52 protein-coding genes and 2 pseudogenes are annotated in these 53,620 nt (G+C 70.1%); 33 read left to right on the top strand and 21 right to left on the bottom strand.

All coding sequences use genetic code 11. The annotated features are described in order from the left end of the window. The first annotated feature begins 147 nt into the window (after positions 1–147). From V8688_RS13780 to V8688_RS13770, 3 genes are all read left to right on the top strand, one after another. Positions 148–369: a hypothetical protein gene (locus tag V8688_RS13780; protein WP_342800936.1), complete on the top strand. Its 222-nt coding sequence runs from the start codon at positions 148–150 to the stop codon at positions 367–369. Between the two features lie 170 nt (positions 370–539). Further along, positions 540–1,904, top strand: coding sequence for a transcription antitermination factor NusB (locus V8688_RS13775; RefSeq protein ID WP_218718267.1), 1,365 nt, complete (start codon positions 540–542; stop codon positions 1,902–1,904). A 158-nt stretch (positions 1,905–2,062) separates the two neighbouring features. Continuing rightward, entirely contained in the window at positions 2,063–2,437 is a 375-nt protein-coding gene (locus V8688_RS13770) for an MmcQ/YjbR family DNA-binding protein (protein WP_218718266.1), read from the top strand. Position 2,438: 1 nt separating this feature from the next. On the opposite strand, the gene V8688_RS13765 is transcribed toward V8688_RS13770, so the two are convergent. Together V8688_RS13765 and V8688_RS13760 are read right to left on the bottom strand one after the other, a co-directional pair. Next, a complete protein-coding gene (locus V8688_RS13765; protein ID WP_218718265.1) occupies positions 2,439–3,314 on the bottom strand; it encodes an RNA polymerase sigma factor SigF in 876 nt (291 codons plus the stop codon). Continuing rightward, on the bottom strand, positions 3,314–3,736 hold the full coding sequence (locus V8688_RS13760) for an ATP-binding protein (protein ID WP_218718264.1): 423 nt from the start codon (positions 3,734–3,736) through the stop codon (positions 3,314–3,316). Before V8688_RS13760 ends, V8688_RS13765 begins: the two co-directional genes overlap by 1 nt. 98 nt (positions 3,737–3,834) lie before the next feature. Between V8688_RS13760 and rpe the strand changes: the two genes are divergently transcribed. Beyond that, the gene (gene rpe / locus V8688_RS13755) at positions 3,835–4,488 is read left to right on the top strand and encodes a ribulose-phosphate 3-epimerase (RefSeq protein ID WP_218718275.1); all 654 of its coding nucleotides are present in this window, start codon (positions 3,835–3,837) and stop codon (positions 4,486–4,488) included. 13 nt (positions 4,489–4,501) lie between these two features. Here the strand turns inward: rpe and V8688_RS13750 are convergent, their stop codons facing one another. After that, a complete protein-coding gene (locus V8688_RS13750) occupies positions 4,502–4,972 on the bottom strand; it encodes a hypothetical protein (RefSeq protein WP_308248466.1) in 471 nt (156 codons plus the stop codon). A gap of 542 nt (positions 4,973–5,514) precedes the next feature. On the opposite strand from V8688_RS13750, the gene V8688_RS13745 reads away from it, so the two are divergent. The 5 genes from V8688_RS13745 (at position 5,515) to V8688_RS13725 (ending at position 9,070) form a co-directional block, all read left to right on the top strand. After that, a complete protein-coding gene (locus V8688_RS13745) occupies positions 5,515–6,138 on the top strand; it encodes a riboflavin synthase (RefSeq protein ID WP_218718262.1) in 624 nt (207 codons plus the stop codon). 126 nt (positions 6,139–6,264) lie between these two features. Continuing rightward, on the top strand, positions 6,265–7,509 hold the full coding sequence (locus V8688_RS13740) for a bifunctional 3,4-dihydroxy-2-butanone-4-phosphate synthase/GTP cyclohydrolase II (protein ID WP_218718261.1): 1,245 nt from the start codon (positions 6,265–6,267) through the stop codon (positions 7,507–7,509). Positions 7,510–7,540: 31 nt separating this feature from the next. Continuing rightward, complete coding sequence (gene ribH / locus V8688_RS13735; protein ID WP_218718260.1) at positions 7,541–8,017, top strand: 6,7-dimethyl-8-ribityllumazine synthase; 477 nt, start codon at positions 7,541–7,543, stop codon at positions 8,015–8,017. Between the two features lie 2 nt (positions 8,018–8,019). Further along, the gene (locus tag V8688_RS13730; RefSeq protein ID WP_308248467.1) at positions 8,020–8,526 is read left to right on the top strand and encodes a PH domain-containing protein; all 507 of its coding nucleotides are present in this window, start codon (positions 8,020–8,022) and stop codon (positions 8,524–8,526) included. A 10-nt stretch (positions 8,527–8,536) separates the two neighbouring features. Then, on the top strand, positions 8,537–9,070 hold the full coding sequence (locus tag V8688_RS13725; protein WP_218718258.1) for a GNAT family N-acetyltransferase: 534 nt from the start codon (positions 8,537–8,539) through the stop codon (positions 9,068–9,070). Here the strand turns inward: V8688_RS13725 and V8688_RS13720 are convergent. Next, positions 9,067–11,013 carry a gamma-glutamyltransferase family protein gene (locus V8688_RS13720; protein ID WP_218718257.1) on the bottom strand — a complete coding sequence of 649 codons (1,947 nt, stop codon included), beginning with the start codon at positions 11,011–11,013 and terminating at the stop codon, positions 9,067–9,069. The two genes, V8688_RS13725 and V8688_RS13720, sit on opposite strands and share 4 nt — an antisense overlap. A gap of 124 nt (positions 11,014–11,137) precedes the next feature. On the opposite strand from V8688_RS13720, the gene V8688_RS13715 reads away from it, so the two are divergent. Beyond that, complete coding sequence (locus tag V8688_RS13715) at positions 11,138–11,842, top strand: HAD-IA family hydrolase (protein WP_218718256.1); 705 nt, start codon at positions 11,138–11,140, stop codon at positions 11,840–11,842. A 57-nt stretch (positions 11,843–11,899) separates the two neighbouring features. Here the strand turns inward: V8688_RS13715 and V8688_RS13710 are convergent, their stop codons facing one another. Then, entirely contained in the window at positions 11,900–12,313 is a 414-nt protein-coding gene (locus V8688_RS13710) for a hypothetical protein (RefSeq protein ID WP_218718255.1), read from the bottom strand. Between the two features lie 123 nt (positions 12,314–12,436). Between V8688_RS13710 and uvrC the strand changes: the two genes are divergently transcribed. From uvrC to tpiA, 7 genes are all read left to right on the top strand, one after another. Then, positions 12,437–14,425 (top strand): excinuclease ABC subunit UvrC, encoded by a 1,989-nt coding sequence (gene uvrC, locus V8688_RS13705; protein ID WP_218718254.1) that lies wholly within the window; start codon positions 12,437–12,439, stop codon positions 14,423–14,425. Positions 14,426–14,544: 119 nt separating this feature from the next. Further along, positions 14,545–15,501, top strand: a complete 957-nt coding sequence (gene rapZ, locus V8688_RS13700) for an RNase adapter RapZ (protein WP_255587660.1) — start codon at positions 14,545–14,547, stop codon at positions 15,499–15,501. Further along, positions 15,498–16,544 carry a uridine diphosphate-N-acetylglucosamine-binding protein YvcK gene (gene yvcK, locus V8688_RS13695; protein ID WP_218718253.1) on the top strand — a complete coding sequence of 349 codons (1,047 nt, stop codon included), beginning with the start codon at positions 15,498–15,500 and terminating at the stop codon, positions 16,542–16,544. Before rapZ ends, yvcK begins: the two co-directional genes overlap by 4 nt. Beyond that, positions 16,535–17,518 carry a DNA-binding protein WhiA gene (gene whiA, locus V8688_RS13690; protein WP_019047780.1) on the top strand — a complete coding sequence of 328 codons (984 nt, stop codon included), beginning with the start codon at positions 16,535–16,537 and terminating at the stop codon, positions 17,516–17,518. The genes yvcK and whiA overlap by 10 nt, the downstream gene beginning before the upstream one ends. Before the next feature lie 203 nt (positions 17,519–17,721). Then, on the top strand, positions 17,722–18,738 hold the full coding sequence (gap, locus tag V8688_RS13685; protein WP_218718252.1) for a type I glyceraldehyde-3-phosphate dehydrogenase: 1,017 nt from the start codon (positions 17,722–17,724) through the stop codon (positions 18,736–18,738). A gap of 5 nt (positions 18,739–18,743) precedes the next feature. Further along, on the top strand, positions 18,744–19,958 hold the full coding sequence (locus V8688_RS13680; protein WP_316575305.1) for a phosphoglycerate kinase: 1,215 nt from the start codon (positions 18,744–18,746) through the stop codon (positions 19,956–19,958). Positions 19,959–19,961: 3 nt separating this feature from the next. After that, on the top strand, positions 19,962–20,747 hold the full coding sequence (gene tpiA, locus V8688_RS13675; RefSeq protein ID WP_255587656.1) for a triose-phosphate isomerase: 786 nt from the start codon (positions 19,962–19,964) through the stop codon (positions 20,745–20,747). Between the two features lie 62 nt (positions 20,748–20,809). Here the strand turns inward: tpiA and V8688_RS13670 are convergent, their stop codons facing one another. After that, the gene (locus V8688_RS13670) at positions 20,810–21,598 is read right to left on the bottom strand and encodes an META domain-containing protein (RefSeq protein ID WP_255587655.1); all 789 of its coding nucleotides are present in this window, start codon (positions 21,596–21,598) and stop codon (positions 20,810–20,812) included. Between the two features lie 108 nt (positions 21,599–21,706). Here V8688_RS13670 and V8688_RS13665 point away from each other — a divergent pair, with 108 nt between their 5' ends. Continuing rightward, entirely contained in the window at positions 21,707–23,302 is a 1,596-nt protein-coding gene (locus V8688_RS13665) for an MFS transporter (protein WP_308248465.1), read from the top strand. Between the two features lie 34 nt (positions 23,303–23,336). Then, positions 23,337–23,570: a preprotein translocase subunit SecG gene (secG, locus tag V8688_RS13660; RefSeq protein ID WP_218718250.1), complete on the top strand. Its 234-nt coding sequence runs from the start codon at positions 23,337–23,339 to the stop codon at positions 23,568–23,570. Positions 23,571–23,644: 74 nt separating this feature from the next. Here the strand turns inward: secG and V8688_RS13655 are convergent, their stop codons facing one another. The 7 genes from V8688_RS13655 to tkt all read right to left on the bottom strand — a co-directional run bounded on the left by V8688_RS13655 (position 23,645) and on the right by tkt (position 33,452). Next, complete coding sequence (locus V8688_RS13655; protein WP_342800935.1) at positions 23,645–25,798, bottom strand: thiamine pyrophosphate-dependent enzyme; 2,154 nt, start codon at positions 25,796–25,798, stop codon at positions 23,645–23,647. 240 nt (positions 25,799–26,038) lie between these two features. Beyond that, positions 26,039–26,797 carry a hypothetical protein gene (locus V8688_RS13650; protein WP_342800934.1) on the bottom strand — a complete coding sequence of 253 codons (759 nt, stop codon included), beginning with the start codon at positions 26,795–26,797 and terminating at the stop codon, positions 26,039–26,041. Positions 26,798–26,909: 112 nt separating this feature from the next. After that, complete coding sequence (gene pgl, locus V8688_RS13645; protein WP_218718248.1) at positions 26,910–27,695, bottom strand: 6-phosphogluconolactonase; 786 nt, start codon at positions 27,693–27,695, stop codon at positions 26,910–26,912. Next, positions 27,688–28,596 carry a glucose-6-phosphate dehydrogenase assembly protein OpcA gene (gene opcA / locus V8688_RS13640; protein ID WP_218718247.1) on the bottom strand — a complete coding sequence of 303 codons (909 nt, stop codon included), beginning with the start codon at positions 28,594–28,596 and terminating at the stop codon, positions 27,688–27,690. Before opcA ends, pgl begins: the two co-directional genes overlap by 8 nt. Further along, positions 28,593–30,164 (bottom strand): glucose-6-phosphate dehydrogenase, encoded by a 1,572-nt coding sequence (gene zwf, locus V8688_RS13635; protein WP_218718246.1) that lies wholly within the window; start codon positions 30,162–30,164, stop codon positions 28,593–28,595. The genes opcA and zwf overlap by 4 nt, the downstream gene beginning before the upstream one ends. Before the next feature lie 4 nt (positions 30,165–30,168). Further along, positions 30,169–31,305: a transaldolase gene (gene tal, locus V8688_RS13630; protein ID WP_342800933.1), complete on the bottom strand. Its 1,137-nt coding sequence runs from the start codon at positions 31,303–31,305 to the stop codon at positions 30,169–30,171. Between the two features lie 5 nt (positions 31,306–31,310). Then, positions 31,311–33,452, bottom strand: a complete 2,142-nt coding sequence (gene tkt / locus V8688_RS13625; RefSeq protein ID WP_218718244.1) for a transketolase — start codon at positions 33,450–33,452, stop codon at positions 31,311–31,313. Positions 33,453–33,894: 442 nt separating this feature from the next. Between tkt and V8688_RS13620 the strand changes: the two are divergent. Further along, a pseudogene (locus tag V8688_RS13620) lies at positions 33,895–34,872 on the top strand (heme o synthase); the annotation flags it as partial. 24 nt (positions 34,873–34,896) lie between these two features. Here the strand turns inward: V8688_RS13620 and V8688_RS13615 are convergent. Next, positions 34,897–35,527, bottom strand: a pseudogene (locus tag V8688_RS13615) (FAD-dependent monooxygenase); the annotation flags it as partial. Positions 35,528–35,582: 55 nt separating this feature from the next. Further along, positions 35,583–36,548 carry a quinone oxidoreductase gene (locus V8688_RS13610; RefSeq protein WP_316575301.1) on the bottom strand — a complete coding sequence of 322 codons (966 nt, stop codon included), beginning with the start codon at positions 36,546–36,548 and terminating at the stop codon, positions 35,583–35,585. Between the two features lie 76 nt (positions 36,549–36,624). Between V8688_RS13610 and V8688_RS13605 the strand changes: the two genes are divergently transcribed. Beyond that, positions 36,625–36,993: a hypothetical protein gene (locus V8688_RS13605; protein ID WP_218718241.1), complete on the top strand. Its 369-nt coding sequence runs from the start codon at positions 36,625–36,627 to the stop codon at positions 36,991–36,993. 63 nt (positions 36,994–37,056) lie between these two features. On the opposite strand, the gene V8688_RS13600 is transcribed toward V8688_RS13605, so the two are convergent. The 5 genes from V8688_RS13600 to V8688_RS13580 form a co-directional block, all read right to left on the bottom strand. Continuing rightward, complete coding sequence (locus V8688_RS13600) at positions 37,057–38,031, bottom strand: heme A synthase (protein ID WP_218718240.1); 975 nt, start codon at positions 38,029–38,031, stop codon at positions 37,057–37,059. A gap of 66 nt (positions 38,032–38,097) precedes the next feature. Further along, a complete protein-coding gene (locus V8688_RS13595) occupies positions 38,098–38,880 on the bottom strand; it encodes an ABC transporter permease (RefSeq protein ID WP_218718239.1) in 783 nt (260 codons plus the stop codon). Next, entirely contained in the window at positions 38,877–39,809 is a 933-nt protein-coding gene (locus tag V8688_RS13590) for an ABC transporter ATP-binding protein (protein ID WP_218718238.1), read from the bottom strand. The genes V8688_RS13595 and V8688_RS13590 overlap by 4 nt, the downstream gene beginning before the upstream one ends. Then, positions 39,806–41,524 carry a polyprenol phosphomannose-dependent alpha 1,6 mannosyltransferase MptB gene (mptB, locus tag V8688_RS13585; RefSeq protein WP_218718237.1) on the bottom strand — a complete coding sequence of 573 codons (1,719 nt, stop codon included), beginning with the start codon at positions 41,522–41,524 and terminating at the stop codon, positions 39,806–39,808. Before mptB ends, V8688_RS13590 begins: the two co-directional genes overlap by 4 nt. 82 nt (positions 41,525–41,606) lie before the next feature. Further along, positions 41,607–42,539 carry a rhomboid family intramembrane serine protease gene (locus V8688_RS13580; RefSeq protein ID WP_342800932.1) on the bottom strand — a complete coding sequence of 311 codons (933 nt, stop codon included), beginning with the start codon at positions 42,537–42,539 and terminating at the stop codon, positions 41,607–41,609. 290 nt (positions 42,540–42,829) lie between these two features. Between V8688_RS13580 and V8688_RS13575 the strand changes: the two genes are divergently transcribed. The 9 genes from V8688_RS13575 (at position 42,830) to V8688_RS13535 (ending at position 50,267) form a co-directional block, all read left to right on the top strand. Beyond that, positions 42,830–43,624 carry a transcriptional regulator gene (locus V8688_RS13575; protein WP_308248463.1) on the top strand — a complete coding sequence of 265 codons (795 nt, stop codon included), beginning with the start codon at positions 42,830–42,832 and terminating at the stop codon, positions 43,622–43,624. Beyond that, positions 43,621–45,057, top strand: a complete 1,437-nt coding sequence (gene sufB, locus V8688_RS13570) for a Fe-S cluster assembly protein SufB (RefSeq protein WP_218718234.1) — start codon at positions 43,621–43,623, stop codon at positions 45,055–45,057. The genes V8688_RS13575 and sufB overlap by 4 nt, the downstream gene beginning before the upstream one ends. Beyond that, positions 45,057–46,235 (top strand): Fe-S cluster assembly protein SufD, encoded by a 1,179-nt coding sequence (gene sufD, locus V8688_RS13565; RefSeq protein WP_218718233.1) that lies wholly within the window; start codon positions 45,057–45,059, stop codon positions 46,233–46,235. The genes sufB and sufD overlap by 1 nt, the downstream gene beginning before the upstream one ends. 36 nt (positions 46,236–46,271) lie before the next feature. Continuing rightward, complete coding sequence (sufC, locus tag V8688_RS13560; protein WP_316575297.1) at positions 46,272–47,039, top strand: Fe-S cluster assembly ATPase SufC; 768 nt, start codon at positions 46,272–46,274, stop codon at positions 47,037–47,039. 5 nt (positions 47,040–47,044) lie between these two features. Continuing rightward, a complete protein-coding gene (locus V8688_RS13555; protein ID WP_342800931.1) occupies positions 47,045–48,322 on the top strand; it encodes a cysteine desulfurase in 1,278 nt (425 codons plus the stop codon). 26 nt (positions 48,323–48,348) lie between these two features. After that, positions 48,349–48,825, top strand: a complete 477-nt coding sequence (sufU, locus tag V8688_RS13550) for a Fe-S cluster assembly sulfur transfer protein SufU (RefSeq protein WP_218718230.1) — start codon at positions 48,349–48,351, stop codon at positions 48,823–48,825. Then, entirely contained in the window at positions 48,825–49,208 is a 384-nt protein-coding gene (locus V8688_RS13545) for a metal-sulfur cluster assembly factor (protein ID WP_218718229.1), read from the top strand. The genes sufU and V8688_RS13545 overlap by 1 nt, the downstream gene beginning before the upstream one ends. A 128-nt stretch (positions 49,209–49,336) precedes the next feature. Next, positions 49,337–49,711 (top strand): hypothetical protein, encoded by a 375-nt coding sequence (locus V8688_RS13540; RefSeq protein WP_316575293.1) that lies wholly within the window; start codon positions 49,337–49,339, stop codon positions 49,709–49,711. Positions 49,712–49,838: 127 nt separating this feature from the next. Beyond that, complete coding sequence (locus V8688_RS13535) at positions 49,839–50,267, top strand: DUF4189 domain-containing protein (protein WP_316575292.1); 429 nt, start codon at positions 49,839–49,841, stop codon at positions 50,265–50,267. 60 nt (positions 50,268–50,327) lie between these two features. Here the strand turns inward: V8688_RS13535 and V8688_RS13530 are convergent, their stop codons facing one another. Continuing rightward, on the bottom strand, positions 50,328–50,963 hold the full coding sequence (locus V8688_RS13530; RefSeq protein WP_218718226.1) for a TetR/AcrR family transcriptional regulator: 636 nt from the start codon (positions 50,961–50,963) through the stop codon (positions 50,328–50,330). A gap of 157 nt (positions 50,964–51,120) precedes the next feature. On the opposite strand from V8688_RS13530, the gene V8688_RS13525 reads away from it, so the two are divergent. The 3 genes from V8688_RS13525 to V8688_RS13515 all read left to right on the top strand — a co-directional run bounded on the left by V8688_RS13525 (position 51,121) and on the right by V8688_RS13515 (position 53,562). Continuing rightward, positions 51,121–52,344 carry a helix-turn-helix domain-containing protein gene (locus tag V8688_RS13525; protein ID WP_218718225.1) on the top strand — a complete coding sequence of 408 codons (1,224 nt, stop codon included), beginning with the start codon at positions 51,121–51,123 and terminating at the stop codon, positions 52,342–52,344. A gap of 67 nt (positions 52,345–52,411) precedes the next feature. After that, a complete protein-coding gene (locus V8688_RS13520) occupies positions 52,412–52,969 on the top strand; it encodes an NADAR family protein (protein ID WP_218718224.1) in 558 nt (185 codons plus the stop codon). A gap of 92 nt (positions 52,970–53,061) precedes the next feature. Then, on the top strand, positions 53,062–53,562 hold the full coding sequence (locus tag V8688_RS13515) for a DUF4189 domain-containing protein (protein WP_218718223.1): 501 nt from the start codon (positions 53,062–53,064) through the stop codon (positions 53,560–53,562). Positions 53,563–53,620 lie beyond the last annotated feature (58 nt).

Below are 53,620 nucleotides of genomic sequence, written 5' to 3'. Positions count from 1 at the left end.
ACGGCGGTACGGACGACCGGCGCGAGAGTGCCAGTGGGCGTGGCGCGAGCGACTGGCGTCGGGACGAGCGGGGCCGGGGCTCGAGCGGCAGCGACGAGGGCGCTCGTGGCGCGGGCGACCGGCGGCGTGGCGCGGACGATTCGCGCGGTGGCGGCGAGAGGGGTCGTGCGAGCGATCTCCGGGGTCGCGGTGGCGATCGGAGTCGTGGGGACGACCGGCGCGCGTCTGCGGATGATCGCGGTGGCGACGGCACACGGGCGAGCGGTCGCGCCGACGATCGGCGTGGTCGGGACGACCGATCGGGTGGTCCGCAGGGTCGTGGTGGTGCGACCGGCGGTCGGCCTGCCGGGGATCGCGGTGCGCGCGTGACGGATTCGCGCGGTGGCGCCGGGGATTCTCGTGGGGGCGCGGGGCGCGACGGTGGTGCTCGCACGGGTGGCGATGCCGCGCGTGGTGGCAAACGGCCGGCGAGTGAGCGTGGCGGTAGCCAGGCCGGGCGAGGTACCGAGCGCAGGCGTGAGGATCGGCCGGATCCGAGTGTGCCGAGTCCGCGCAAGCGGCGCGGCGAGCCCGTCGATCCGGCGCGCGAAGTGGCCCTCGATGTGCTGCGCGCGGTACGTGATCGCGATGCCTACGCCAACCTGGTGCTGCCGAAGCTGTTGCGCGAGCGCAAGATCAGCGGACGCGATGCCGCGTTCGCGACCGAACTCACCTACGGTGCGAGCCGGTCGCAGGGGCAGCTCGACGCGGTGATCGCGGCGTGCGCCGGCCGCCCGGTCGCCGAGATCGACGGGCCGATCCTCGACATCCTGCGCCTGGGCGTCTACCAGCTGCTGCGCACCCGCACGAGCGCGCACGCCGCGGTCGACACCTCCGTCGACCTGGCCCGCGCCGAATTCGGCCAGGGCCGTGCCGGTTTCGTCAACGCGGTGCTGCGCCGGGCGGGGGAGAAGACGGTCGAGCAGTGGGTGGCCGAACTGGCGCCCGCCGATCCCGTCGGCGGTCTCGCCTTCGAATACGCCCATCCCACCTGGATCGCCCAGTCCTTCGCCGACGCGCTCGGCGCGCGGGCGGGCGAGCTGGGCGCGCTGCTGGCCGCCGACGACGAGCGCCCGGTCGTGCACCTGGTCGCGCGGCCCGGTGAGATCACCGCCGAGGAACTCGCGCTGGTCACCGGCGGCGAGGAGGGCCGCTGGTCGCCGTACGCGGTGTACCTCGACGGCGGCGACCCCGGTCAGCTGGAACCGGTCCGCGAGGGCATCGCGGCCGTCCAGGACGAGGGCAGTCAGCTGGTCGCCCTCGCGCTGACCAGGGCGCCCCTGGACGGCCCGGATCAGGGCCGCTGGCTCGATCTCTGCGCGGGCCCGGGTGGCAAGGCGGCCCTGCTGGGCGCGCTGGCCGCGATCGACCTGTTCACCGTCGACGCCGTCGAACCGGCCGAGCACCGGGCCGAACTGGTCCGCAAGTCCACCCGTGGGCTGCCGGTCACCGTGCATGTCACCGACGGCCGCGACAGCGGGCTGACCCCAGGCTACGACCGTATCCTCGTCGATGCGCCGTGCACGGGTCTCGGCGCGCTGCGCCGCCGTCCGGAAGCGCGCTGGCGGCGCACCCCGGCCGATGTGCCGGAACTGGTCACCCTGCAGCGCGAACTGCTCGCCGCCGCCTGGGACCTGCTGCGCCCCGGCGGGGTGGTCGTGTACTCGACCTGCTCGCCGCATCTGGCCGAAACCGTCGGCGTCGTCGGCGATTTCGTCCGCCGCTCGGGCGCCGAGCAACTCGACACCCGCGAGTACCTGCCCGGTGTCACCGATCTGGGCGACGGCCCGTCGGCACAGTTGTGGCCGCATCGCCACGGCACCGACGCGATGTTCCTCGCGGCCCTGCGCAAACCGCTCGGCTGACCCGGCGCCGCCGACGCGGCGGTGTCGACATCACGCCAGGTACCCGCTGCGCTGCGTCGCCGCGGGCCGCGCTGCCCTCGTCGGAGTTGGACCCGGCGACGGGCAGACACGCGACATTCGTCCAATCGTCGCGCCCCGCGGCGGCGCAGAATCGGTGCATGGCGATGACATGGGAACAGGTGGTCGCGGTGGCGACGGCGCTACCGGGTGTCGAGGAAGGCACCTGGTGGCGCACTCCGGGACTGAAAGTCGGTGGCAAGGGCTTCGCGCGGTTACGCGTCGAGGCCGAGGGCGGCCTGGCCCTGCTGTGTGAACCGGCCGAGAAGGAAGCGCTGCTGGCCGCCGGCGACCCGGCGTTCTATACGACACCGCACTACGACGGGCATCCGTTCATCCTGATCGATCTCACGGCGGTCGATCCCGACCAGCTCGCCGAACTCGTCGACAGTGCCTGGTGGCTGCGGGCGCCGGCCCGGATGCGGCGCGAACGGCAGGGCGCGGCGGGGACGTCGTTGTCCCGGCGCGACGGGTAGCTCAGTCCCGTTCGGACAATTCGCGCAGGCGGGCAAGGGTTTTCGCGAGGATGCGCGAGACGTGCATCTGGGAGATTCCCAGCTGGGCGGCGATCTGGGTCTGGGTCATCGATTCGAAGAAGCGCATCGTCAGGATGCGGCGCTCGCGTTCGGGCAGCCCGGCCAGCAGCGGACGAACCGCGATGTACTCCTCGACCCGGTCGAACTGCGATTCCTCCTCGCCCAGGGTGTCGAGCAGCGACGCGTCGCTGTCGCGACCGACCGACGCGGCATCGATCGAGGTCGGCTGATACGCGTTGCCCGCGATGACCGCCTGGGTGACCTCGTCGGGGTCGACCTCGAGCTCGGCCGCGATCTCCTTCGCGGTGGGGGAGCGGCCCAGCCGTTGCGACAGCTGGTCGACCGCGGCCCCGATCCGGAGGTGGGTCTCCTTGACCCGGCGCGGGACCCGCATCGCCCAGGTGTTGTCGCGGAAGTAGCGCCGGACCTCACCCATGATCGTGGGCACCGCGAAGGACAGGAAGTTCGAGCCGCGGCTGAGGTCGAACCGGTCCACCGCGTGCACCAGGCCGACGCGCGCCACCTGCGACAGATCGTCGAACGGTTCGCCGCGACCGCTGAACTTCCTGGCGATGTGGTCGGCCAGGGGGATGCAGCGGTTGATCAGCGCGTCACGCGCCACCGCGTGCTCGACGCTGCCGGGCGTGGTCGCCGCCAGCCGCTCGAACAGGACGCTGACGTCGTCGTATCCAGAGACCGGTTCCTCGGTCTCGGTGTCGTCGACGGTGTCCTCGGCGGGGTTCTCCGGTTCGGTGACGGTGTCGGCGCGGGTCTCCTGGTCGGGCTTGTGGTCTTCGGTGGTGTCTTCGCCGTGCACTACGCCTTCCCCCGGACCCGACGGAATCGGACCGTCGTCGGATAGCCGGACACGGCCGCGTCGAAGCCCGCCTGATCGGCGGTCACCTCGTCGCTGAGCGTGCGCAGCACATGCCAGCCGAAGCTGCGCTGGTCGGGCATGCCCTCGGTCGCGGCCACCCCGTCGACGCGCACCAGCAGTTCGGTGTCACCGACGACGAATTCGCAGGTGAGCGCCGAATCGGGCGCGGCGATCGCGATGAGCGTCGAGCAGACCTCGTCCACGGCCAGGCGCACGTCGGCGACCTCGTCGAGGGTGAAATCGCTGAGTAGGACCAGGGTTTCGGCCAGCCCGCGCAGGATCGGCAGCTGGTTCAGTGATGCTGCTACGCGAATCTCCACCGGGGCGCTGAACAGCCCTTGTTCCGCCGAAAAATTGGTCACCCTATGGAGGCTACCCACATCCCGGCAGGGCAATCACCATTTGGTCGCTACACTTGCGCGCTGTGTCCACACCGACGTTCACCCGCCCGGCCGCGCCGATGATCGCCCCGTCCATCCTGTCTGCGGACTTCGCGAATTTGGCCGCCGAGGCCGCCGCTGTCGAAGGATCCGACTGGCTCCACGTCGACGTGATGGACGGCCATTTCGTGCCGAACCTCACACTCGGCCTGCCCGTCGTGCAGAGTCTGCTCAAGGCGACCGACATCCCCTTCGACTGCCACCTGATGATCGACGACCCGGGCCGCTGGGCGCCGGGCTACGCCGAGGCGGGCGCCTACAACGTCACCTTCCACGCGGAGGCGACCGACGACCCGATCGCGGTGGCCCGCGACATCCGCGCCGCGGGCGCCAAGGCCGGGCTCTCGGTCAAGCCGAACACCCCGATCGAGCCGTACCTGGAAATCCTCAAGGAATTCGACACCCTGCTCGTGATGAGCGTGGAACCCGGCTTCGGCGGGCAGTCGTTCATCCCGGGCGTGCTGGAGAAGGCGCGGATCGTGCGCAATCTCGTCGACGCGGGCGAATTGCGGCTCGTCGTGGAAATCGACGGCGGCATCAATACCGACACCATCGAACAGGCCGCCGCGGCCGGCATCGATTGTTTCGTCGCCGGCTCGGCCGTCTACAACACCGCCGATCCCGGCGCCGCCGTGCAGACCCTGCGCAGCATGGCGACGTCGGCTTGGCTGTAGCGCGCGAATCCGGTCAGAGGGAGCGGAGTTTGCGGGTGCCCAGCGCCCGCGCCGCGTCGATCACGGCGTGCAGCGGGGGCCGGTTGTCAGCGGCCTCCGGAGCCTGCACCCAGGTGCGGTAGCCGGTGCGCTCGTCGTCGGGCGAGGGCAGCACGATCTGGCTGCCGTTGCACGCGACCGTGGCGTAGAGCCGGAACAGCTCGGCGGAGGCGGTGGCGGTCAGGGTCTCGGGGCGGCACGGGCCGGTCAGGAACGTCCAGCGCCTGGCCCGTGGGTGGTCGACCACCGGGCCCGCGATCGCGGCGCCGCGCAACCGGGCCTGCACCCGCTCGCCGAGATCACCCGGCATGGTGACCGCGCCGTAATGCGCGCCGATCTGGAGCAGAATGCGACGGGAGTCCGGATCGATCGTCGCGGGCAGGTGGAGTTCCCGCCGATAACGGACGCAACGAATTTCCAGCGTGGAATCGACCAATGTGCTCACGCGGCACCCCCACATCTTTCGAACCTGTTGTGACCCACAGTGTTGTCTGACTTCCTGGAGTGGTGGACTATCCCTGGGTCGAACTCCCCGCGGCCTGGCCGCAGGTCGGATGCGCCACCGACCTGCCCATGATCATCAGTTGAACGGCAAGAATCGGTGACGTAACAATATTGCGTCAATGGCATCCGCGGCGCAAGCATTCGAATCACCGTGTTTCGAGTTCGGAATTCCGGGGTAAAAGCCAGGTTAGAGCCGTCGAGTGAATGGCCGGGACCGGTTCGCCGAAAATTCGATTGAACGATTACCGCCGGAATGATTAACGGTGGGGTTGCGTCATGTCGATGTCTGTTTGCCGACCGTTCGATGCGCCGCCGCTCGTTTTCCCGGACGTGATCATGCTCGAGGTCTGATTCGACCCCGACCCGTCGGGGCTCACGGACCCCGCCACTAGGCTGTGCGCGAGCGGGTACCGCCGGGAATAGCGGCCACGCACCTGCTGTTGGGCCCAACGGGTACGGATGACGCGACAAGGGAGTGCAGGCATGTTCACAGGGATCGTCGAAGAGCTGGGCGAGATCGTCGCCACCGAACAGCTGGCCGACGCCGCCCGGTTGACGATCCGCGGCAAGCTGGTGACTTCCGATGCCGGACACGGTGATTCGATCGCCGTCAACGGTGTCTGTCTGACCGTGGTCGACGTGGTCGACGGCGACAGTTTCACCGTGGACGTCATGGCCGAGACACTGAACCGGTCGAGCATCGGCGCGCTGGTCGCCGGCTCCCGGGTCAACCTCGAGCGGGCCGCGGCGCTCGACAGCCGCCTCGGCGGTCACCTCGTGCAGGGCCACGTCGACGGCACCGGCACCGTCCTCTCGCGGACCCCGTCGGAGAACTGGGAGGTCGTGCGGATCTCGCTGCCCGACGCGATCGCGCGGTATGTGGTGGAGAAGGGCTCGATCACCGTCGACGGCGTCTCCCTCACCGTCTCGGGCCTCGGCATCGCCGACGAGCCCGCCGCGGACGGCAATCGCGACTGGTTCGAGGTGTCGCTGATCCCGACCACGCTGGCGCTGACCGTGCTGGGCACCGCCCCGGTCGGCACCATGGTGAATCTCGAGGTCGATGTGATCGCGAAGTACGTGGAGCGACTCGCCCAGCGCGGATGACCACCAGGCGGCATGCGGTCATCGGAACCACCGATCGCACGTCGTAATGTGGTATCCGATGCGAATCGAGGCCGGCAGGCCGAGAAACACGCGGCCCCGGCCGCCAAGATTACGGAGCAAGCAGACGTGACCAGATTGGACAGCATCGAGCGCGCGGTCGCCGATATCGCGGCCGGTAAGGCTGTCGTCGTCGTGGACGACGAGGATCGTGAGAACGAGGGCGATCTCATCTTCGCGGCCGAGAAGGCCACCCCGGAGCTGGTCGCGTTCATGATCCGCTACACCTCCGGTTACATCTGCGTGCCGCTGACCGGCGACGACTGTGACCGCCTCGGCCTGCCGCCCGCCTACGCGATGAACCAGGACAAGCACGGCACGGCCTACACCGTCTCGGTCGACGCGCGCGAGGGCATCACCACCGGCATCTCCGGCGCGGACCGCGCGGTCACCATGCGGCTGCTGGCCAGCGCCCAGGCCAAGGCCGACGAGTTCACCCGGCCGGGTCACGTGGTGCCGCTGCGCGCCAAGGACGGCGGCGTGCTGCGTCGCCCCGGCCACACCGAGGCCGCGGTCGATCTGGCCCGGATGGCCGGACTGCGCCCGGCGGGCGTGATCTGCGAGATCGTCAGCCAGAAGGACGACGGCCACATGGCCCGCACCGACGAGCTGCGGGTCTTCGCCGACGAACACGACCTGGCGATGATCTCGATCGCCGACATGATCGCCTGGCGGCGTAAGCACGAGAAGCACGTCGTGCGGGTGGCCGAGGCGCGGATCCCGACCGCGCACGGCGATTTCAAGGCGGTCGGTTACCAGAGCATCTTCGACGAGGCCGAGCACGTCGCGCTGGTGCGCGGCGACATCGCCGACGGCGAGGACGTGCTGGTGCGCGTGCACTCCGAGTGCCTGACCGGCGACGTCTTCGGTTCGCTGCGCTGCGACTGCGGTCCGCAGCTGGACGCGGCGCTGGAGATGGTCGACGCCGAGGGCCGCGGTGTCGTGCTCTACATGCGCGGGCACGAGGGCCGCGGCATCGGCCTGATGCACAAGCTGCAGGCCTATCAGCTGCAGGACACCGGCCGCGACACCGTCGACGCCAACCTCGATCTGGGCCTGCCCGCCGACGCGCGCGACTACGGCACCGGGGCGCAGATCCTGGTCGACCTCGGCATCCGGTCGATGCGTCTGCTCACCAACAACCCGGCCAAGCGTGTCGGGCTCGACGGGTACGGCCTGCGGATCACCGAGCGGGTGCCGATGCCGCTGCGCGCCAACGCCGAGAACTTGCACTACCTGCGCACCAAACGGGATCGGATGGGCCACGACCTGATCGGCCTGGACGACCTGGATCTGGGCGAAACCGCGCAGTGATCACCACGCACACTCCCGAAAGGCGACAACGATGAGCGGCACGGGTGTCCCGTCCTTCGCGCTGGCCCAGGCCAAAGACCTCAAGCTCGGCATCGTCGCCTCGCGCTGGCACACCGAGATCTGCGACACCCTCGTCGCCAACGCGCAGCGGGTCGCGAAGGAAGCCGGCGTCGAGCAGGTGACCGTGGTGCGCTGCGCCGGTGCGATGGAACTGCCGGTGGTCGCCCAGGAACTGGCCCGCACGCACGACGCCGTCGTCGCGCTGGGCGTGGTGATCCGTGGTGGCACACCGCATTTCGAGTACGTGTGTGACGCGGTGACCGCGGGCCTGACCCGGGTGTCGCTGGACGCGGCCACTCCCGTCACCAACGGTGTGCTGACCACCAACGACGAGGAGCAGGCGCGCGACCGCGCCGGGCTGCCCGGTTCGGCGGAGGACAAGGGTGAGCAGGCCTGTGCCGCCGCCCTCGACGCCGCGCTCACCCTGCGCGCGCTGCGATCGGCGTGACCGTGCCGGTGGTGCGGACCTGGCGGCGCGGCTCGGGTGCCCCCGAACCGGAGTCGGCCTGGGAGTTCGAGGTCCGTCCGCGCCGGGCGATCCGGACCTCGGTGGTCGTCGCGATCGTCATCCTGGTCTTCTTCACCTTCGGCGGTCTGCTGCTGCGCACCGGCTCGACCGGTGTGAACTTTCGCTTCGCCGACCAGATCGCGATGATCCTGATCGGCGTGCTGGGCGCGGCCGCGGTCCTGCTGCTCACCCGTCCCCGGGTGCGCGCGGGCGCCGCGGGCGTCTCGGTCCGCAACATCCTCGGTGACCACGAGTACCCCTGGTCCTACATCCGTGGCGCGTCCTTCCCCGACCGCAAGTCCTGGGCCCGCCTCGAACTGGCCGACGACGACTACGTCCCCATGCTCGCGATCCGCTCCAACGACAAGTCCCACGCCGCCGACGCCATCGAACGCCTCCGCGAACTCGGCGCCAAGTACGCCGCACCCGGCACCGACCCGGCTCGGTAGTCTCGCGGGCATGACGCCCGCGCAGGTCCTGGCCGCCGCCTTCGCCGACGATCCACTGATGAGCTACGTCTGGCCGGACCCGGCACGCCGCCGAAAAGCGTTGCCGCTGCTGTGGGAATCGCGTCTGGCCTCCCGTCGCCGGCACGGCGCGGTCGACCTCGCCTACGCCGACGACGGCTCCGTCGCCGCCGTCGCGATGTGGGAGCCGCCCGGGGTGGAGTCGACCCTCGCCAAGCGGATCACGCTGCTGCGTGCCCTCGGCCGGAGCCTGCCCAAGGCGCTGCCCGCGCTGCGCAGTATCGACGGCACCCGGCCGCACGAGCCGCACCTGTATCTCGCGACCATCGGCACCCGCCCGGATCGGCAGGGTCGTGGGCACGCGGCCGAGCTGATCCGGCGGCGCATGGACAGCGCCGCCGGGCCTGCGTTCCTGGTGGCGACCCGGGCGTCGAACGTGCCGTTCTACGAGCGGTTCGGCTTCCGGGTGACCGACCCGGTGCGGGTGGCCGAGGTCGAGCTGTATCCGATGGGGGCGCGGCCTTAGCGGGTGTCGCCGAGGACGGCGCCTTCGCGGCGGGGGTCGGCGCCGCCGATCCAGCCGTCCTTGCCGTCCCGTTGCAGGGCGCTCAGGCCGCTCGATTGCGGTGCTACCGAGACCTGGTGGCCCATCGCGCGCAGGCGCTGGACGAGGGGGTCGTGGTCGCCGTTGTCGGTGGCGTCGATGGCGGGGTGTTCGCCGCCGATGCCGGTGACCGGGGTGTTGCCCGCGCCGAAGGAGACGCCCGAGACCGCCTGCTGGGGGTCCAGGCCCCAGTCCAGGGTGTTGATCAGGGTCTTCACCACGAACTGGATGATCACCGAGCCGCCGGGGGACCCGGTGACCAAGGTGAGGTCGCCGCGGTTGCCCGCGTCGTCGCGGTCGAAGACCAGGGTGGGCGCCATCGAACTGCGCGGGCGCTTGCCGGGCTGCAGGCGGTTGGCCACCGGGGTGCCGTCCGGGTCGAGCGGGTCGGCGGCGAAATCGGTGAGCTGGTTGTTGAGCACGAAACCGTCGACGAAGTGGAACGAACCGAACGCCGACTCGACCGTGGTGGTCATGGCGGCGGCGTTACCGTACTTGTCGACGACGGAGATGTGGCTGGTGCCGTGCTCGGGCGGCTGCGGGCCGTTGCCCAGCGGGACCGGCCCGAGGTCGCCCGGCTTCGCGGTGCCCATACTGCGCTGCGGGTCGATCAAGGTGGACCGCTGTTTGAGGTACTGCGGATGCACCAGCGAGAGCACCGAATTGCCCGGCAGTGGAACGAAATCCGGGTCGGCGACGTACTTGTTGCGGTCGGCGTAGGCGAGCCGCTCGGCCTCGGAGATCAGGTGCACGGCCTGCGCGTCGGGCCGACCGCCGTCGGCGTCGAGGTCCTGGGGGCGCAACGACGGGATGTCGAAGTTGGCCAGGATGCCCAGCGTGGCGGCGACGGTGCTGCCGCCGGAGGACGGCGCGGGCATGCCGCACAGCTCGAACTTGCGGTAGCCGGTGCACAGCGCGGTGCGCTTCTTGGCCTGGTACCCGGCCAGATCGCCGGCGGTCAGCAGGCTGGGCGTACGCCCGCCCGCGGTGCTGCCCGCCGCCTCGACGATGTCCTGGGCGATGGCGCCGCTGTAGAACGCCTGCGCGCCGTCGCCCGCGATCGCGGACAGCGTCTTGGCCAGGGCCGGGTTGGTCAGGACGGTGCCGGACTTCTTCGGCGAGCCGTCCGCCTCGAGGAAGTACCCGCGGGCGTCCTCGTCGGCGGCCAGGTCCTTGGCCGACTCGGCGATCTGGCCCGCCAGCCGGGGACTGATCTCGAAACCGCTGTCGGCCAGGCTGATCGCCGGGTCGAACAGTTCCTTCCACGCGGTCAGCCCGTGGTCGCGATGGGCGAGTTCGAGCATCCGCAGCACCCCGGGCACTCCGATCGAGCGTCCGCTGGCCCGGGTGTTCGGGGCCGGTTCGGTGCGGTCGGTGTCGCTGACCCAGCGCAGGTAGTTCTCGGTGGCCGCGGCGGGCGCGGTCTCGCGGCCGTCGTAGGCCTCGACGGTGCGTGACTTCGCGTCGTAGTGCACCAGGAACGCGCCACCGCCGATGCCGGAGGCCTGCGGCTCGACCAGCCCGAGCACCGCCTGTGCGGTGACCAGCGCGTCGGCAGCGGTGCCGCCGTCCCGCAGTACCCGGCACGCGGCCTCGGTGGCCAGCGGGTTCGCGGTGGAGACCGCGTAGGTGCGGGTGCGCACCGCGGTCATGCCCGAGCGGTAGCCCGACGCGATCTCCGGGTTCGTGCTGAGGTTCTGCGTGGTCGGGGCGTTCGTCGCCGGAGCGGCCGAGACGGGCGTACCGTTCGGCGTACTCGTGCACTCGGCTGCCGCGGAGTCCTCGGACGAGCAGCCCGTCAGCAGACCCACCGTGAGAAGTCCGGCCGCCGCGGCCCCGATCCACGTCCGTCGCCTTGGCGTCATCCTGGCAGCGTAACCCCGCGCGGCCCGGCCCGGCCGATTATTTCCCGGTGACGGGCACGCGAATGTTCGGTTGACGAAGCAGTTTCCGCCCGGCGACCGGTCGCGGGCTCGCTACCCTGGCGACATGGACATCGACGCGGTGCTGTTCGACTTCTCCGGCACGGTCTTCCGCCTGGAGGACGATCGGACCTGGGCCGACGAGCTGATCGGCGACGACGGCACCCCGTTCGACGTCGCCGCGAAAGCCGAAGTGCTGCGCCGGATGACGGCCCCCGTCGAGCAGTTCATGACCTTCGACGCGGCGGGTCAGCATGCCTGGGACCACCGCGATCTCGACCCGGCCCTGCACCGGCACGCCTACCTCGAGGTGCTGCGCGGCTCCGGTGTCCCCGACACCCAGGCCACGCGCCTGTACGACCGCCTCATCGACCCGCTGGCGTGGACCCCGTACCCCGACACCGGCCTCGTGCTGGAAGCCCTGTCCGCCCAGGGCATTCCGATCGGCATCGTCAGCAATATCGCCTTCGACATCCGCCCCGCCTTCGCGAAACACGGCTGGGACGCACTGGTCGGCGCGATGACGCTGTCCTACGAGGTCGGCGCGATCAAGCCGAACGCCGCGATCTTCCGCGACGCCACCGACCGGCTCGGCGTCGACCCGGAACGGGTGCTGATGATCGGCGACAGCGCCGAGGCCGACGGCGGCGCCGCCGCGCTGGGCGCGCGGTTCGCCCTCGTCGAGCCACTGCCGACCGCTGACCGTCCGCGCGCCCTGATCGCGGCGCTCAGCGCCCACGGCATCGGTCTCGACGGCGCCGCGACCACCTGATCGGGGCGGGGCCGGCGAACCACCGCGGTACGACGGTCACCGGGAGCGCGCGTCCGCTCAGCGCTCGCGGGTGAACCAGGCCGAGGCCGTGGGACGCAGCAGCAGGGCGACGATCGCGCCGTTGGCGACGATGCCGACCGCACCCGGTGGGAGCCCGGTGAGGATCCCGGTGCACGAGACCAGCCCGGCCAGCCCGGCGACGCCGATCGCGGCCTTTCTGACGAGGTCGCCGCCGCGTCCGAACAGCACCGCCAACGGGACCAGCGCGAACGTCGGCAGGTAGCCCGCGATCAGGACGCCGAGTGAACCGTGGGTGCCGAGCGCGACAGTGACCGCGATCAGCACGATGCCGACCAGCGTCGCGACGCAGGCGATCAACCGGGCACCGCGCACGCTGCCCGGCATCACCCCGGCCGGGGTCGCCTCGTCGTCGAACAGGTCGTCGGCGGGGAGGGTGGGCGCGTTGGTCATCGAAGGTCCTTTCCGGCACGGAGTCCGGGCCTCCACGCTACACAGCGCGTGCGCCCGGCAGGCCCACCGCCGGTGCGCGGTCGGCGGTGCCGGTCTGTCGGACGCGCTCGCTAGGCTGGATGGGTGGCAGATCCCGCGACGTACCGGCCGGCGCCGGGCACCATTCCCGTCGAACCCGGTGTCTACAAGTTCCGGGACGTGCACGGGCGCGTCGTCTACGTCGGCAAGGCCAAGAGCCTGCGGAGCCGGTTGAACTCCTACTTCGCCGACGTGTACTCGCTGCACCCGCGGACCAGGCAGATGGTGACCACGGCCGCGAGCGTCGAGTGGACCGTGGTGTCCACCGAGGTGGAGGCCCTGCAGCTCGAGTACAACTGGATCAAGGAATTCGATCCGCGGTTCAACGTCCGCTACCGCGACGACAAGACCTATCCGGTGCTCGCGGTGACGCTCGACGAGGAGTATCCGCGGCTGTTCGTCTACCGCGGCGCGCGCAAGAAGGGCGTGCGCTACTTCGGTCCCTACGCCCACGCCTGGGCGATCCGCGAGACCCTCGACCTGCTGCTGCGCGTGTTCCCCGCGCGCACCTGTTCCAACGGAGTCTTCAAGCGGCACAACCAGATCGGGCGACCCTGCCTGCTCGGCTACATCGACAAGTGCTCGGCGCCGTGCGTCGGTCGGGTCACCGCCGGCGAGCACCGCCAGATCGTCGACGACTTCTGTGACTTCCTCTCCGGCAAGACCGACAAGATGGTGCGCGCGCTGGAACGGCGTATGCACGAGGCCGCCGACGACCTGGACTTCGAGACCGCGGCCCGGCTGCGCGACGACGTGCAGGCGCTGCGGCGCGCGCTGGAGAAGCAGGCCGTGGTCCTCGGCAGCGGCACCGACGCCGACGTGATCGCCTTCGCCACCGACGAACTCGAAGCCGCCGTCCAGATCTTCCACGTCCGCGACGGGCGGGTGCGCGGCCAGCGCGGCTGGGTGGTCGACAAGTCCGGTGACGCGCTCGATGTCGCCGAGTCCGGCACCGAACTCGCGGCGCTGGTCGAGCAGTTCCTCACCCAGTTCTACGGCGAGCAGGCCGCGCTGGCCGACCAGAACGCCGACGGCGACGTGGTGGTGGTGCCGCGCGAGGTGCTGGTCCCCGAACTGCCCGCCGACGCCGAGGAGATCCAGGACTGGCTGAGCAGGCTGCGCGGCTCGGCCGTCTCGCTGCGCGTGCCGCAGCGCGGTGACAAGAAGGCGCTGGCCGAGACCGTGCAGCGCAACGCGGGCGAGGCGCTGGCCCAGCACAAACTCAAGCGCGCGGGCGATCTGACCTCCAGATCCCAAGCGCTGCAAGATATCCAGGATTTCCTCGATCTCGACAGCGCGCCCCTGCGGATCGAGTGCGTCGACATCAGTCACGTGCAGGGCACCGATGTCGTCGCCTCGCTGGTGGTCTTCGAGGACGGGCTGGCCCGCAAGTCCGACTACCGGCACTACGCGATCAAGGAGGCGGCGGGCGACGGCCGCTCCGATGACGTCGGCAGCATCGCCGAGGTGACCCGGCGCCGCTTCGCCCGGCTCGCCAAGGACCGGCAGCAGGCCGTCGACGTCGAGGTCGACGACGCCGACGAGCCGACCTCGCGCCCCGGGGTCGATCCGACCACCGGTAAGCCGCGCCGCTTCGCCTATCCGCCGAACCTCTACGTCGTCGACGGTGGCGCGCCGCAGGTCGCCGCGGCCGCCGAGGTGCTCGACGAACTCGGCATCACCGATGTCGCGGTGATCGGCCTGGCCAAGCGCCTCGAAGAGGTGTGGGTGCCGGGCGAACCCGACCCGGTGATCATGCCGCGCAACAGCGAGGCGCTCTACCTGCTGCAACGCGTGCGCGACGAGGCGCACCGCTTCGCGATCACCTTCCACCGCAGCAAGCGCTCGCGCCGGATGACGGCCTCGGCGCTGGACTCGGTGAAGGGACTCGGTGAGGCGAGGCGGACCGCGCTGGTCACCCACTTCGGTTCGGTCGCCCGGATCAAGGACGCGACTGTCGACGAGATCACATCGGTGCCCGGCATCGGGGTCTCCACGGCGAAAGCAGTGCTGGAAGCGCTGAACAGCCCGTAGCCGAGGAGGGGCGGATCGCAGGACGCAACATTGCGAGTGCCGTACGTTGTGTGTCTGCGCCCGATACCCGAACCGGTGCGGGATGATCGAAAGGCACCCAGAAACGGATCCGGTAGGACATGACACGCGTCGAATCGAACAATAATGCGGGGGCGGTACCCGGACAGGCCGGGGCGGTCTCCGATACACAGCAACCAGTAGAAGTGGTCATCGTGACCGGCTTGTCCGGCGCGGGCCGCGGCACCGCCGCGCGCGTATTGGAGGATCTCGGCTGGTACGTCACCGACAACCTGCCGCCCGAACTGATCGGGCGGATGATCGAGCTGGGCGCCGCCGCCGAACCACCGATCCGGCGTCTGGCGCTGGTCATGGACGTGCGCAGCCGTTTCTTCACCGGTGACCTCTCCGGTGTCACCGAGCAACTGCGCTCGGCGGGCATCCGGACACGAGTGCTGTTCCTCGAGGCCTCCGACGACGTGCTGATCCGGCGATTCGGTTTCGCCCGGCGCAGGCATCCACTACAGAGCGACAGCCCCGACGGCACCCTTTCGGCCGGTCTGACCGCCGAGCGGGTCCGGCTCGCGGCGGTCAAGGCGGCGGCCGATGTCGTCATCGACACCACCGAGCTGTCGATCCACCAGCTGCACCGCAAGCTGGAGGAGGTCTACGGCGCGGGCGCGCCCGCCGCGCTGCAACTGACCGTGCAGTCGTTCGGGTTCAAGTACGGTGTTCCACTCGACGCCGACATGGTGTTGGATGTTCGATTCCTGCCCAACCCGCATTGGATTCCCGAACTGCGGGAACACACGGGTCAGGAATCGGTGGTCAGCGACTACGTGTTGTCGAGGCCGGGTGCGCAGGACTACCTGCAGACCTGCCACCATCTCGTCGACCTGACCACGACCGGATACCGCCAAGAGGGGAAGCGATACATGACGGTGGCAGTGGGGTGCACCGGCGGCAAGCATCGCAGCGTCGCGATCGCCGAGGCACTCGGTGAGCGCATCGGCGCCGATACCGGGCACGCGGCCGTGGACGTCGTCCGCGTCGTGCACCGGGATCTGGGGCGCGAATGAGCGGATGGGAAGCCGACCCAGCCGTCGTCGCGCTGGGCGGCGGACACGGGCTCTACGCGACCCTGACGGCGGTCCGCAGGCTGACCAGGCGGATCACCGCGGTCGTCACGGTGGCCGACGACGGCGGGTCTTCGGGCAGGCTGCGCGGCGAACTGGGCATGCTGCCGCCGGGCGACCTGCGGATGGCGCTGGCCGCGCTGTCCGAGGACGCCGACGGCGTGTGGACGACGACGGTGCAGCACCGCTTCGGCGGCACCGGCGCGCTGGCAGGCCATTCGGTGGGCAATCTGATCCTGGCCGGCCTCACCGATGTCCTCGGTGATCCGGTGGCCGCACTCGACGAGGTGGGCAGACTGCTGCGGATCACCGGCCGGGTGCTGCCGATGTCGCCGGTTCCGCTCGACATCGAGGCCGAAGTCTCGGGCCTGGAATCGGATCCGCGGATCGGGCGCAGTGTGCGGGGCCAGGTTGCGGTGGCGACCACGCCGGGTAAGGTCCGGCGGGTGCGGCTGATTCCGTCCGATCCGCCTGCCAGCCCCGAGGCCACCTCGGCCATCGAGCACGCGGATGTCGTTGTGCTGGGCCCGGGTTCATGGTTCACCAGCGTCATCCCGCATGTGCTGGTGCCGCAACTGCACGACGCGCTGGTACACACCAGGGCACGCAAGGTGCTCGTGTTGAACCTGGCCGCCGAGCCGGGCGAGACGGCCGGCTTTTCCGCCGAACGTCACCTGCATGTATTGTCCCAGCACGCACCGGATTTCGCGGTCGACGAGGTGCTCGTCGACTCGGCGTCGGTGCCCGAGGGGCGGCAACGGGAACATGTGGCAAGAGCCGCCGAACAGTTGCGCGCACGGGTAACGTTCTGCGATGTCGCCGAGCCGGGAACGGATCGGCATCATCCCGGAAAACTTGCCGCCGCACTGGATCAGCTGATCCGGGCGCCGCGGCCGCAACTGGCAGGGCTTCGAGTCGAGGGACGGCACACGGGATCGGATGTGCGTTCCGGGTCGGTGGGAAAGGAGCGCGTCTCGTGGCGATGACAGCCGAGGTGAAGGACGAGCTGAGCAGGCTCGTGGTGTCGCAGGTCAGCTCGCGCAAGGCGGAATTGTCGGCCCTGCTGCGATTTGCGGGCGGTCTGCACATCGTCGGGGGCCGGGTGATCGTCGAGGCCGAGGTGGACATGGGTTCCATCGCGCGGCGACTGCGCCGGGAGATCTTCGAGCTCTACGGGTACGGCTCCGACGTGCACGTGCTCGGCGCGGGAGGGTTGCGCAAGACCTCCCGCTACGTGGTGCGGGTGTCGAAGGAGGGTGAGGCGCTGGCCCGCCAGACCGGTTTGCTCGACGTGCGCGGACGCCCGGTTCGCGGCCTGCCCGCCCAGGTGGTGGGCGGCAGTATCGGCGACGCCGAAGCGGCCTGGCGCGGAGCGTTTCTCGCGCACGGCTCGCTGACCGAGCCGGGCCGGTCCTCGGCGCTCGAGGTGAGCTGCCCCGGCCCGGAGGCCGCGCTGGCCCTGGTCGGTGCGGCTCGTCGGCTCGGCATCACCGCCAAGGCTCGTGAGGTGCGCGGCACCGACCGAGTCGTGGTGCGCGACGGCGAGGCGATCGGCGCCCTGCTCACCCGGATGGGCGCGCAGGACACCAGGCTCACCTGGGAAGAGCGCCGGATGCGCCGCGAGGTCAGGGCGACCGCGAACCGGCTCGCCAACTTCGACGACGCCAACCTGCGCCGCTCGGCGCGGGCGGCCGTCGCCGCGGCCGCGCGGGTGGAGCGGGCGCTGGAGATCCTCGCCGACGACGTGCCCGACCATCTGGCCGCCGCGGGCAGGCTGCGGGTCCAGCACCGGCAGGCCTCGCTCGAGGAGCTGGGGCAGCTGGCCGAGCCGCCGATGACGAAAGACGCGGTGGCGGGCCGGATCCGGCGCCTGCTGTCGATGGCCGATCGGCGGGCCAAGGACCTGGGTATTCCCGACACCGAGTCGGCGGTGACGGCGGAGCTGCTCGACGACGCGTAACCCGGGCATTCGCTGTGCGCTGTGGCGAATCCGACGTTTAGGGCAGAGCGGTCATACATGACCGCTCTGCCCTCTATTCTGTGGTTCCCGCAGGCAGGGGGCCGGGAACCTCACAAATCGCAGGTGGCTGTCGTGAAGCCGGTGTCGGCTACTACTGTGGTTCCCGTCGGAATGAATCCGCTTGAAAGCTGAGGAGCGATAACGTGACTGTCCGGGTAGGTATCAACGGCTTCGGTCGTATCGGACGTAACTTCTTCCGTGCGGTGGAGGCGCTGAAGGCTGTCGGCAAGACCGATATCGAGATCGTCGCGGTCAACGACCTCACCGACATCAACACCCTCGCCACGCTGCTGAAGTACGACTCCATCCTGGGGCGGCTGCCGCAGGACGTCTCCGTCGACGGTGACGTGATCGTCGTGGGCGAGCAGCGCATCAAGGCGCTGGCCATCAAGGAGGGCCCGTCGGCGCTGCCGTGGGGTGACCTGGGTGTCGACATCGTCGTGGAGTCGACCGGCATCTTCACCGACGCCGCCAAGGCCAAGGGCCACCTGTCCGCGGGCGCCAAGAAGGTCATCATCTCCGCGCCGGCCTCCGGCGAGGACATCACCATCGTGATGGGCGTCAACGACGACAAGTACGACGGCAGCCAGAACATCATCTCCAACGCCTCGTGCACCACCAACTGCCTCGGCCCCATCGCCAAGGTCCTCAACGACGAGTTCGGCATCGTGCAGGGCCTGATGACCACCATCCACGCGTACACCCAGGACCAGAACCTGCAGGACGCGCCGCACAAGGACCTGCGTCGCGCCCGCGCCGCGGCCCTGAACATCGTGCCCACCGGCACCGGCGCGGCCAAGGCCATCGGCCTGGTGCTTCCCGAGCTGCAGGGCAAGCTCGACGGCTACGCGCTGCGCGTTCCGGTCCCGACGGGCTCGGTCACCGACCTGACCGCGACCCTGGCGAAGCCGGCCACCATCGACGAGATCAACGCCGCGATGAAGGCTGCCGCCGAGGGCCCGCTGCAGGGCATCCTGAAGTACAACGTGGACCCGATCGTGTCCAGCGACATCGTCACCGACCCGCACTCCTCGATCTACGACGCCCCGCTGACCAAGGTCATCGGCAACGAGGTCAAGGTCGTGTCCTGGTACGACAACGAGTGGGGCTACTCCAACCGCCTCGCCGACCTCATCGGTCTCGTCGGCAAGTCGCTCTGACCGCGATGACTGTTCAGACACTGCAGGATCTCCTGGCCGAGGGTGTCGAGGGCCGGGGCGTGCTCGTGCGCTCCGACCTGAACGTCCCCCTCGACGACAACGGACAGATCACCGACCCGGGCCGCATCATCGCCTCGGTGCCGACCATCCAGGCGCTGGTCGAGGCCGGCGCCAAGGTGGTCGTCATGGCCCACCTGGGCCGCCCCAAGGGCGAGCCGGACGCCAAGTACTCGCTGGCCCCCGTGGCCGTGAAGCTGGCGGAGCTGCTGGGCCGCAACGTCCAGCTGGCCGGTGACGTGGTGGGCTACGACGCGCTCTCGCGTTCGGAAGGCCTCACCGACGGCGACGTGCTGCTGCTGGAGAACGTGCGTTTCGACGCGCGCGAGACCAGCAAGGACGACGCCGAGCGGGCGAAGCTGGCGGCCGCCTATGTCGAGCTGGTCGGCGACGACGGCGCGTTCGTCTCCGACGGTTTCGGTGTGGTGCACCGCAAGCAGGCCTCGGTCTACGACGTCGCCCAGCAACTGCCGCACTACGCGGGCACGCTGGTGGCGGCCGAGGTCGAGGTGCTGCAGAAGCTCACCCAGGACCCGGCTCGTCCCTACGCCGTGGTGCTCGGCGGCTCCAAGGTCTCCGACAAGCTCGCGGTCATCGAGGCGCTGGCCCCCAAGGTCGACACCCTGGTGATCGGCGGCGGCATGTGCTTCACCTTCCTTGCCGCACAGGGCCTTTCGGTGGGCACCTCGCTGCTGCAGGAAGAGATGATCGACACCTGCAAGGATCTGCTCGAGCGCTTCGGCGACGTGCTGCACCTGCCGGTCGACATCGTCGCGGCCGACAAGTTCGCCGCCGACGCCGATGCGAAGACCGTCGCCTCGACCGAGATCCCCGACGGCTGGATGGGCCTGGACATCGGCCCCGAGTCGGTGGCCCGGTTCGCCGCGCTGCTGACCGAGGCGAAGACGGTGTTCTGGAACGGCCCGATGGGCGTGTTCGAGTTCGAGAAGTTCGCCGCGGGCACCCGCGGGGTGGCCGAGGCCATCGTGACCGCGACCGGCAAGGGCGCGTTCACCGTGGTGGGCGGCGGCGACTCGGCGGCCGCCGTGCGCACGCTCGGCCTGCCCGACGACGGCTTCTCGCACATCTCCACCGGTGGCGGCGCGTCCCTGGAATATCTGGAAGGCAAAGAGCTGCCCGGTATTTCGGTGCTGGAGGGCTGAGCGATGGCACGTAAGCCGCTCATCGCGGGCAACTGGAAGATGAACCTCAACCACCTCGAGGCCATCGCGCTGGTGCAGAAGGTGGCCTTCGCGCTGCCGGAGAAGTACTTCGCCAAGGTCGACGTGTCGGTGATCCCGCCGTTCACCGACCTGCGCAGTGTGCAGTCGGTGGTCGAGGGCGACAAGCTCCTGCTCACCTACGGCGCGCAGGACGTGTCGGTGCACGACTCGGGCGCCTACACCGGTGAGATCAGCGGGTCGATGCTGGCCAAGCTGGGTTGCACCTTCGTGGTGGTCGGGCACTCGGAGCGTCGTCAGTACCACAACGAGGACGACGCGACCGTGCTGGCCAAGGCCAAGCAGGCGCTGAAGAACGAGATCACCCCGATCGTCTGCATCGGTGAGGGTCTGGGCATCCGCGAGGCGGGCACGCACGTCGAGTACAACCTCGAGCAGCTGCGCGGTTCGCTGAAAGGCCTGACGGCCGAGCAGATCTCGCAGGTCGTCATCGCCTACGAGCCGGTCTGGGCGATCGGTACGGGCAAGGTCGCTTCGGCGGCGGACGCGCAGGAAGTCTGTGGCGCGATCCGGGCCGAACTGGCCGAGCTGGCCTCGCCGGAGGTCGCCGCGGGTGTCCGCGTGCTCTACGGCGGTTCGGTCAACGCCAAGAACGTCGGCGAGCTGGTCGGTCAGGCCGACATCGACGGCGCGCTGGTCGGCGGCGCTTCGCTCAAGGCGGACGAGTTCGCCACCCTGTCGGCGATCGCCGCGGGTGGGCCGCTGCCCTGATCGGGTAGAGCTACGCGCAGGGCCGGAAACCGACGAGGTTTCCGGCCCTGTGTCGTTCGCCGCTACTGCGCGTGCAGGACCAGGCCGTTGCCGTTGTCGTTGCGCAGGGTGAGGGTGTCGCCGTCGATGGTGGCGGTCGTGCGGCCGTCGAGGGCGCGGAGCACGCTGCTCTCGACCTCCATGACCTCCGGCGCGCACATCATCTTGGTGGTGGCGATCGCGAAGTTCACCGCGTCGCCGGGGCCGACGCCGGCCGTGCCGGTCATCCGGTTGCAGCCGGCCATGCCGTTGACGGTGCCGCCCTCGCCGATCGTCAGGTTCGGGCTCACTTCGTCGAGGGTGGTGGAGCGGACCTGTCCCTGCGGCGTGATCAGCGTGGTGACCACCCAGGTGGTGCCGGTCAGCGGCTTGTCCGGGGTGACGATCTTCTTGTCGGTGAGATGGACGGTGACCGACGTGCCGGTCAGTGTCAGTTTGTCGCCGTCGAGGCGCCAGGTGGGGGCGGACTCCAGGAAAGTGTTCTGCCAGGCGTCGGCGCGGCCGCGCTCGCCGGCGCACGCCATCATGGTGCCCGCCAGCGGGGACGTGCGCAGGACGTGGTCGCTCAGGTCGACGGTGCCGCTGCTGGTGTTGCAGCCGGAGTTCGCCGAGATACGGCCGTCGGCGAAGGTCAGCGTCATCGGGCCGCCGCCGGGGATCGTGTCGCCGTCGACCTCGGTGGAGATATACGTGTGTCCCATCGGGGTGGCCGTGTCGTCGGGTGCCTTCGGCTCCTCGGCGGACGAACAGGCCGTGGCCGCGGCGGTGGCGAGCACACAGAGCGCGGCGAGACGGATCAGTGTTGCCGACATGTCGCCCATCGTACGTCTCGGGGTGCGGCGAATCCGTCGTCCGACCGCACCGGGTCGCGCACCGTTGCGCACCCGTTCCCGGCCGTTCGCCAGGGATATGCTCGGCGGGTGAGCAGCGTGGCGGCCGAACCGGTGTCGACGTGGGCGCCGTTGCGGTCGCCGGTGTACCGGGCGCTGTGGATCGCGCAGCTGGTGTCGAATCTGGGCACCTGGATGCAGACGGTCGGCGCGCAGTGGATCCTGGTCGACGCGCCGAACGCGGCGGCCCTGGTGTCGTTCGTGCAGACCGCGCTCGCGCTGCCGGTGATGCTGCTGTCCATCCCGTCCGGGGTGCTCGCCGATCTGGTCGACCGGCGCAGACTGCTGATCGGTGCGCAGACCGGCATGGCGCTGGCCTCGCTGACCCTCACCGTGTCCACCGCGACCGGACACACGACGCCCGCGGTCCTGCTGACCCTGCTGTTCCTGCTCGGCTGTGGACAGGCGCTCACCGCGCCCGCCTGGCAGGCGATCCAGCCCGAGCTGGTGCCGCGCGACCAGATCACCTCCGCGGCGGCGCTGGGCAGCATGAGCGTCAATATCGGCCGCGCGGTGGGGCCCGCGGTGGCCGGTGTGATCGTCTCGATCGCCGGGCCGACAGTGGTCTTCGGGTTCAACACCGTCTCGTTCGTCGGCATCGTCGTGGTGCTGCTGATGTCGACGTGGCCGACGCGGCCGCGCATCCTGCCCAGCGAACGTCCGCTCGCGGCGCTGCAGGCGGGCACCCGGTTCATCCGCGCGGCGCCCGCGATCCGGCGGGTGCTCTTTCGCGCCATCCTGTTCATCGCGCCGGCGAGCGCGGTGTGGTCGCTGCTGCCGGTGATCGCGCACGATCGGCTGGGCCTGGCCTCCGACGGCTACGGTTTGCTGCTCGGCGCGCTCGGACTCGGCGCCGTCTGCGGCGCGCTGGCGCTGTCCCGGCTGCGGGTGCTGTTCACGCCCACCCAGCGGCTCGCGCTGGCGGCGGTGCTGTTCGGACTCGGCGCGGTGGCGACCGCGCTGGTGCCCAGCGTGCCGGTCGTGCTGATCCTGCTGATCGGGGCGGGGCTGGCCTGGCTGCTGGCGATGTCGACGCTGAACTCGACGATGCAGCTGCTGTTGCCCGCCTGGGTGCGGGCCCGCGGGCTGTCGGTGTACATGCTGGTGTTCATGGGTGGGCAGGCCATCGGCTCACTGCTGTGGGGCCTGGTCGCCGGCGCGTACGGTGCGGTGGCGGCGCTGCTGATCGCGGCGGTCCTGCTGGCCTGCTGCGCGGTGAGCACGGTGTGGTGGCCGATCCGGCACAACGTGGAGGAGATCGACCTCTCCCCGGCGGCCTTCTGGCCGGAACCGCAGCTCGTCGTCGAACCCGACCCGGAGGACGGCCCGGTCCTGGTGATGCGCGGCTACGACGTGCCGCCCGAGGACGTCGCGGTGTTCACCGAGTCGATGGCGCTGGTCGGGCGGTCCCGCCAGCGCACCGGGGCGATGGAATGGCGGCTCTACCGAGATGTCGGCACCGTCGACCGATTCGTCGAGGCGTTCGTCGTGCGGTCGTGGGCCGAGCACATGCACCAGCATCGGGTCCGCCTGACCGCGCGCGACGAGGAGATCGAGCTGATGGTCGCGGGCTGGTCGGCCGGGGCGCAGACGGTCTCCCACCTGGTCGCGGTCGAGCCTGGTTAGACCCACCGCCCGTCGACCCCATAGGATGGTCGCCATGTCGCTGTTCCTCGATATCCTCCTTGTGATCACCAGCGTGCTGTTGGTGCTGCTGGTGCTGCTGCACCGCGCCAAGGGCGGCGGCTTGTCCAGCCTGTTCGGTGGCGGCGTCCAGTCGAGCCTGTCCGGCTCCACCGTGGTCGAGAAGAACCTCGACCGCATCACGATCTTCGTCGGCCTGGTCTGGCTGATCGCGATCCTCGGCATCGGCCTGGAGATCAAGTTCGCCTGAGTTCGCCCGAACTCCGCGCTCGACCCTGCCGCCACGCACCGCGTGACGGCAGGTTTTCGTCTGCGCCGAGGTCGTCAGCGCACCGACCAGACGACCCGCTGTGCCGCGGCCTCGATGGCGTCCTCGCTCAGCAGGACCGTGTCCGCCGCCGGGCCGAGTGGAACGAAGCTGTCCGCGCTGGTGACGCGGGCGAGCGTGCCCTGGAATCCCGCGTCGACGAGGGCCGCGAACACCGATTCCGACACCCCGCCGCTGCGGCGGGTCTCGTCGGCGACGAGCACGCGTCCGCTCGCCTCGGCGTGGTGGAGTAGGTCGGCGACCGGGAGCGGATTGAGCCAGCGCAGATCCAGGACCCGCACCCGGATCCCCTGCGCGGCCAGCCGATCCGCGGAACGGAGGCTCATCGGCACCCCGTTGCCGAAGGTGACCACGGTGAGATCGGTGCCTTCCCCGTAGCCGCGGGCGCGGCCGATCGGGACATGGTCGGATGTCGGTGCGGCGAGCCAGGATTCGTCGCCGGGATGCAGATCCCGGGTGTGGTACAGCGCGATCGGCTCGACGAACAGGCATACGCGGCCGTCGACCCTGGCGGCGGCGACACAGGTCCGCAGCATCGCCGCCGCGTCGTCGGCGCGGGCGGGTACGGCCAGCACGACGCCGGGGATGTCCCGCAGCGCCGCCAGGGAATCGTCGTTGTGGAAGTGGCCGCCGAAGCCCTTCTGATAGGCGAGCCCCGCGATCCGTACCACCATCGGATTGCGGTACTGCCCCTTCGAGAAGAACGACAGCGTCGCCGCCTCACCCCGGATCTGATCGGCGGCATTGTGGACATAGGCCAGGTACTGGATCTCCGGAATGGGCACGAAGCCCGCCAGCGCGGTGCCCAGCGCGGTCCCGAGGATGCTCTGTTCGTCGAGCAACGTGTCGAAGACCCGGCGCGCGCCGAACCGTTTGCGCAGCCCCTTGGTGACGCCGTAGACCCCGCCCTTGCGACCGACGTCCTCGCCGAAGACCAGCACGTCGCGATCACGGGCCAGCAGTTCGCCCAGGGTGTGGTTGATCGATTGGGCCAGCGTCATCGGTGGCACCGGTGAATCGGCGTGGCCCCGCAGCACATCGGCCCGGACCGCGTCGGGGGTGGCGGGCGCCAGCGGCGCGGTGACCGCGCCCGCCGAGCTCAGGCGGGGTTCGCGCACCACCTTCTCGGCCGTCTCCCGCACGACCCCGCCGACGCGGTCGTAGCGGGCCAGCAGGTCGGCGGTGTCGGCGATCCCGGCGGACACCAGGTAGCGGGCGGTGCCGAGCAGCGGATCGCGGGCCAGGTCGGCGGCGATCTCGGCCGGGCCGCGATAGGCCGCCTCGACATCGGAGCCCGCGTGCCCGCCCAGCCGCACCGTGCGCAGGTGCAGGAAGACCGGCACCCGCCAGGTCCGCGCGAGATGCACCGCGTCGTCGGCGGCACCGAGGACGTCGGGCAGCTCGCAGCCGTCGGCGGCGAGGTAGGTCAGGCCCGGCCGGGGACCGTAGTCGCGTTCGATCCAGTCCGGCGGTGTCGGCACGCTGATGCCCAGACCGTTGTCCTCGCAGACGAACACGATCGGCATCGGCACGCCCTGGTGCGACGCGTGCACGGCGGCGTTGATCGCCCCCGCCGCGGTGGAATGGTTGGCCGAGGCGTCACCGAAACTGCACACCACCACCGCGTCGGCCGGCCACGGGCACGCCACCTCCTGGCGCGCGGCCCGATCCAGCGCGAAGGCCAGACCGACGGCGCGCGGTAGGTGCGAGGCGATCGTCGAGGTCTGCGGGATGATCGCGGCCTGCTTGCTGCCGAAGACCTTGTGCCGGCCACCGGAGATGGGATCGGCGGCCGCGGCGACGACACCGAGCAGCACGTCCCGGATCGGGTCGAGGCCGATCACCCGGCGGCACCGCTGTACGAAGAAGGCGCCGGAGCGGTAGTGCAGCAGGGCGGGGTCGTCGACGCGCAGAGCCGCCGCCACCGCCGCGTTGCCCTCGTGTCCCGAGGATCCGATGCTGTAATACCCCTGCCGGGCGGCGCCGAGCCGGCGCGCGGTCAGGTCGAGATGCCTGCTGGTGACCTGGGATTCGAAGATCTCGATCCCGACGGCCGCGTCGATCGCCGGCGGCCCGTCGGTGCGCAGCGGGACCGTCAGCTCCGTGAGGGCGGTACGGAATGCCGCGTCGAGGTCGACCGGCCCGCTCATGGTCGAACCCGACCCGAAGCGGCGACTCCACGAATCTCGCGCATCGTCAGCACTCCTCGCTCGAGTCGAGTCGACGTCCGTTCCGCCGGCCTGCCCAGGACTCCGATGCTAGGCGCTCCGGTGGTCGAACCAGGGCGTTCACGCGAGGTCGACCGGTGGATGTCGTGGTCGCGGCACCAGCACCTGCCGTCGGTGTCGTCGAACGGGCTCGGCTCGGCGATCGGGCCGCCTGAGCGGGCGCTACTGCTCGGCAGGCGGCGGTGTCTGCTCGCGGGGGACGACCCACAGGGCCTCCGCGAGGGCGCAGAGGTCGCCGTCGCGGGTGGAAAGGGCAACGCCCACCGTGTGTTTGCGGCCCTCGCTGCGGATCGCCCAGGCGTGGGTGATGTACTCCGCCCCTGCCGGGACCGGCCGGAATCGGGTGGCGGTGAGAGCCGCGGTGACCGCGCCGCGGGCCATCTTCTGGAACGTCCAGGCGGCGATGCCGCCGGGGCAGTCGAGAGCGGACCAGACGATCTCCGGTGGCAGTTCGCCGGAGTCGTCGGCGAGGCTCAGGTCGGGTGTCCACGCGGCGGCGACCATCGGCCGGTCCGGGACCGGCCAGGGGAACAGACGCAGACCGTGGCCGGGGGAGCACTCCACACCACAGCCGAAGCAGTCGGTGACCGGGCGGTGCGGGCTCGCGAGCGCGGCGTCGGCCGCGCGCTTGGCCGCCGACCAGGACGGGCCGGGCGGCGCGGTGATGTCGAGAGTGGCGGGAGCGGCCTGAGCCAGGACGGCACCGGCGGCGTCGGTCAGGATCGCGTGTCCCGGTTCGGCGGTGGGCAGGGCGATCGGCGTCTCGATCGGGACCGCGCGGCGGAAATCGACGCGCACGGTCTCGGCGCCGGAGCGGCGGGCCAGCAGTCCGGCGACGTAACCGCCGAACGCCACCTGGGGATAGCCGTGCACATGGGCCGGAATCGTCACCGTCTCGGTCTGGATCATGCTGATGGTCACCCTTTCGGCCGTGGAACACCCCCGACGATATCGATGTGTCGTCGGCGCCGGCAGGCAGGGTGCGCACGCGAAAGGGCCGGGCCCAGCGGGACCCGGCCCTTCGGCGACGCGATTACTCCTCGTCGAGGAGCAGGTCGGCGGCGGCGGCCTCGTCGACGACCCAGGTGGTCGATTCGATGCCGACCGCGCCGGCCGACGGGACGTCGTCGGGGGAGGCCCCGTTGACGGCGGCGGCGACCGCGGCCGCCTTACCGACCCCGCTGACCACCAGCATGACGTGGCGGGAGCGATGGATCGCCGGCAACGTCAGCGAGACCCGGGTGGGCGGCGGCTTCGGGCAGTCGTGAACCGCCACAACGTAATCCGTGGTCTCCCTGATCGCCGGGGAATGCGGGAACAGCGAGTTGATGTGCCCCTCGGGACCCATGCCGAGCACGGTCAGGTCGAACTCGCCGCGCTCGTCGAGCTCGGTGTGCACGATCTGCGCGTATGCGGCCGCCGCGGCCTCCGGAGAGCCGTAGGTCCCGTCGGACGGGGCGATCGGGAACACGTGCGCGGGGTTCAGCGGGACGAAGTCGAGCAGCGCCTGCCTGGCCTGCAGCTCGTTGCGGTCCGGGTCGCCGTCGGGCACGAAACGCTCGTCGCCCCAGTAGACGTAGAGGGCCGACCAGTCGATGTCGCCCGGGTTCTGCCGGACCCGCTCCAGCAGCCGGATGCCGTCGCTGCCGCCGGTGAGCGCCACCGAGGCGGTGCCGCGCTCGGCCTGGGCGGCGACGATCACGTCGACGAAGCGCTCGGCCGCGGCATCGGCCAGACCGTCGGGGTCGTCGTGGACTTCGATGGTGTTGGCGGGGAATTCGGCGCCGAGCTCGTCGTGCACGTCGATGTGGTCACTCATAGGTCACCTTCTCGATTCCGGCGAGCGCCTCGGCGTAGATCTCGTCGGCGTCGAGCCGGCGCAGTTCCTCGGCGAGGCAGTCGCGAGTTTCCCGGCGCGCCAGCGCGATGCGCTGGTCGGGTTCACCGGTGCGGGTCAGCGTGGCGGTCCTTCCTAGTTGCGGTCGGCTGATGGCGATCGAATCCGTGCCGCGGTGCAGTTCCACCCGCAGCTCGCCCGTCTTGCGGACGACGGGACAGTTCAGTCGCGCGGCCAGCCAGCCCGCCAGGGTGTCCAGCGCGGGCTCACTGGCCAGGCCCGACACGGTCACCGAGGTGACCGGTTCGAACGGCGGCTCGTCGAGCGCGGCGGCCAGCAGCGCCCGCCAGTAGGTGATCCGGCTCCACGCCAGATCGGTGTCGCCCACCGCGTAGGAGTAGCGGCGCTTCTTGATCGCGGCCTGCGGATCGGGCGCGAAGGTGGCGTCGGTGATCCGGCGCTTGGCCAGCTTGCCCACCGAGTCCATCGACGGGAACTCCGGCGCGCCGCGCGGCCACCACGCCACCACCGGGGTGTCGGGCAGCAGGAACGGGGTGACGACGCTGCTCTCGTGGTTCACCAGCGGACCCTGCAACCGCAGCACGATCACCTCGGCCGCGCCGGCGTCGCCGCCGACCCGGATCTGGGCGTCGAGGCGGGTGTCGGCGTCGCGGTCACCGCGGGCCAGCACGATCACCCGGCAGGGGTGCTCGCGGCTGGCGTCGTTGGCGGCGTCGATCGCGTCCTCGGCCTCGGAGGAGTCCAGGGTGCAGACCACCAGGGTGAGCACCCGGCCCTGGGTGATGACGCCGTTGGTCTCGCGCAGCTGCACCATCTTCTTGGCCACATCGACCGTGGTGGTGTCGGGCATGTCGACGATCACGGGCGCCGCCACTCCCGCCCGCTGCGCGCGAGCATCTCCTCGGCCGAGACCGGACCCCAGGTGCCGGCCTCGTAGGGTTCGGGCTTGCCCTCGGCGGCCCAGTGCGCGAGCACCGGATCGAGGATGCGCCAGGACAATTCGACCTCCGCGTTGACCGGGAACAGTGAGGGCACGCCGAGCAGCACGTCCAGGATCAGCCGCTCGTAGGCCTCGGGGGAGGATTCGGTGAACGCCTCGCCGTAGCTGAAGTCCATGTTCACGTCGCGCACTTCCATGCCCGAGCCCGGCACCTTGGAACCGAAGCGCAGGGTGATGCCCTCGTCCGGCTGCACCCGGATGACCAGCGCGTTCTGGCCGAGCTCCTCGGTCATCGTCTGGTCGAAGGGCAGGTGCGGGGCGCGCTTGAAGATCACCGCGATCTCGGTGACCCTGCGGCCCAGGCGTTTTCCGGTGCGCAGATAGAACGGGACACCGGCCCAGCGGCGGTTCTCCACGTGCAGGGTGATCGCGGCGTAGGTCTCGGTCCGCGACTGCGGATCGAAACCCTCCTCCTCGTGCAGGCCGACCACGTGCTCGCTGCCCTGCCACCCCTCGGTGTACTGGCCGCGCGCGGTCGTCTCGTCCAGCGGCTCGACGAGTTTGGTGGCCGAGAGCGCCTTGATCTTCTCGGTGGTCAGCTGCTGGGGCTCGAAGGAGGTGGGTTCCTCCATCGCGGTGAGCGCCAGCAGCTGCAGCAGATGGTTCTGGATGACGTCACGGGCGGCGCCGATGCCGTCGTAGTACCCGGCGCGTCCGCCCAGGCCGATGTCCTCGGCCATGGTGATCTGCACGCTGTCGACGTAGTTGGCGTTCCAGAGCGGCTCGAACAACTCGTTGGCGAAGCGCAGCGCCAGGATGTTCTGCACCGTCTCCTTGCCGAGATAGTGGTCGATGCGGAAGACCTGCTCCTCCGGGAACACCCGGTTGACCAGCGCGTTGAGTTCCTTGGCGCTGGCCAGGTCGTGGCCGAAGGGCTTCTCGATCACCACCCGGCGCCACGGCAGGTAGCCGTCGGCGTCGGTGCCGGCGGGCTGGGCGAGCTTGTGCTCGGAGAGCTGGTCGAGCACCACCGGGAACATGTTCGGTGGGATCGACAGGTAGAAGGCGTAGTTGCCGCCGGTGCCGCGGGTGGCGTCCAGGGTGCGCAGGGTGTCGGCGAGCGTCGCGAAGGCGGCGTCGTCGTCGAAACTGCCCTGGACGAACCGCAGCCCCTCCGCCAGGTGGTCCCAGACCTCCTGGCGGAAGGGGGTGCGCGCGTGCTGTTTCACCGCGTCGAGGACGACGGCGGCGAAGTCTTCGTCGGCGTAGTCGCGCCGGGCGAAGCCGACCAGGGCGAACCCGGGCGGCAACAGGCCCTGGTTCGCGAGGTCGTAGATGGCCGGCATCAGCTTCTTGCGGGACAGATCTCCGGTGACACCGAAGATCACCATGCAGCAGGGGCCCGCGATGAAGGGAACCCGTTTGTCTCGTTCGTCGCGCAGCGGGTTATGCCACAGCCCCGCCTGATCCGTCGATGCTGTGCCGGCCATCGGGTCAGTTGCCCCCCGCCGCCGCGGAGTTCAGCTCGCCGGTGGTGGCTTCCAGCAGTTCGTTCCAGGCCGCCTCGAACTTGTCGACGCCCTCGCGCTCGAGCAGGGCGAACACGTCGTCGAGGTCGATGCCGACCGCGCTCAGGTCGGCGAAGACCTGCGCGGCCGCCACGGCCAGACCGCTGAGGGTGTCGCCGCGCACCTCGCCGTGATCGGCGAAGGCCTGCAACGTCTTCTCCGGCAGCGTGTTCACGGTGTTCGGGCCGACCAGCTCGGTGACGTAGAGGGTGTCCGAGTAGTCCGGGTTCTTCACGCCGGTCGAAGCCCACAGCGGCCGCTGCCGGTTGGCGCCCTGCGCGGCCAGGTGGTTGTAGGTGGAGGTGTGCGCCCCACCGTCGAACACGTCCTGGTACTCGGCGTAGGCGAGCCGGGCGTTCGCGACGCCGGCCTTGCCGCGCAGCGCCAGGGCCTCGGGGGTGCCGATGGCCTCGAGACGCTTGTCGATCTCGGTGTCCACGCGCGAGACGAAGAACGAAGCGACGGAATGGATCTTGGCCAGGTCGTGGCCGCCGATCTTGGCGTTGCGCAGGCCGTCGAGGTAGGCGCCCATCACCGCGCGGTAGCGCGGCACCGAGAAGATCAGCGTCACGTTGACGCTGATGCCCTCGCCGATCACCGCGGTGATGGCGGGCAGGCCCGCCTCGGTGGCCGGGATCTTGATGAACAGGTTCTTGCGGTCGACGATCTTCCACAGCTCGATGGCCTGGGCGACAGTCTTGTCCGCGTCGAAGGCGAAGCGCGGGTCGACCTCGATCGACACCCGACCGTCGACACCGTTGCTGGCCTCGAACACCGGGGCGAGCACGTCGCAGGCGGCGCGCACGTCGTCGGTGGTCATGGTGCGGATCGCGGCGTCGGCGTCGGCGCCCTGAGCGGCCAGCTCTGTCAGCTGACCGTCGTAGTCGTGGCCCTGGCTCAGCGCGGCCTGGAAGATGCTCGGGTTCGTGGTGACACCGACGACGCTGCGGGTCGCGATCAGGTCGGCGAGATTGCCGGACTTGATCCGATCACGGGACAGGTCGTCGAGCCACACCGAGACCCCCGCGGCCGAGAGCGCGGCGAGATTCTCGTTCTGTGCCATTGGTTTTACCCCTTCACCTTGTCGGTCGAACGCAGTGCGGCGGCGACGACGGCATCGGCGGTGATACCGAACTCGGAGTACAGCTTCTTGAAGTTGGCGGAGGCGCCGAAGTGCTCGATCCCGACGACCTCACCCGCGTCGCCGACGAACCGGTGCCACGGCATCGCGATACCGGCCTCGACGGCCACCCGGGCGCGCACCGAGGGCGGCAGCACCTCGTCGCGGTACCCCTGCTCCTGCGCGTCGAACCATTCCACGCACGGCATCGAGACCACACGGGTCGGGATGCCCTGCTCCTCCAGCGTAGTGCGCGCGGCGACGGCGAGCTGGAGCTCGGAACCGGTGCCGATCAGGATGACCTGCGGGGTGCCGGTGGAGGCCTCGGCCAGGATGTAGCCGCCCTTCTTGACACCCTCGTAGCTGGTGCCGGCCAGGGTCGGGACGTCCTGACGGGTCAGCGCCAGCGCGGACGGGCCGTCCTGGTGCGGCGCGTCGTAGGTCGCGAAGTGCGAGGTGTGCTCGTCGGAGTCGCGCTCGAGGATGGTGCGCCAGGCGTGCACGGTCTCGTTGGCGTCGCCGGGCCGGACCACGTTGAGGCCGGGAATCGCGCGCAGCGCGGCCAGGTGTTCGATCGGCTGGTGGGTGGGGCCGTCCTCGCCGAGACCGATGGAGTCGTGGGTCCAGACGTAGATGGCGGGCACCCGCATCAGCGCGGCCAGGCGCACGGCCGGGCGCATGTAGTCGGAGAACACCAGGAAGGTGCCGCCGTAGGGGCGGGTCGGGCCGTGCAGCGCGATGCCGTTGAGGATCGAGCCCATCGCGTGCTCACGGATACCGAAGTGCAGGGTGCGGCCGTAGGGCTGCGCCTTCCACATGCCGGTCGAGATCGACTCCGGGCCGAAGCTCGGCTGGTTGGGCATGGTGGTGTTGTTGGACTCGGCCAGGTCGGCCGAACCGCCCCACAGCTCCGGCAGCTCGTCGGCGACGGCGGCGAGGAACTTGCCCGACGCCTTGCGGGTGGCCATGCCCTTCGGGTCGGTCTCGAAGGTCGGCAGCGCCTCGACCCAGCCCTGGGGCAGCGCACGGGCCTGCAGGCGGTCGAACAGCGACTTGTTCGACGGGTTGGCCTCGGCCCACGCGTCGAAGCTCTGCTGCCACTTCGCCTTCGCCTCGGCGCCGCGGCCGAGGGCCGCACGGGTGTGCTCGATGACGGCCGGGTCGACGTCGAAGGACTTCTCGGGATCGAAGCCGAGCGCCTTCTTCACGGCGGCGACCTCGTCGGGGCCCAGCGCCGCGCCGTGCACGCCACCGGTGTTCATCTTGTTCGGCGCGGGGAAGCCGATGATGGTGCGCAGGATGATGATCGACGGCTTGCCGGTCTCGGCCTTGGCCGCCGCGATGGCCGCCTCGATCGCCACGACGTCCTCGCCGCCCTCGACGATCTGCACGTGCCAGCCGTAGGCCTCGTAGCGCTTGGCGACGTCCTCGGTGAAGGCGATGTCGGTGTCGTCCTCGATGGAGATCTCGTTGTCGTCGTAGATCACCACGAGGTTGCCCAGCTGCTGGGTGCCCGCGATCGAGGAGGCCTCGGCGGTGACGCCCTCCTGCAGGTCGCCGTCGGAGGCGATGGTGTAGATGAAGTGGTCGAACGGGCTGGTGCCCGGCGCGGCCTCGGGATCGAACAGGCCACGCTCACGGCGGGCGGCCATCGCCATGCCGACCGCGGAGGCCAGACCCTGCCCCAGCGGGCCGGTGGTGATCTCGACGCCGTCGGTGTGGCGGAACTCGGGGTGGCCCGGGGTCAGCGAGCCCCACTGGCGCAGGTTCTCGAGGTCGGTCAGCTCCAGGCCGAAACCGGCCAGGTACAGCTGCACGTAGAGGGTGAGGCTGGAATGCCCACAGGAGAGCACGAACCGGTCGCGGCCCACCCAGCGCGGCTCGGCCGGGTCGTGGCGCATGGTGCGCTGGAAGAGCGTGTAGGCGACCGGCGCGAGACTCATCGCGGTACCGGGGTGCCCGTTGCCCGCCTTCTGCACCGCGTCGGCGGCGAGCACGCGGGCGGTGTCGACGGCCTTGGTGTCGAGGTCCGTCCAGTCGCTGGGGTAGTTCCGCTGAGTGAGGGCGCGAATGTCGTCTGTGACTGACACGACCGTGGTTCTCCTGACCTAGGTTTCGTCGACGGCGATACATGGCAGCGGCGATGGGTGTCTGATGCGGATCGCACGCGGCCGGGGGTGCGTACCGATGTACATCCATACCCTAGTGGTGGTGCTCGGTGGGACCGGCGCGAACCCTGGTTGTGAGTCTAGTGCCGACCCGGGCGTCGTCTCCCGGTGTGGGCGGCATCGATCGGCGCGCCGGACGGTGGCGTGTCCGCGGTGCCGTTCACCTGCATGTCGATGCCGGTTCACCACCGGGTGGGGCCGCCGCGAGGCCATCGACGGCGCAGTGACCGCGCCCACGGTGGCGGGGCCCTGGCGTGGAGCGGCACCGGCGTGGGTCTACCATCGTCTGTAGTAGTGGCCGCGCCGCAGCCGCGCGCTGCTCGTTCCAATGCCGGATGCGAAGCACAGCGTGCGAGGAGAAACAGTGCGGATCGATCCCCAGCCGGGTAGTAGCGGTGCGCACAATTCCTCGACGGCACTGGCCGATCGCCTCACCGGAGACGGTCTCGTCTCCAAGGTACTGCGCAAGCCGCTGGCCTACATCGCGCTCACCAAGCCGCGCGTCATCGAGCTGTTGCTGGTCGCCACCATCCCGACCATGCTGCTGGCCGATCGCGGCACCGTCGACATCCGGCTGATCCTGGTCACCCTGTTCGGTGGCTGGATGGGCGCGGCCAGCGCCAACACCCTCAACTGCGTCGCCGACGCCGACATCGACAAGGTGATGAAGCGGACCGCGCGGCGCCCGCTGGCCCGCGATGCGGTGCCGACCAGGCACGCGCTCGTCTTCGGTGTGGCCCTGGGCGCGATCTCGTTCGCGTGGCTGTGGTGGCAGGCCAACCTGCTCAGCGGCGTACTGGTCGTCGCGACGATCCTGTTCTACGTCTTCGTCTACACCAAGGGCCTCAAGCGCCGGACCTCGCAGAACGTGGTCTGGGGCGGCGCCGCGGGCTGCATGCCCGCTCTGGTCGGCTGGTCCGCGGTCACGGGCACCATCGGCTGGCCCGCGATCGTGCTGTTCGCCGTCATCTTCTTCTGGACGCCGCCGCACACCTGGGCGCTGGCGATGCGCTACAAGGAGGACTACCGCGCGGCGGGCGTGCCGATGCTGCCGGTGGTCGCGACCGAGCAGGTCGTGACCAAGCAGATCGTCATCTACACGTGGCTGACCGTGCTGGCCACGCTCGCCCTGGTCCCGGCGACCGGTGTCATCTACGCCGCCGTCGCGCTGGTCGCGGGCGCTTGGTTCCTGCTGATGGCGCACCAGCTCTACGCCGGGGTGCGCCGCGGCGAGTCGGTGAAGCCGCTGCGGCTGTTCCTGCAGTCGAACAACTACCTGGCCGTGGTGTTCTGTGGTCTGGCCGTGGACTCGGTGCTCGGCTGGGACACGGTGGGCTCGTTCATCGNTGTTCCTGCAGTCGAACAACTACCTGGCCGTGGTGTTCTGTGGTCTGGCCGTGGACTCGGTGCTCGGCTGGGACACGGTGGGCTCGTTCATCGGGCTGTAGCTCTCTCGGAGGAACGGCGGCCGGGCAGTGACTGCCCGGCCGCCGTCGTTGTCGGTCCACCTCGGGCTCACCAGCTGCGGGCGAGATGTCCGTCCGGGCGGATCAGCACCGACGTGCCGGGGGCGGATCTCGACCGTGCGCACGGGGCACGTGCGGAGGGAGGCGTTGTTCGCCGCGAGCCCGGACGGCGGCGGTGTGCCCGCGGCCTCGGTCGTCGGCGCGAAACGCAGCAGCGTGGCGTGCGGGCCGCGGAAGAGGTCGAAGAGCCGAATCTTCGACCAGCTTGTCCAGCAGCTCGGTGCTCAGGCCGCGGACCCGGGCCGCGACGGTGCGGCGTTCCGGCTCGTAGGTGTCGAGCGGGGCCGGGTCGCCCGCCAGCGCCGCCGCCAGTTTCCAGCCGAGGTTGTCGGCGTCCTGGACCCCGGTATCGAGGCCTTGGCCGCCGGTCGGCGGGTGGACGTGGGCGGCGTCGCCCGCGAGCAGGATCCGGCCGTCGCGCAACCGCGCGGCGAGGCGGATGTCGGGGCGCCACACCGTGACCCAGGACAGATCGGTCAGGCTCAGCGCGGGCGCGTTCCGGTCGGCCAGCTCCTGGGCCGTGTGCCTAGGGCAGCAGGACCAGCGAACCCGTGGTCTTGCGGGCGGCGAGATCCCGATGGGCCTGGGCCGCGTCCGCGAGGGGGTAGGTCGCGCCGATGCGGAAGGTCAGCGTGCCCGCCGCGATGGCGTCGAAGACATCCGTTGCGCGCCACAGCAATTCGGTGCGGGTACGGGTGTAAGCGCCCAGGGACGGACGGGTCAGCCACAGGGAACCGGCGGGATTGAGGCGCTGCGGGTCGAACGGCGGGACCGCGCCGCTGGCCGCGCCGAACAGGGCCAGCGTGCCCCGTACCCGCAGCGATGCGAGGCCGGCTTCGAACGTGCTCGCGCCGACGCCGTCGTAGACCGCGGCGACGCCCTCGCCGTCGGTGAGTTCGCGGACCCGCGCGGCCAGGTCGTCGCCGTAGCGCAGGACCTCGGCGGCACCCGCCTCGCGGGACAGCTTCTCCTTGTCGTCGGTGGAGACGGTGGTGATCACCCGCGCGCCCTTGGCGGCGGCCATCTGGGTGAGCAGCAGGCCCACCCCGCCCGCGCCCGCGTGGATCAGCACCGGGTCGCCCGGCTCGGGCCGGAACACCGATTCCACCAGGTAGTGGGCGGTCATGCCCTGCAGCAGCGCGGCGGCCGCCACGGTCGTGTCGACGCCGTCGGGTACCCGCACCGCCACCGCCGCGTCGACGGCGACCCGGTCCGCGTAGCTGCCCGGCGCCGCGGCCCAGGCGACCCGGTCGCCCACCGCGAACTCGGTGACCTCCGCGCCGACCGCCGTCACGACACCGGTGCCCTCCGAGCCCGGGATATAGGGTGTGGCCTGCGGGTACTGGCCGGTGCGGAAGTAGATGTCGATGTAGTTGACGCCGACACCCCGGGTATCGACCAGCAGCTGACCGGGCCCGATCTGCGGATCAGCCACCTCGACGTACCGCAGGACCTCGGGACCACCGTGCTCGGAAACCTGAATCGCGCGCATGAGTCTCCTTTGTACACCCCGTGTTCGACGCCACTCGGGGGTGGACTCGCGACTACCGGCCGGTAAACTCTCGGCCATGAGTGCTACCACCGCCGCCCCGGTCGCCGTGAAGGTGCCTGCCGAGGTCGAGAAGTCCGTGGCCGAGTTCGTCGCCGAGCACGGCGGTTCGGGCACGGCCGTGCTGCAGTACCTCGGCGAGCAGGGCGTGCGCATCACGCTGGTCGGCGCCGACGGCATCCTCGGTGACCGGGTGGTGGCCGACCTGGCGACCGCGAAGGCCCTCGTCGAGCGGGTCGACGGGCTCACCGCGACCGACGAGTGGAACCGCGAGCTGGTCTCCGTGGTGACGCCGACCGCGTCGCACTGGAAGAAGATGGCGGGCTGGGTCGCCCATCAGACCAAGTTCCCCAAGGCGCGCAACTGGAAGCTGTTCGCCGGCGCCTGAGCCCGGCACGAACGCACGACAGCCCGCGATCCTCGGATCGCGGGCTGTCGTCGTCGTGGGAGGTCAGTGCGCGGCGGCCGGGGACACCGCGGCGGGTGCGTCCACCGTCTCGCGGATTCGCAGCGCGGCCCACAGCGCGGCGGTGGCCGCGGTGCACGCGGCCGCGCCACCGACGTGGAGGGCGACCAGCGCGGCGGGAACGTCGGTGAAGTACTGGACGATGCCGACGAGGGACTGCGACAGCACCAGGCCGAGCAGCACGTACAGGCGGGTGCGGATCGCCGGGGTGATGCCGACGGCGAACAGGCCGAAGGCCAGGCCGATCAGCAGCGCCAGATAGCCGACGAGCAGCTGCGAGTGCAGGTGCACCAGCGTGACGATCTCGACTTCGAGCCGGGCGACCGGCCGCTCGATGCTCTTGTCACCCGCGTGCGGGCCCGCCGCGGTGACCAGGGTGCCCGCGATCAGCACGCCGGCGAGGGCGACGCCGCTCAGCGCGGTGAGCCAGCGCAGGGGAGTGGGGACCTGGACGGTGTCGATGCCGTCGTCGGGCTGGCCGATCTTGGCGTACAGCACCACCGCCAGCCACACCATCACCATCGAGGCCAGCAGGTGCACGGCCACGGTCCACCACAGCAGGCCGGTCCGCACGGTGATCCCGCCGATGATCGCCTGCACGACGGTGCCACCGGGCATCAGCCACGCGTAGACGAGAACCTCGCGCCGCCGCCGCGCCCTGACCACGGCGAGCACGATCAGCGCGGCGCACAGCGTCACCGCGAAGGTGAGCATCCGGTTGCCGAACTCGACGGTCTGGTGCAGGACCGGCACCTCCGACACCCCCACCGGGGTGAAGCTGCCGGGGAAGCACTGCGGCCAGGTCGGGCAGCCCAGGCCCGAGGCGGTGACGCGCACGACGGCGCCGGTCACCGAGATTCCGGCCTGACTGAGGATCACCGCGAGCGCGATGAGCCGCTGCACCCGCAGCGAGGGGAGCGGCAGCCGGTCGACGAGGCCAACGAAGGCGCGATACAGCACGTCACGATGGTACTGGCCGCGAAATCCCGACCGATACCAGGGCTACTACAGTGCGTCGTTGATCACTCAGCTGAACCGGAACAGGCGGGTCGCGAGCCAGCCGCACACCACGCCCCACACGGCGAGCACCGCGACTCCGAACCAGTCGACCACGCCCGTCAGCGCCGACTCCAGCGCGAACGCCAGCGCGCCGGAGGGCACCAACCGCACGAGCACCGTGAGCACATCGGGCAGCGAGTCGCCGACGAGCACCAGGCTGGCGACGCCGAGCATGATGAACCAGAGGATGTTGGCCAGCGCCAGCACGACCTCGGCCTTGAGCGTCCCGCCCAGCAGCAGGCCCATCGCGGCGAAGGTCGCGGTGCCGAGCGCGATCACCAGCGCGCCGAGCGCCAGGCCGCCGATGCCCGGTCGCCAGCCCAGGGCGACGCCGATCGCGCCGAGCAGGATCGCCTGCAACACCACGACGATCAGCACCGCCGCGCACTTGCCCGCGATCACGCCCCAGCGGGGCAGCGGGGTCGCGCCCAGCCGCTTGAGCGCGCCGTAGCGCCGGTCGAAGCCGACGGCGATGGCCTGGCCGGTGAACGCGGTCGACATCACCGCGGTCATCATGACCATCGGCACCACCTTGTCGACCCGGTGCTCGCCGAGCTCGCCGAACGGCAGCAGCGTGAGGCCGATCAGCAGCGTGATCGGGATGAACATGGTGAGCAGCAGCTGTTCGCCGTTGCGCAGCAGCAGCTTCAGTTCGAGGCCGGTCTGCGCGAGGAGCATCGCGCGCCGGGCGGCCGGGCGCGGGGCGGGGGCGAAGGTGCCGGGCCGGAATCGGCCGGTGGTCTCGGTCATCCGCGCAGGTCCCGTCCGGTCAGTTCGAGGAAGACGTCCTCGAGGCGGCGCTGATCGATGCGGATGTCGGTGGCGAGCACGTTCATCCTGGCGCACCAGGCGGTGACGGTCGCCAGCACCTGCGGGTTGATCTCGCCCTCGACCAGGTAGGTGCCGGGTGTCGTCTCCCGGGGCGAGAAGCCTTCCGGCAGAGCCGATTTCAGCAGGCCGATATCGAGTTTCGGTGGCGCGCAGAAGCGCAGCTGGCCGGCGGCGCCGTGCGCGGTGACCTCGGCGGGCGTGCCCTGGGCGACGATCTCGCCGTGGTCGATGATCACCAGCTGGTCGGCGAGCTGCTCGGCCTCGTCCATCATGTGCGTGGTCAGCACGACGCTCACGCCGTCGCGGCGCAGGGCGTCGATCAGCTCCCACACGATCAGGCGAGCCTGGGCGTCCAGACCGGCGGTCGGCTCGTCGAGGAACACGATCTCGGGCCTGCCGACCAGCGCGCAGGCCAACGCCAGCCGCTGCTGCTGGCCGCCGGACAGGCGGCGGTAGGGCGTGCGCCGGTTGTCCTGCAGGCCGAGGGTGGACAGCAGCCAGTCGGGGTCGATCGGGTCGGCGGAGTAGGCGGCGACCAGGTCGAGCATCTCGCCCGCCCGCGCGCCCGGATAGGCGCCGCCGCCCTGGAGCATGACGCCGATGCGCGGGCGCAGCTGCTCGGAATCGGCGAGGGGGTCCAGGCCGAGGACGCGGACCGTGCCCGCGTCGGGACGCACGAAGCCCTCGCACATCTCGACGGTGGTGGTCTTGCCCGCGCCGTTGGGACCGAGCAGCGCGAACACCTGGGCCTGTTCGACATCGAACCGCAGGCCGTCGACCGCGGTGGTCTCGCCGTAGCGCTTGACCACGCCGTCGACGCTAACAGCGGGTCCGGAGCGACTTGTCACGATGTCACACGGTAAGCCGTGCCCTCCTGTGACGGAGCCGACACCCCCGGCTGAGCCCGCCACGGCAGGGAGTGCCGGGTGAGCGCGAAGAACAACGCGAAGCAGACCGCGGCGGCCAGTGCGGCGCCGATGATCTGGAAGACCTGGAACTCCGCGCCGCGCGGCATCACCAGCATCGAGACGACCGCGGAGAACGCGACGGCGGGGACGCGGAACACCGGCTGGGTGGCCCAGGCGGCCAGCGGCACGATCGCCCACAGCAGGTACCAGGGCTGCACCACCGGGAACAGCAGCACGATCGCGCCGAGCGAGACGCCGAGCGCGCCGACCGGATGCAGGCGCCCGGTGCCGGTGGCGACGAGCATGCGCACCGTGATGTAGGCCGCGACCGCCGCCGCGATCGGACGGGTGATCGACAGCAGCGCGGTGGTGTGGTCACCGAGGCCGAGCAGCACGCCGCCGAAGCCGGTGATGATGCCGATGACGGTCGGCAGCGACATCCAGCTGCGCACCGCGCTGGCGGTGTTGAGGGTGAAGATCCAGCCGAAGCCCAGGCCGCTGACCGAACTCACAAACAGTGTTGTCACCCCGGCGATCACGCCGAGCAGCAGCGCGGCCTTGACGACGGCTTTGAGATCGCCGCCCCAGCGGCGGGCGAGTGCCATCCCGACGAAGCCGAGCGCGATGATCGAGGTGAACTTGATCGACGACGACAGCGTGATCACCACCGCGCCACCGATCAGCAGTCCGTAGGCGCGGGCGTCGAACGGCGCGAGTCCGGTCTCGGTCAGCCGGTCGGGTGTGCCGCCTTCCCCGTAGATCGCGCGCAGCATCAGCTCCACACCCGCCAGCATCAGACCGAGCATCAGCGCGTCGTTGTGCACGCCGCCGACCAGGTGGAACAGCACCAGCGGGTTGGCCGCGCCCAGCCACAACGCGCTCACCGGGGCGACACCGCAGCGCACCGACAGCCGCGGCAGCGCCCACACGATCAGGGCGACGCCGGCGAGCGCGAGCAGCCGGTGCACCCACACCCCGGCGATGATGTTGTCCCCGGTCAGTTCCGCGATGCCGCGGCCGATCCAGAGGAACAGTGGGCCGTAGGGCGCGGGGGTGTCGCGCCAGATGGTCGGCACATTGTTGGTCAGGACGTTGTCGATGCCGAGACCGGCGACCGGACCCTCCAGATACGGGTCGATGCCGCGCGCGGCGATCTCGCTCTGCGCCAGATAGGAATAGACGTCGTTGCTGAACATCGGCGGCGCCACGCTGAGCGGGATGATCCACAGCAGCAGCGTGCGGTCCAGCTGCGATCGGGTCAGCCGGTGCACCGGCGACCCGGCCAGGCCGCCGACCGCGAAGCGGCCGAGCAACAGCCACGCCCCGATCACCAGCACGGTGCCGAACATGCACATCGCCAGCGAACCGGTGTGCGCTCGCGCGAAGATGCCGAGCACCCGCATGCCGGAGACGGGGTTCTGGTGGACGGGCTGCGCGCCGATGCCCAGCGCCGCGATCGCCATGAGGACCGCGCCGGTGGCGCCCATCAGGCGGATGCGATCCAGCTGCGCGCGCTCGCGCCGATCGAGCCCGGGCACCTCGTTCTCGTCGCGGTGCAGCACCGCGACGGTGTGATCGGGCGTCGACACATCGAGCCCGAGAGCTCGCCTCCCGAACGCCAGTGTCTTGCGCGCCGCGCCCTCCAGTACCGCCACGGTGAGCGAGCCTAGTGTGACGCGCCGCGACCGGTGGCGCTCCGGTCGGGGCCGCGTCGGCGACCAGCGCGGATCGGGGCGGCTAGCGCGGCGTCGGCGCCTCGGTGCCGGGGGCCGACACCTGGATGGGCACGGCCGGGATGTCGCTGCGCACCGTCAGCGTGGCCGCCACGATGACGGCCACACACGCCACCGCCACCGCACCGAGCGACGCCCACCCGATCCGCCGCGCGGCCTCGGGCGAGCGCGCCGACAGCCATTCGGGCACGAACAGGATGCCCAGCGCGGCCAGCGTGCCCGCGGCCAGTCCGCCGAGGTGACCCCACAGCGAGATGCCGGGCAGCGAGAAGCTGATCAGCACGTTGACGCCGATCACGACCAGCATCGGCGTCGGGCTCTGGCGCAGCCGGATCAGCGTCACGGTGACCGCGCCGAACAGGCCGTACACCGCACCCGAGGCGCCCGCGGTCGCGACGACCGTGTCGGACAGGGCCATCACCGCGGCGGAACCGCCGAGCAGGGAGATCAGGTAGACACAGCCGAACCGCACCCGGCCGAGCACCCGCTCGAGGTCACGGCCGACGACATAGAGCGCGAACATGTTGACCAGCAGGTGGATCGCGCCGTAGTGCAGGAAGCCCGAGCCGAGCAGACGCCACCATTCGCCGTCGGCCACCAGCAGCGGGACCAGCACGAACTCCCGGAACAGCGCCGAGCCGCGATAGTTGTCCATCGGGCTGCCCGCCTGGGCGGCGGTCACGAGATAGACGAGCACATTGACCGCGATCAGCCCGTAGGTGACATACGGGACCGGGGCGGCCCCGGCCGCGGCGCCGCCGACGGTGCGCACCTGGCGCACGTCGCGCCGGCCCTGGCGCACGCAGTCCACGCAGTGCTGACCGACGGCGGCGGGCTGCAGGCACTCGGGGCAGGCGGGCCTGCCGCACCGGGTGCACGCGAGGCCGGTGGGGCGGTCGGGATGGCGGACACACGTCGGTGCGGGCGGGTTGGACACCTCGTCATCGTGCCACGGCCCCGGCGCCCTGTCGGGCCGACCGCGGCGCGACAGGGCGCCGGGGCGCAACACCGGTATTGCGTAATTCGGCGGGCATCGGAACGGTCGTCGGTGGTGTGCGATGGGTCACCCCGGTGGCGCGGTCCGGCGCGTGCGCGTGGTCCGCACCAGCGGTTTTACCCGGCGGTTGCGGTGTCGGACGATCTTCATCGCAGGTCAGGGCACCCTTTGTCAGGTGACCCTTATTAGATTTAGGGAAGCAATTCCGCCACACTGGTGTTGTGAAAACCGTGGGTTTGCGGACAGACGTGGACGGGACCGGTCGTAAGACGACCGGCGCCCGGTCGTCCGCCGGTCCAGCGGCGACCGCGCAGGAAGGGCACACCAGGGCGGCCATCGTCCAGTTGCTGCTCGAAGACGGCCCGATCACCGCGACCGCGATCGGCGCCGCGCTCGGGCTCGCGCCCGCGGGCGTGCGCAGGCATCTCGACGCGCTCATCGACGCCGGACAGGCACGGGCGAGCCGGTCGGCGCCGTGGCAGCAGAAGGGCCGCGGCCGCCCGGCCAAGCAGTACCAGCTGACCGCGGCGGGCCGGGGCAATCTCGGCCACGCCTACGACGATCTGGCCGGCGCGGCGATCCGCCAGCTCGGCGAGATCGGCGGCGAGGCGGCCATCGCCGAGTTCGCGCGCAAGCGGGTCCGCACCATCGTCGACGGCATCGAGCCGGCCGCCGAGCACACGGCCCCCGTCATCGAGGCCAAGGTCGAGGAGATCGCGGAAGCGTTCGCCGAGGCCGGCTTCGCCGCCACCACCCGCCAGGTCGGCGCCGGTGTGCAGATCTGCCAGCACCACTGCCCCGTGGCCCACGTGGCCGAGGAGTTCCCGCAGTTGTGCGACGCCGAACTGGACGCTTTCCGGGACCTGCTCGGCACCCACGTCCAGCGACTTGCGACCATCGCCAACGGCGATTGCGCCTGCACCACCCACGTACCGCTGGTCGCGCTCCCGAAAACAGCTTCCACCCCATCCGCCGCACAGCCCGCGGCGGGACGAACGAACGACTCCGGAAGGAGTGCCGAATGACGACGACCACCGACCAGGTGCAACCGCTGACCCAGGACGAGACCATCGCCTCGCTGGGCAACTACGGTTACGGCTGGGCCGATTCGGATGTGGCCGGTGCCAGCGCGCAACGCGGCCTGTCGGAGGCTGTCGTTCGCGACATCTCGGCCAAGAAGAGCGAGCCGGAGTGGATGCTCGACATCCGCCTCAAGGCCCTGCGCATCTTCGATCGCAAGCCCATGCCGAACTGGGGTTCCAACCTCGACGGCATCGACTTCGACAACATCAAGTACTTCGTGCGCTCGTCGGAGAAGCAGGCCGAGAGCTGGGAAGACCTGCCCGAGGACATCAAGAACACCTACGACAAGCTGGGCATCCCCGAGGCAGAGAAGCAGCGGCTGGTCTCCGGTGTCGCCGCGCAGTACGAGTCCGAGGTCGTCTACCACTCCATCCGCGAGGACCTGGAGAAGCAGGGCGTCATCTTCCTCGACACCGACACCGCGCTCAAGGAGCACCCGGAGATCTTCCAGGAGTACTTCGGCTCGGTGATCCCCGCCGGTGACAACAAGTTCTCCGCGCTCAACACCGCCGTCTGGTCGGGTGGCTCGTTCATCTACGTGCCGCCGGGCGTGCACGTCGACATCCCGCTGCAGGCCTACTTCCGGATCAACACCGAGAACATGGGCCAGTTCGAGCGGACGCTGATCATCGTCGACGAGGACGCCTACGTCCACTACGTCGAGGGTTGTACAGCCCCGATCTACAAGTCCGACTCGCTGCACTCCGCGGTCGTCGAGATCATCGTGAAGAAGGGCGGCCGCTGCCGCTACACGACCATCCAGAACTGGTCGAACAACGTCTACAACCTGGTCACCAAGCGGGCCAAGGCCGAGGCGGGCGCCACCATGGAGTGGGTCGACGGCAACATCGGCTCCAAGGTCACCATGAAGTACCCGGCGGTCTGGATGACCGGCGAGCACGCCCACGGCGAGGTGCTCTCGGTCGCGTTCGCCGGCGTCGGCCAGCACCAGGACACCGGTGCCAAGATGCTGCACCTGGCCCCGCACACCTCCTCGACCATCGTGTCGAAGTCGGTGGCGCGTGGCGGCGGTCGCGCGTCGTACCGCGGTCTGGTCCAGATCAACAAGGGCGCCCACGGCTCGAAGTCGACCGTGAAGTGTGACGCGTTGCTGGTCGACACGATCAGCCGCTCCGACACCTACCCCTACGTCGACATCCGCGAGGACGACGTGACCATGGGCCACGAGGCGACCGTCTCCAAGGTCTCCGAGGATCAGCTGTTCTACCTGATGAGCCGCGGTCTGACCGAGGACGAGGCGATGGCGATGGTGGTGCGCGGCTTCGTCGAGCCCATCGCCAAGGAACTGCCGATGGAATACGCGTTGGAACTGAACCGGCTCATCGAGCTGCAGATGGAAGGGGCCGTTGGCTGATGTCGTCGCTCGAGACGCCGATTCAGAATCCGGGCGCCGGTGCCGCGGTCAACAAGGGCGAGGTCTTCACCTCGTTCGACGTCGACCAGTTCGAGGTGCCGTCGGGCCGTGACGAGGCGTGGCGGTTCACCCCGCTGCGCCGGCTGCGCGGCCTGCACGACGGCACCGCGGTGCGCGACGGTCGGGCCACCGTCGAGGTGAGCGAGGTCGCCGGTGTCACCGTGGAGACGGTGGACCGCACCGACGTCCGCCTCGGCCAGGCCGGTACCCCCGCCGATCGCGTCGCCGCCCAGGCCTACTCGGGCTTCGAGTCGGCGACCGTGATCACCGTCGGCCAGGAGACCGAGGTCTCCGACCCGATCACCGTGACCGTCACCGGTCCCGGCGAGGGCAAGACCGCCTACGGCCACCTGCAGGTGCGCCTGGACAACTTCGCCGTCGCCACGGTGGTCCTCGACCAGCGCGGCAGCGGAACCTACGCCGAGAACGTCGAATTCGTGCTGGGCGACAGCGCCAAGCTGACCGTCGTCGCTGTCCAGGAGTGGGCCGAGGACGCCGTGCACGCCACCGCCCATCATCTGAAGCTGGGCCGCGACGCCACCGTGCGCCACTTCGCCGCCACCCTCGGTGGCGACCTGGTGCGTCTCACCGGCACCGTGCGCTACGCCGGTCCCGGCGGCGAGGCCGAGCTGTTCGGCCTGTACTTCGCCGACGCGGGCCAGCATTTCGAGCAGCGCCTGCTGGTCGACCACGCCGAGCCCAACTGCAAGTCCAACGTGCTGTACAAGGGTGCGCTGCAGGGCGATCCGAAGTCCCCCAAGGGCGATGCCCGCACCGTGTGGGTCGGCGACGTGCTCATCCGCGCGGCCGCCGAGGGCACCGACACCTACGAGGCCAACCGCAACCTGGTGCTCACCGACGGCGCGCGCGCCGACTCGGTGCCGAACCTGGAGATCGAGACCGGCGAGATCGCCGGTGCCGGACACGCCAGTGCCACCGGCCGTTTCGACGACGAGCAGCTGTTCTACCTGCGCTCGCGCGGCATTCCCGAAGACGTCGCCCGCCGTCTGGTGGTGCGTGGCTTCTTCCACGAGATCATCCAGAAGATCACGGTCCCCGAGGTCCGGGAGCGGCTGGAGGCGGCCATCGAGGCCGAGCTCGCCACTGTCGGCATCTGACACCCCTCATACTCCCCACGAAGGAATTCGAATTCGATGACCACCTTGGAAATCAAGGACCTGCACGCCGAGATCACCACCCCCGAGGGTGAGTCCAAGCAGATCCTCAACGGCGTGAACCTGACCGTGAAGTCCGGCGAGACGCACGCCATCATGGGCCCCAACGGCTCGGGCAAGTCGACGCTGTCCTATGTGATCGCCGGTCACCCGAAGTACACCGTCACCCAGGGCACCATCACCCTCGACGGCGAGGACGTGCTGGAGATGTCGGTCGACGAGCGCGCTCGCGCCGGCCTGTTCCTGGCCATGCAGTACCCGGTCGAGGTCCCCGGTGTCTCGATGTCGAACTTCCTGCGCACCGCCGCGACCGCGGTCCGTGGCGAGGCCCCCAAGCTGCGCACCTGGGTCAAGGAGGTGAAGGAGTCGATGAAGGAGCTCGAGATCGACTCGGCCTTCGCCGACCGCAGCGTGAACGAGGGCTTCTCCGGTGGCGAGAAGAAGCGCCACGAGGTTCTGCAGCTGGGCCTGCTCAAGCCGAAGATCGCGATCCTCGACGAGACCGACTCCGGCCTCGACGTCGACGCGCTGCGCATCGTCTCCGAGGGCGTCAACCGCTACAAGGAGCGCGAGAACGGCGGCGTGCTGCTGATCACGCACTACACCCGCATCCTGCGCTACATCAAGCCCGACTTCGTGCACGTGTTCGTCAACGGCAAGATCGTCGCCGAGGGTGGCTCCGAGCTGGCCGAGGAACTCGACGCGAACGGCTACGTGCGCTTCACCTCCGCCACCGCTGGAGCCTGACGACGATGACCGCTGTGTCTCTCTCGGGTCCCGCCCTCGACGTCGCCCGGATCCGGGCCGACTTCCCGATCCTGAACCGCACGGTCCGGGACGGGAAACCGTTGGTGTACCTGGATTCCGGGGCGACCTCGCAGCGTCCGCTGCAGGTGCTGGACGCCGAGCGTGACTTCCTGCTCACCCGTAACTCGGCCGTGCACCGCGGTGCGCACCAGCTGGCGGAGGAGGCGACCGACTCCTACGAGGACGCCCGCGTCGCCATCGCCCGCTTCGTCGGTGCCGACGCCGGGGAGATCGTGTTCACCAAGAACGCGACCGAGTCGCTGAACCTGGTGGCCAACGCTTTCGGTGACGACCGATTCCCCTACAAGGTGGGCCCGGGCGACGAGATCGTCATCACCGAGCTCGAGCATCACGCGAATCTCGTGCCGTGGCAGGAACTCGCGCGCCGCACCGGCGCCACGCTCCGGTGGTACGGCATCACCGACGACGGCCGCATCGATCTGGATTCGCTCGAACTGTCGCCCGCGACCAAGGTGCTCGCGTTCACCCACCAGTCGAACGTGACCGGTGCGGTCGCGCCGGTGGCCGAGCTGGTCCGCCGGGCCAAGGATGTCGGCGCGCTGGTCGTGCTCGACGCCTGCCAGTCGGTGCCGCACATGGCGGTGAACTTCCGGGAGCTCGGCGTGGACTTCGCCGCGTTCTCCGGCCACAAGATGCTCGGCCCGATGGGTGTGGGCGGACTGTACGGCCGTCGGGCGCTGCTCGAGGAGACTCCGCCCTACATCACCGGCGGGTCGATGATCGAGACCGTCACGATGGAGCGGACCACCTACGCGCCGCCGCCGCAGCGCTTCGAGGCGGGCACGCCGATGACCTCGCAGGTCGTCGGGCTGGCCGCCGCGGTCCGCTACCTGGAAGGCCTCGGCATGGACGCGATCGCCGCCCACGAGCACGCGCTGACCGGCGCCGCGCTCGACGGGCTCGGCGCGATCGAGGGCGTGCGGATCATCGGGCCGACCGAGAACGTGGACCGCGGCGGCGCGGTGTCGTTCGTGGTCGACGGTATCCACGCCCACGACGTGGGTCAGATCCTCGACGACCAGGGTGTCGCGATCCGGGTCGGGCACCACTGTGCCTGGCCGCTGCACCGCAAGTTCGGCGTCGCGGCGACCGCGCGCGCGTCGTTCGCCGTGTACAACACCCTCGACGAGGTGGACGCGCTGGTGCAGGCCGTGCGGAAGGCCCAGAGCTTCTTCGGCGTGAGCGCTAGCGAGGGCCGATGATCAGACACTGTGGAGTTGCATAAGTCATGCGCATGGAGCAGATGTACCAGGAAGTGATCCTGGACCATTACAAACATCCCCACCACCGCGGGCTGCGGGAACCGTTCGGTGCCGAAGTGCACCACGTGAACCCGACCTGCGGTGACGAGGTGACCCTGCGCGTGCACATCGACGACGCGGGCGAGGTCGCCGACGTCTCCTACGACGGGCAGGGCTGCTCGATCAGCCAGGCCGCCACCTCGATCCTCACCGATCAGGTGATCGGGCTGCCGGTGCAGCAGGCGCTGAAGGTGGTCGACTCCTACAGCGAGATGATCTCCAGCCGCGGCACCGTCGACGGTGACGAGGACGTGATCGGCGACGGTATCGCCCTGGCCGGCGTCGCCAAGTACCCCGCGCGCGTGAAGTGCGCGCTGCTGGGGTGGATGGCGTTCAAGGACGCCGTCGTGCGGATCGTCTCGGCCGAAGAAGTGAAGCCTGCCATGGGAAATGGGGAAGCGTGATGAGTGAGACACCGGCTGTCGAAGCCACCGAGGCCGCCGCTCCCGAGGTGGAGCTGACGCCCGAACAGGCCGAGCACCTCGAGAATCTCGAGGAGGCCATGCGCGATGTCGTCGACCCCGAGCTCGGCATCAATGTCGTCGACCTCGGCCTGGTCTACGGCATGTCCGTCGACGACGACAATGTCGCCACCCTCGACATGACGCTGACCTCGGCGGCCTGTCCGCTGACCGACGTCATCGAGGACCAGTCCCGCAACGCCCTGGTGCGCAGCGGCCTGGTCGAGGACCTGAAGATCAACTGGGTCTGGATGCCCCCGTGGGGCCCGGACAAGATCACCGAGGACGGCCGCGAACAGCTGCGCGCTCTCGGCTTCACGGTCTAGCGAACATCGCGAAAAGGTCCGGATTCCTTGGGAATCCGGACCTTTTTCGGTCTCTGCGCCACCGTCGAAATCGCCGCTGTGGGCCGATATGTGGTTGCGGTCGAGGGCGGGGCGAGCATTATGGAGGAATGGCCGAGTCGAGCAGGAGCATTGTCGCCGAACGCGGTCGACACGCGCTCGTCGGCGGCCTCGCCGCGGTAGTTCTCGCGCCGGTGGCGGCCGCGACGACCGCTGCTGTCTATCGATTCCCCGTGCCGCTCGTCGGCTATACCCGTGGAATCGGTGGCGCCCTGACCGCGGCGGTCGGCAGCCTCTTCTACCTGGTACTCGGCGGCGCTGTGGTGCTCGCGGCGGCGGGCGCGCTGGGTGCGCTGCTGATGACATGGGCGAATCCGGCGCCGACCCGGCGGACATATCTGCGAGCGGGCGCGGCCGGCGTGTGCGCGGCGTTTCTGGGTGCGCTCGGACTGGCGCTGCTGGAATTCGTCGTCGGGCCCTGGTGAGTTCGCGCGGTGATGTCTTCGTTTGTCGCGCTGTGATTTTGCTCAATGGTATTGGATGTACGCCGGTGTTCGGCGATGATCTGGGGGCTCCGGATTTCCGGGGCAGTTTCCAGAGGAGAATTGTTCGATGAGTTTCTTGGGTAAGGCCGGTCTCGCCGTGGCGGCGCTCGGCCTTGCGGCGGGTTCGGTCTTCGGCGCCGGTGCGGCGAACGCGGAGACCCTGCACGCGGCGATCTCGTTCAGCGACGCGGAGTGGGCCTTCGCCTACAGCGTGAACAAGCCGAGCGCCGAGGCCGCCGCCGACGAAGCGCTCGCCGCTTGCGATTTCGCCGACTGCCACATCTGGGCCGCCTGGGCCAACGGTTGCGGTGTCATCGTCGAGGGCGACGGCGGCGCGATCGGGGTCGGCACGGGTGCCACCAGCCGTGAGGCGGAGACCGCGGCCTACGCCACCCTGGGCGAGCTGGAACCGCGGGCGCTGCTGGCGAACACGGGTTCGGCCGCGCTGAGCGGGGCTCACGTCGTCAAGACGATCTGCACGGCCAACGCGCGCTGATCACCGCATCACCGAAGGGCCCGGATCCGCAGGGATCCGGGCCCTTCGCGGTGGGTGGGCTTAGACCGGCTCCGGCTCCGGCTCGGTGAGCGAGGCGATCCAGGCGCCGATCATGTCGGCGGTGTGGTCGATGACGACCTCGCGATCGAGGCCGTCGTCCTCCATCTCGACCGAGCGCAGCGCGGTGGCGAAACCGGCGTTGAGGACGACGAAGGCCATCGTGTCGACATCGATGTCCTTGGTCGGGCCGAGCAGGTGGATCAGGTAGAGCTTCATGATCATCCGCAGCCGGGGCTCGAATTCCGGGATGCCGCTGCCGTAGAAGTGCAGATCGGCCACCAGGGCCCGCACCAGGGGGCCGTTGGCGACAAGGATCTCGACGGCGATCCGGATGACCTCGGCGACGGCGTCGCGCGGCGGCTTGTCGGCGGAGACGGTGAGCAACCGCGCGTAGCGGTCCTCGACCTGCAGGAACAGGCTGTCGGTGAGCTCCTTGACGATCTCGTCGCGGTCGGTGAAGTACCGGTACAGGGTGCCGATGCTCATGCCCGCCTCGGCGGCGATCCGGTTGGTCGAGGTGTTGCCGATACCGCGGGTGCCGAAAAGATGAGCGGACACGGTGAGAATGCGGGTGCGGGTTTCCTTCGCCCGATCCTGCTTGGGGCGTTTGCGCTGCTTATCGGCGTGCGGTGGCATTCGGCGACCTCGGTCGAAAGAGGAGTAGAAGGTGAGCAGTTGCTCATCCTAGAGTCATGATCACGGAGAAACCGGAGTGTAGGCCATCACAGGGGCCGGGCACTACGGCAGCTGAACCACCGCCGGCCCCGCCGACGCGGTGTGGAAGGAGTCGACGATGATGACGATCCCCGTGGACGGAGCCCCGATGTGGCAGCCGCTGCGCGATGTCCGGACGCTGTCGGGCACGCTGGTGAGCCACTTCGTCGAGACCGTGGCCACCTGTCGAACGCTGCCCGGCGACGCGATCTCCGGTGACGTCACCGCGGTCACCCGATTGTGCCTGGAGATCGTCGGCGGGATGCTCGACGGTCGCGACGAGACCGAGCGGCTGAACCGGCTCTCGGTCGCCGCGGCGGGCTGGGCGCGCGAGGGTGTGCCGATCGACGCCATCTTGCACGCCTTCCACGAGGGTGTGCGGCTGAGTTTCGACGCGGTCTTCGACGCCGGCGCCGACGACGACCGGGCGAGCCTGCTCGACGGCTTCCGCCGGGCGGTCGCGATCTCGGATCAGCTGTGCACCACCGTGACCCGTGCCTACATCCGTGAGCACCGCGATGTCGCGGGCGAGCACCACACGGCCGTGCACACGCTCACCTCGGCACTGCTGGCGGGCCAGTCGACGGTCACCATGGCGCGCGAGTGCGGGATCGCCGTCGCCGACGCGTATTCGGTGCTGGCGCTGTCGATCCGGCGCCGCGGCGAGGCCGCCGACCCGCGGGTCGACCGGGCCGTGGTCGCCCGGCGCGCACTGCGCCGGGTGCAGGCGGCGCTGGCGCACCACGGTGGCGACCAGGTGTTGTCGCTGCTGTCGGTGGACGGTGGAACCCTGCTTGTCCCGGCCGAGCTGATGGACACCACCGCCATCGACGCCCTGATCGCGACGTTGTCGCGCGCGGCCGATGTCGACGTCACCGGCGCGCTGGTCCCAGCGACCATCGAGGAGATCCCGGCGGCCGCCGAGCGCGCGCACGAGCTGCTCGACATGGTGGAACGCCTCGATTGCGAACCCGGCCTCTATCGCTTCGGTGACCTGGCCCTGGAGTATCAGCTCACCCGTCCCGGTCCCGGCCGGGCCCGCCTCGGCGAGCTGCTCGCGCCGCTGGACGACCACCCCGAACTCTTCGAGACCCTGCGGGTGCACATCGCCAACAATATGAATCGCAGGCGCACGGCCCGCCTGCTGCACATCCACACCAACACCGTCGACTATCGCCTGCGCCGCATCGCCCAGCTGACCGGCCTGGACCCGGCCCAGGGCTCGGGCCTGTGGCAACTGCGCTCGGCGATGATCGCGCGCAGCTTCCACACCGGCCCCACCGTGGAAGCGCGCCTGGCCTGACCGGAAACCGGTGGCGGAGGCCGACTCCCCGATATATGGTTCACTAGACCAAAACCGGGGAGGGATCATGACCGTCGACACCGTCGACCAGCTGCGCCAGGCGATCGAGCAGGGTGCGACACCGAAGTACCTGGCGTTCTGGGGGCACACCCCACGCCCCGACGGCACGATCGGTGCGAGCTGCCTGAGCCAGTGGTGGCCCACCGATTTCGTCGTCGACGGCACCGCGTTCCGCAGCGCCGAGCACTACATGATGTGGCGCAAGGCGCTGCTGTTCGACGACGAGCGCACCGCCGCCCGCGTGCTCGAGGCCAACCATCCCGGTGTGGCCAAGAAGCTGGGCAGACAGATCCGCGCCTTCGACGACACCGTCTGGGAGCGCGCCCGCTTCGAGATCGTCGTCGCGGGCAGCGTGGCCAAATTCGGCCAGGACGACGACCTGCGCGCCTATCTGCTCGGCACCGGCGCGCGCGTGCTCGTCGAAGCCAGTCCGGTGGACCGGATCTGGGGCATCGGGCTGGCCGCCGACGACGCGCGCGCCACCGATCCGGGCCGGTGGCAGGGCCTCAACCTGCTCGGTTTCGCTCTCATGCGGGCGCGGGACGTGCTGGCCGCGGCGAGCTAGGCGGGAAAGCTATTTCTCGATGGCGCGTGCGGCGGTTCATGATTGGTTCGGCTTCGACCTCGAAGCCGACTTTTCGATGGGGAGATTCACTGATGTCTGTTGTGGGCAAATATGCCCTGGGTGTGGCCGCCATGTCCGCGGTGGCCGCGTTCACCGTCGTGAACGCGGGCTCGGCCGCGGCGGCCGAGAGCGGGGTGGCGATCGCCGAGGCGCCGGGTTACACGGCCGTCTCGCGCGACGGTGGTTTCCAGGCCGCCGCCGGTGATCTCTACGGCGCGCTGGCGTTGTCGTCGAAGGAAGCCGTGGTCGCCTCGGCGGTCAACTACGGCAGCTGGGCGGCCGCGAGCCAGGCCGCGCTGGCCGAGTGCGGCGTCTGGGACTGCCAGATCGTCGTCGAGTTCCGCAATGCCTGCGGCGCCGTCGCGCAGGGTGCCGACTATCGCTTCGGCTGGTCCTGGGATCACTCCCTGGCCGCGGCCGAGCGCTCGGCGATCGATGTGCTCGGGATCAGCGCACCGCCGTTCCCCGACCCGGGTTCGGCCTCGCCGCGCGCGGCGAGCGTCATCCTGTCCGCCTGCACGGCGAACGTCTGACGAACGAGCGGAAACGGGGTGCGGACCGATTCGGTCCGCACCCCGCGGTTAATAGTCG

This window comes from Nocardia sp. No.11 (genome assembly GCF_038752175.1).
GTDB lineage: Bacteria > Actinomycetota > Actinomycetes > Mycobacteriales > Mycobacteriaceae > Nocardia > Nocardia canadensis.
The sequence above is the reverse complement of the archived record's forward strand: the minus strand, read 5'-3'. Positions and strand labels throughout refer to the sequence as shown.

What these genes read in the sequence shown, in the direction of transcription:
- ribH (WP_218718260.1), top strand. Translation starts at nt 7,541, where the DNA reads ATGAGCGGCACGGGTGTCCCGTCCTTCGCGCTGGCCCAGGCCAAAGAC.
- V8688_RS13720 (WP_218718257.1), bottom strand. Translation starts at nt 11,013, where the DNA reads ATGACGCCAAGGCGACGGACGTGGATCGGGGCCGCGGCGGCCGGACTT.
- V8688_RS13610 (WP_316575301.1), bottom strand. Translation starts at nt 36,548, where the DNA reads ATGCGCGCGATTCAGGTTTCCGAGCACGGTGGTCCCGAGGTCCTGCGG.
- tal (WP_342800933.1), bottom strand. Translation starts at nt 31,305, where the DNA reads ATGGCACAGAACGAGAATCTCGCCGCGCTCTCGGCCGCGGGGGTCTCG.
- rapZ (WP_255587660.1), top strand. Translation starts at nt 14,545, where the DNA reads ATGACACGCGTCGAATCGAACAATAATGCGGGGGCGGTACCCGGACAG.
- sufC (WP_316575297.1), top strand. Translation starts at nt 46,272, where the DNA reads ATGACCACCTTGGAAATCAAGGACCTGCACGCCGAGATCACCACCCCC.
- sufU (WP_218718230.1), top strand. Translation starts at nt 48,349, where the DNA reads ATGCGCATGGAGCAGATGTACCAGGAAGTGATCCTGGACCATTACAAA.
- yvcK (WP_218718253.1), top strand. Translation starts at nt 15,498, where the DNA reads ATGAGCGGATGGGAAGCCGACCCAGCCGTCGTCGCGCTGGGCGGCGGA.
- V8688_RS13770 (WP_218718266.1), top strand. Translation starts at nt 2,063, where the DNA reads ATGGCGATGACATGGGAACAGGTGGTCGCGGTGGCGACGGCGCTACCG.
- V8688_RS13655 (WP_342800935.1), bottom strand. Translation starts at nt 25,798, where the DNA reads ATGAGCGGGCCGGTCGACCTCGACGCGGCATTCCGTACCGCCCTCACG.
- V8688_RS13670 (WP_255587655.1), bottom strand. Translation starts at nt 21,598, where the DNA reads ATGTCGGCAACACTGATCCGTCTCGCCGCGCTCTGTGTGCTCGCCACC.
- V8688_RS13725 (WP_218718258.1), top strand. Translation starts at nt 8,537, where the DNA reads ATGACGCCCGCGCAGGTCCTGGCCGCCGCCTTCGCCGACGATCCACTG.
- tpiA (WP_255587656.1), top strand. Translation starts at nt 19,962, where the DNA reads ATGGCACGTAAGCCGCTCATCGCGGGCAACTGGAAGATGAACCTCAAC.
- V8688_RS13715 (WP_218718256.1), top strand. Translation starts at nt 11,138, where the DNA reads ATGGACATCGACGCGGTGCTGTTCGACTTCTCCGGCACGGTCTTCCGC.
- secG (WP_218718250.1), top strand. Translation starts at nt 23,337, where the DNA reads ATGTCGCTGTTCCTCGATATCCTCCTTGTGATCACCAGCGTGCTGTTG.
- V8688_RS13605 (WP_218718241.1), top strand. Translation starts at nt 36,625, where the DNA reads ATGAGTGCTACCACCGCCGCCCCGGTCGCCGTGAAGGTGCCTGCCGAG.
- V8688_RS13710 (WP_218718255.1), bottom strand. Translation starts at nt 12,313, where the DNA reads ATGACCAACGCGCCCACCCTCCCCGCCGACGACCTGTTCGACGACGAG.
- zwf (WP_218718246.1), bottom strand. Translation starts at nt 30,164, where the DNA reads ATGGCCGGCACAGCATCGACGGATCAGGCGGGGCTGTGGCATAACCCG.
- V8688_RS13525 (WP_218718225.1), top strand. Translation starts at nt 51,121, where the DNA reads ATGATGACGATCCCCGTGGACGGAGCCCCGATGTGGCAGCCGCTGCGC.
- V8688_RS13540 (WP_316575293.1), top strand. Translation starts at nt 49,337, where the DNA reads ATGGCCGAGTCGAGCAGGAGCATTGTCGCCGAACGCGGTCGACACGCG.
- V8688_RS13530 (WP_218718226.1), bottom strand. Translation starts at nt 50,963, where the DNA reads ATGCCACCGCACGCCGATAAGCAGCGCAAACGCCCCAAGCAGGATCGG.
- V8688_RS13520 (WP_218718224.1), top strand. Translation starts at nt 52,412, where the DNA reads ATGACCGTCGACACCGTCGACCAGCTGCGCCAGGCGATCGAGCAGGGT.
- pgl (WP_218718248.1), bottom strand. Translation starts at nt 27,695, where the DNA reads ATGAGTGACCACATCGACGTGCACGACGAGCTCGGCGCCGAATTCCCC.
- sufB (WP_218718234.1), top strand. Translation starts at nt 43,621, where the DNA reads ATGACGACGACCACCGACCAGGTGCAACCGCTGACCCAGGACGAGACC.
- V8688_RS13745 (WP_218718262.1), top strand. Translation starts at nt 5,515, where the DNA reads ATGTTCACAGGGATCGTCGAAGAGCTGGGCGAGATCGTCGCCACCGAA.
- V8688_RS13515 (WP_218718223.1), top strand. Translation starts at nt 53,062, where the DNA reads ATGTCTGTTGTGGGCAAATATGCCCTGGGTGTGGCCGCCATGTCCGCG.
- V8688_RS13545 (WP_218718229.1), top strand. Translation starts at nt 48,825, where the DNA reads ATGAGTGAGACACCGGCTGTCGAAGCCACCGAGGCCGCCGCTCCCGAG.
- V8688_RS13595 (WP_218718239.1), bottom strand. Translation starts at nt 38,880, where the DNA reads ATGACCGAGACCACCGGCCGATTCCGGCCCGGCACCTTCGCCCCCGCC.
- V8688_RS13535 (WP_316575292.1), top strand. Translation starts at nt 49,839, where the DNA reads ATGAGTTTCTTGGGTAAGGCCGGTCTCGCCGTGGCGGCGCTCGGCCTT.
- V8688_RS13555 (WP_342800931.1), top strand. Translation starts at nt 47,045, where the DNA reads ATGACCGCTGTGTCTCTCTCGGGTCCCGCCCTCGACGTCGCCCGGATC.
- V8688_RS13680 (WP_316575305.1), top strand. Translation starts at nt 18,744, where the DNA reads ATGACTGTTCAGACACTGCAGGATCTCCTGGCCGAGGGTGTCGAGGGC.
- rpe (WP_218718275.1), top strand. Translation starts at nt 3,835, where the DNA reads ATGATCGCCCCGTCCATCCTGTCTGCGGACTTCGCGAATTTGGCCGCC.
- sufD (WP_218718233.1), top strand. Translation starts at nt 45,057, where the DNA reads ATGTCGTCGCTCGAGACGCCGATTCAGAATCCGGGCGCCGGTGCCGCG.